A 56,959-nucleotide genomic window follows, 5' to 3' on the forward strand; every position below is an offset into this window, starting at 1 on the left:
CGTAAGCGGCTCGGCGCGACCAGTTCCATATTCGCGCGCGCATGGGGCATGATGTGAGAGCTTGGGGAGTTCCGTGAGGATCACGTGAGATCGTGCCCACGATCGTGGATCATGGGCACGATCTATCTGGATCTATGAAGCAGTCAGGCAGTGCCATGCGAGCTGACCGACGTCAGCTTGTCGACCACATTCCAAGGCAGCAGTTCGTCGACGCGGGTGATGACGTGATCAGCGATGTGGGTCAAGACGTATTCCAGATAGGCGCGCGGGTTGATGCCATTGAGTTTGCACGCACCAATCAAGCTGTACATCGCGGCGGCCCGCTCACCCCCGCTGTCGGAACCAGCGAACAGGAAGTTCTTTCTCCCGAGGCTCACGCAACGCAGGGCGTTTTCTGCCAACGCGTTGCTGATCTCGGCTTGCCCATCCTCGCAGAACAGCGTCAGCGCAGTCCAGTGATTCAGCGAGTACTGGATCGCGCCGGCCAGCTCCGACTTGCGCGACAGCGTCGCGAGCTTGGCCCGGATTCTCGTTTCGAAGGCGTCCAGCAGCGGCTTGCTTTTCTCACGCCGCACGCGCTGCCGTTCATCGGGCGGCTTGCCGCGGATGTCGGTTTCAATGCCGTAGAACTCGCCGATCATCTCGAGCAGTTTCTGGGTCTCGTCCGTCGGTGTGCTCGCGTGGATCTCGTAGTACTTTCTCCGCGCGTGGTCCCAACAAGCAGCCTCGCGGATCTTGCCACTTACGTACAACTCGTCGAAGCCGCCGTAGGCATCGGCTTGCAGGATGCCTTCGAATCCGGCGAGATGCGTCTGAGGATGGATGCCTTTGCGATCGCACGAGTACGCGAACCACACCGCAGCCGGCTCCGTCGAGCCCGAACGGCTGTCGTCGCGCACGTACACCCAGAGTCGCCCGGTCTTCGTCTTCTTGTTGCCTGGCGCGAGCACGGGGATCGGCGTGTCGTCCGCGTGCAACTTCGTGCCCGCCATCGTATACCGGCGCAGCGCGTCGGTCAGCGGGCGGCAGAGCGCCTCACACTGTCCGACCCAGCGACCCATGCTGGCGCGGTCAAGCGTCACCCCGTCGCGCGCCGCAATTTCCGATTGTCGGTACAGCGGCGCATGATCTGCGTACTTCGACACCAGAATGTCGGCAAGCAAGCTCGGATGCGCGATACTGCGCTCGATCGGCAGTCCCGGCATCGGTGGCTGCGCGATGTGGCCGCAGGCCGGACAGACCGTCTTGTGCCGGATCGTGCGGATCACCTTGAACATCGCCGCAACACGGGCGAGCTGTTCCGAGACGTCCTCGCCGAGGCACTGCATAGCACCTTCACACTTGGGGCAGATCGAATCCGGTTTGAGCACGCGATCTTCTCGCGTAAGGTGCGGTGGCAGCGGCTCACGTACGGCCGGATCGCTGCTAGTCGTGGACCTTTCTCGTCGGACCTTTGTGTGCTGAACGTCGGCGACACCGCTGCCTGCGGCCAAATCCTCAAGCCGGAGCTCAAGCTTCTCGATCTCTCGGGCAAGTTGTTCCGACTTGCGGCCGAAGTGCATTCGCTTGAGCTTGTCGATCAGGAGCTTCAACCGTGTGATCTCGAGATCGCTTGCGGCGATGTCGCGGCGCAGCTGTTCGATCTCGAGTTCCCGTTCGATGGCCGACGCGCGAGCCTCAGCCAGCATGGCCTTCAGTGCAGCGACATCGTCGGGCAGATCGTCGAGATTCGGCATGCGCCGGAGTTTACGAGCCTCCCGAGCGGTTTACAACACCTACAGCATCGACAGAGGTGCCGTACGGCGGGGCTGCCGCCAATCGATGCCTTCGAGAAGCATCGACAACTGCGCGACCGTGAGCGAGATCTTGCCGCCATCGGCTTGCGGCCAGATGAAGCGGCCGCGTTCCAATCGCTTCGACAGCAGCCAGAGCCCGTCGTCGGTGGCCCAAAGCAGCTTCACGAGATCGCCTCGACGTCCGCGGAAGATGAACACATGGCCGCACAACGGATTCTCCTCGAGCGTCGCCTGTACCTTCGTGGCAAGCCCCTGGAAGCCGCAGCGCATGTCCGTGACGCCCGCAGCAAGCCAGATGCGGGTGCCGGCCGGCAATGTGATCACTTCAGGCATTCCTGCAGGAACGCTTCGGCCCGCTCAGCAGACAGGCCGCGAATCTTCACGCGCCGCTTGCCGATCTCCACCTCGATCTCGCACACGGGCGTCGGCATCGGTACGCCGCTTGTCACCTTCGACGTCGCGTTTCCCGTAGGCTGCGGCGCTGGCAGCATCAACACCGAATCGATCACGTCAACGCTCAGCAACTCCGTGCCTGTCATGGCCGACGGCGCAGCTTCGAGTCCCGGCAGTTCCAGCTTGCCTTCCCGATATTGCTTGCGCCACCCGAACACGACGTTGGCGTTGATGTCGTGCCGCCGCGCGACGATCGACACCGACATGCCTGGTTCCAACGTTTCCCTGATCACTTGCTGTTTGAATGCCCGCGCATACGTGCGATGGGCCGGGCGCGCTGCATTCGGCATAGCTGACCGTCTCCGTCAATCTAAACGCGACTATCATGCGCCAGCAAAATCAGCATCGGGAAACGGTCGGGCCGAGTCGCTTACGATCAAGCTGGGCGCGACGCGCCAGATCCGCGACGTCGGCAAATGGCCGCGCCGCGCGTGCGAGCTCGATCCGGCTCGCGACGTCCTCGCGCATGCCGCGCAGCAGCGAGAAGCCGAGGCGCACGGGCGCCGACGTTGTCGGCCCTTCGATCGCCGAATCCCATGTGCTGACGTTGACGTCGACGGGCAGCACTTCAACGCCGCGGCGCCGCGCGTCCTGCAGCAGCTGCGACGGCGTGTAAAAGCCCATCGGCTGGCTATTGAGCAGCGCAGCCAGGAACACGGCCGGTTCGTGTCGACGCAGCCATGCACTCGAGTAGACGAGCAGCGCGAAGCTGGCCGCGTGGCTTTCCGGGAAGCCGTATTCGCCAAAGCCTTTGATCTGGGCGAAGATCGACTCGGCGAACTCGCGATCGTAGCCGCGCTCGAGCATGCCGCTCACCAGACGCTCGTGGTACGGCTCCAGTCCACCCTTGCGCTTCCATGCCGCCATCGCGCGGCGCAGTTGGTCGGCCTCGCCGGCGGAGAAGCCGGCCGCGAGCATCGCGACCTGCATGACCTGCTCCTGGAAGATCGGCACGCCGAGTGTGCGCGCCAGTGCCTTCTCCATGCCTTCAGATGGAAACGTGACGGGCTCCAGCCCTTGGCGCCGGCGCAGAAACGGATGCACCATCCCGCCTTGCACGGGGCCCGGCCGTACGATCGCGACTTCGATCACCAGGTCGTAGAAACACTGCGGCCGCAGTCGCGGCAGCATCGACATCTGCGCGCGCGATTCGACCTGGAACACGCCCATGCTGTCGCCGTCGCACAGCATGTCGTAGGTCGCCTTGTCTTCGGCCGGAATGTCCTGCAACTCGAACGTCTCGCCGCGCTTCTCCGAGATCATGTCGAGCGCGCGGCGCACCATCGATAGCATGCCGAGCGCCAGGACGTCGATTTTGAGAATGCCGAGCGCCTCGATGTCGTCCTTGTCCCACTGGATGATCGAGCGATCCACCATCTTCGCGTTCTGGACTGGCACAAGGCGCGTGAGCTTGCCGCGGCTGATCACGAAGCCGCCCGAGTGCTGCGACAGGTGTCGTGGATAGCCGAGCAGCTGCGCGGCAAATGCGGCCCACTGCTGATTCAGCGGCGCGTCGGGGTCGAGGCCAGCCTCGGCAAACCGCTGCAGCAGATCCGCGCGCGAATCGAACCAGTGGTGCTGCTTCGCAACGCGTTCGACGATCGCCGGATCCACGCCGAGCGCCTTGCCGGCCTCCCGCAAAGCGCTGCGCGGCCGGTACGTCGTGACGGCGGCCGTCAGCGCTGCGCGATCGCGGCCGTACTTGCGGTAGATGTACTGCATGACCTCTTCGCGACGCTGATGTTCGAAATCGACGAATCGGCGAGGGGGACAAGGGAACGAACAGCGGCGTATCGCGTGCAGGCCCGCGGCGCTTCACGAACGTGACGTCGACGCCGTCGCGCTTGGGTGCCAGCGCGAGTCGCAATGGCGCCGGCGACGCGTCGCGCGCGGCGGCCGCCGGCCGGAAGAGGTAGAACAGCGCCTGGCCGCTCTGCGCGGCCAGATTGAGCCGCCGCAATGCGTCCGCGCGCACGTGCGACTGCCAGAGCAGCACGGCGGCGCACGTGCCAGCACGCAGCGCCTGTTCGGCGGCCCACAGCGCGTCGGCCGAGCGCGGTGCCGGCAGCATCACGAAGCCGGACGGATCGATACCCCAATACGCGAGCGCCAGCGGTTGCAGCGCATGCGGCGGCTGGATCAGCATGACCGGCTTGCCGGCCGCGCGCGCGAGCACCGGCGCCAGCAGCCGGAGTTCGCCGATTCCAGGCTGCGGCGCGAGCAGTTCGATCAGCGCGCCGGGCGGCCATCCGCCGCCGGGCAGTTCGGCCGTCAACTCCGGATGGCCCGTGTCGACGCCGCGCACGCTCGAGCGCGCCAGTTGGCTGGCTCGCCATAAACTCGGATGGATTGCTTCTGGATGGGCGAGAGCGGGGTGCATGGGGTCGGTTCGCAAAATACTGTATGTTTGTACAGTATATGACAGAGATAACCGTCCCTCCAACCCCCGGGTTTACGCAGCGAGCTGGTGCTCGTAGTACGGCCGCTCGCGGTCGGCGAGGATGTCGCGCAACTGCGCGCGCCGGCTTGGATCCGGTGCGAGCCAGGCGTCGACGTTCGAGGATTTCAGCGGAATCACACACCTGTCGTGCCCTGCGGCCGCGACTTCGGGCGGCGGATCGTCGGTGATCGCCGCAAACGACCAGAGGTCGTCGGCACCGGGAATCTCGGTGCACGTCCATAAGCACGCGAGCTGCATCTGCTGCGGTGGTGTCGGATCGAAACGCAGGATGACGTCCTTCCCGTCTCGGTCGACGTGCTCGAAGAACGTGTCGGCGAGCACGATACCGTGCGTGAAGCCAAACACCTTGCGCCAGGCGGTGCCGAGCGAGTCGAAACGCGCGTTGTAGCTTCCCTGCTTCTGTTTTTCTTCCGCCTCGGTCCAGCCCGGAATACGGCAGCGGTACCGCATCGGCACGATCAGGCGCTTGCCGTCGAGTTCGATCAGCACGGGCGCATACCAGCCGGGGAAGATCCGCGAATCACGCTCCTGCAGGTCCTGCCGGCGAAGATCGTCGAGCCCGCGCGTTGCCGCATCGATCTTGTTCGTGGCGATTCGGACGTCCTCGCTGGCCTTCTTCGTGATCTTCGCGGCGAGCTTTTTCTCGGCCGCGGCCAGCCGCGCGCGTTGCTCGAACAGAGCGGTCTCCAGCTCGCGTGTTCGCTGGTTTCGATACGCGGCGATCGCGGTAGTGATCTCATCATCGACACCTGCGAACGCGGCGTCGACAGCTTTCGGGATCTTGATGTCAGCCCCGGATGCGCGCGCGAAGAAGATGCGCCGGAACGTCTCGATGTCCATGTCGGCGCCGTAACGTCGAACGTACTCTCGATAGTTCGCCTGGATCTTGGCCGAGTAGCACATCGTCGCCTCCCATAACCATTGCTCTTCCGACAGAGTATCGCGCTCAGGCACGGGCTGAACAGAATTGTGAGGATTCCACTCGGGTTGGGGGCGGCCCCGTTCTTGTAGACATGGGGGTGTGGAGCGGCAGGGAAAATTTTGGTGGGGGCGATCCATTTGACCGTTAGTTGCGTATTAAGATACCCCCCCTCTCTGAAAGCTAAGCTGCCGAGGATAGTCGATGGTGCTTGCGGGCAGTCGGGCGCGCACGCGCGCGCGCTGATTTCGGGGTGCGGCTTTGACGCGCCCCGAAATCTTTTGTCGCGCCGTTAGCGGTGCGGCGGCCAGCGGCCGCCGTAGCGCTTACGGCCTGCCGGTGGAAAGCGCATGCAGCCCGTGGGGGTTTCCTGCCAAGCGGGCGAAGCCCGCGTGACACCGCGGCATTGCCGCGGGTCGATATGGGGTATAGGTAGAGATAGGTTCTGACTAAGCCCCGACACTTAACGGCGAGCCGTCCCGACAGTTAAATGCACTTATCCACAGTTGCGAACGGCTAGGCGGCGACACGGCGTCAGAATCCAGGCCGAAAACCAGCGAATGAGACACCAAATACCGGCAGAAGACGGCACGACGGCGGATCCGCGCAAGCGCCATCCTCGCGGTAGCGATAGATAGGAGGAAACCGTTTGTACGCTAGGCGGGTGGGGCGAGCTGGTTATGCGCGACCCGGAAACACCGGTCGCGGTCCCAGTCCGGGTAGATATCTTTGAGTTCGCCGGCGCGGATCATGATCGCGCGCTCGAGATCGGCACGACGATCGTCGTCGGAGCGCGTGCTCCGAGCGACGGCCTTGGCCTGAGCAGCGGCCAGTTTGTCGGTGAGCAGCGTGCGCAGCTGGCCGGCACTGGCATGGGCCTTCCGCTCGGACTTGCGCGCGGCATTACGCCGGCGCTGCGCACGTAGGTGGGCGCGAGTGCGCTCATGGCGCAGCCACTTGCCCAGGCCGAATTGTTCGAATAGTGCAGGCGTCACGTAGCGAATGGCGGCAAGCCCACGATAGCGCGGCCCTTCGTCGCCGACCGCCACCTCGCACTGCGGCCGGCTTTTCACCAGCCGTGCGGTGACCAGGTCGCGCAGCGCGCGCTCGGCACGGCGCACCGAGAGACCCGCCTGCTCGGCCAGGTAGGGCAGGGTGAAATCCACCCAGCCGCTCTGCGCCGGCACTGCAATACGCAACGTCGAGACATCACAAAATTTGACGAGCGCTCGCACCAGTTGCACGCACGCTATACGGCGCTCGCTGCGCTGCTGGCGGCGGCTTCCATTGGCAGCGTTCAGGGCCGGCAACCAGGCCTGCGGCGTTTCGAGATATCGGCCGAGGCGCAACTTCAACTCGCGCAGCAGCCGGGGGCTGTTCGCCGGCGCCGGACACGGAATATCCGCCGGCCAAACGCGCTCGGGCAGCGACGCGCGTCGACGGGGGGCGTGCGTAGGCGCGGCCATCCAGTCGTCGCTGGCGGCCGGACAGGTCGGATTCATCGGGGCGTGCGCCAGATTCGGCGACGTACCGGGAATCAGCCGAGTCATGAGCTGGTTCAGTCCGTACCCGATACCCTCGAATTTTGGATATCCGGATCGCCGCCAGCCGCTACCACGGGGCGGAGCGGCAGCGCCGTTGCATCTGTTTTCAATGCCTCACCGACAATACGGCCAATGTTGTTCTGGATCATCATCTGATGTGCTGATTCGTTAAGTTGCTGTCACATAGATGACGCTTGACAGGGCACGCTTCTGTTCTAGAATCCGAACTTTCTGGTTTGACGCCTGCGACGCCGAAGGTCCCTGTCGTACGTCATCTTGGTCGCGCCCCGAGTGCAATCGGGGCGTTTTTTTTGACTGGCCTATCCAGTCCTCCGTATTCGTTAGCGCTACACAACATTCCAAAAGAATCGCTTTCAGTCCAGCGGAACTAGGCGATTCCATGACCAGTTGCACTCACAACCAATTCGCCGGTCGATCCTCATCGGTATAGGGCGGTTGATCATCGAACCTCGGGGGCGGCTCATCGACGACCGGTGGTTCGGCGAACAGCGGAGTCGGATCCGGTTCCGTTTCGGGCGCCTTAACCACCGTGCGCGTTCTGTTTTCGAGCTCGCGCGCAATCGCGGAGCCCGGTACCGCTAGGGCATTCGTGGCCGCTGCCGATGCGAGCGGCCGCGGTTGCCGTTGGGCCTTCCGCGCCGCGTCGAAGGCGGTCAGGGGAAGCGGGGGCATCACTTCGGTCCCCGGCCGCCAGATCCATGAATCCAGTTCCGACTCCGCGATAAGCGTGTCTAGCTCGGACTGGTAGCCGGACGACACGTCGGCCGGCACAACATAGAGCGCCGTACCGCGCTCGGCGTCAGTCAATAACGCCGTGGCGATTGGATGCTTAGCGGTCTGGTTGTAGCGCAGGCACTTCTGGTAACGACGGGTGGCCAAGGCCTTCAGAAGCGCGTTATCGGCGAGCGATTCGAACGGGATCCACGATTCGTTGGCCAGCATCATCGACACCTCCTGGACGGTGGCGATACCGGCCGCTGACAGGCTCGCGGTGGCGATGACCATGAGGTGGGTGCCTTCCGTTGCCGCCCAGATCTCGAGCTCGGACGCGAAGACCTTCTCGATCCGCTTCTTGGTCTTCTCGTCGACCATCAGGCCATAGTCGGGTAGATGCTTGATGACCAGCTTGAAGCCAAAGCGAGCGGTCGCGATTTCCTTGAGCTCACCGATCACCAGCACGAAGTGCGGCTTCCCGGATTCGGAAACAGAAATCCGGGCGAGATGCTCGGTGCGTCGCTGGGCGATGCGGTCCTTCTGGTCGCCGACGAACATCTCAGGGACGTACAGCATGTCCTCGAGGCTCATCTTCTTCGCATTCTTGCCCGCGACGGCCAACAGCAGATATTTGCGGACCACAGACCAGTTCCGCTTGCCGGCCATGGCCGGCGACCAGCGATTCAGGCCGGCCTGTTCCCAGAGGTAGTGCAGCAAACCCCGCAAGGTCAGCTTCTTGCCATCCGTCTTGATGCTGTCAGGCTCATCGCCAGAGGGCTCCGGCATCTCCCGCGAGGCACCTTTCGCCAACGCGAAACCGAACTTGAGGGTGACCTCTCCGGATTCCGGATCCTCGACGATGGCCGACCCCTCTACATCGCCGTAACCGCTCAGGCCGGGCGGGGTTTCGTACGAGTCGCAGCCGAGCTTGTGCTTCGCGCCGGTACCGGGCATACGCTTGACCTGATACCGCCCCTCGAAACGTGCGATGTACATCGGAATCGGTGGGGTCGAGCACAGGCAGAGCGGACGTGTCTTTGCCTCGTGCGCAGCTGGCAGTTTCGCGAGGAAACTATTGCTTCCCGCCTCGTATTCCAACCCGTCTAATTCAAAGTTCTGCATGCCAGATCTCCTGGTTTAAACGGCGGCTGAGCGCTTGGCCGAGCCCCTCAAGGGCGCTTTGGCAGAGCGGGGATCGGCCTCTCGGACATCTAGGCCGCGCGCGCGGGCCTCAATCAGCAACTGGACGAGTTCCACGGCCTCGTCGGCCGTCATGTCGCCAGCGATCGCGGCCGACACGATGCTGTGTGCTGTCACGGGTTTGCCACTTCGAAACACCTGATCGGGCATGGGAAGCTCCGGTATGTGGATGGGGTAGCTCAATCGCTGTCAGGCGGGACGTCGCCGAATACGGTGCCGAGCGCAATCGCACCGAGCAGTTCACGGGCGTAGGTGACCGACGGTATGGCGTCTCCGAAATAGGCATCGACGCCATACGGATTCGTACACCACAGACCTTCGCCGCTGACGAAGTCGAAACAGTGCCCGTCGACGTCGACCGATTTGCCCGCGGCCAGCGCCTGCACGAAGGCGTCGGGCGTTGGGAGATCCAGCGCCGGCCAATCGCCGGCTTCGATTGCCGCCTTCGTGTTGGCACGTCGCTCGTCGGCCGCCTTCTCTCGCGCCAGCTCGTTCTCGGCTTCAGCCAAGGCCTCCGCCAGTTCAGCCTCGGCGTTGGCCTGGTCGACCTGCGCCCAGTCGACGGCACTTTCGAATGCGTCTCGCAACACGGGCACGTCGGCGAGCAACGGCGAACAACTGAGATCGTCGGCACCGACCAGGACAAGATCTCGGCCGAGATCGCTCGCCCCATAGCGTGCCCGTTTCAGGAGTGCGTTCCGCGCTTCGGATCCCTCATCGGTCGTGCAGATCGCCATCGCGTAGTCGACGCGAGCCTGCAGCGCGCGCTCGAAAGCAATCGGCACCTCAGGATTGCGCAGACCGATGCCTGTCACCACGTCCGGTCCAGCAGGAAGTTTCGAATTCATGGTGATCTCCTTGGTTACCAGACGAATCCCGCACCTACACCGGCGGCCACGGTGCCGCGCGTATCGGTCGAGCCGTTCGCCTTCAGAATCCAGTGGCCGGCATACGTTGAAATGCCGAGCGCCATGGCGGACTGCCCGCCGTACGTCCCGCCCCCGATGGCCACCATGCTCTTTCCCGGCGCCGGCGCCTGGGGCAGACTGGCGATCGCGACAGCCGCGGCGATGCCGCCATTGGCGTCACGTCGGTCGTGTTCGATGCGGTTGCTCAGGTTCGTCACCGTGTCGTTCAGCTGCTGGACGTTGACGGCATCGGTCGGGGCCGTTCCGGCCGAGACATTGGTCAGTGTTCGCGTCGTACCGGTCGCCGAGTTGCCGATCGACACCGAATCGTCGCGATCGGCCACTGAACCGGCGCCCAGCGCCACGGCATTGGCGCCAGTTGTGCTCGCACCGCTGCCGACCGCGATCGAGCCGCTGCCTTGGGCAACGGCACCCACGCCGAGTGCAACACTGCGATCGCCGGTGGCCACCGCATTGCTGCCGATAGCCGTCGCATCCGTGCCGGTTGCAACTGAACCGGCGCCGGTGCTGTTGAACGCAGCATATTTGAGGCTGCCCTGGCCGGGCTCGGGGAGGCTCTGGCTGAACCTCGACGGAAGGATCGCGCCAAGTCGGGCAGAAAGTACATCGATCGCGCTGGTATTGGCGGCGACGTTCGCATTCGTGGCAAAGAGCTGAGCCCCGTTGACCGCATCCGCGCTGGTTGCTGATAACGCGCCGGGCGCCAGGTTATGGATGGTGACGGCCACCCCGGCTCCGAGCCCTCCAAGCGTCACGCTGAGCTTCGTGAGATCGTCGTAAGACAGTGCGTTACCGGCGATCGTATTGACCGTACCGATAACCTGGTTCAACTGGCCGACATTGACCGCGTCGGTGACGTTCACACCCGCTGCCACACCAGAGACGCGGCGCGCGCCAGCCAGGCCGCTGACGTCGATGTTGGTGCCGCCTGTGCCGGCACCGATCGTAATCGCGCCGGCACTCGAGCCGCCGCGTTGTTGCACGAGTCCGACGGTACCCGTAGCGAGCTGGCCAGCCAGGGCGGAGACGCTCTGGTTCGTCGCATAGAGTTGACGTCCCGAGACCGCGTCGGTGCTGTTCGCCGTCAAGGCCGCATCAGCGACGTTGGTTAGGGCGACGGGCGCGCCTGCCGTGCCGAATGTGACCCGCGTATGCGAGGCGTCGTCGTAGGCGACCGCGCTCGCGCCGAGCGCGCTGGCCTGAGATGCCACGCCCTGCAGCTGCTGGAGGTTGACCGCATCGGTGGCGTCAGTGCCGGCAGCTACGCCCTTGACCTGGCGCGCGCCGGCAGTGCCGGCGATGTCAAACGCCGTACCGCCGGTGCTGGCGCCGACCGTGATCGTGCCCGTGCTGGAACCGCTGGCTTGCTGCACCAGGCCAATCGTACCGGCCGCCAGTCCCGATTGCAGCGCGGCCAGCGTCGCCCCGCCGTTGGCGACGCCGGTGGACAACGACGACACGGCGAGGCCAGTCGACGTCGACAGCATTGCGATCGAGACCGCGTTGGCGCTGATCGCCTGGTTGGCGGTGTAAAGCTGCCGACCAGACACGGCGTCCGTGCTGGTGGCCGTCAGTGCCGCGTCTGCGACGTTGGTGAGCACGACGGGCGATCCGACGCCGGGGGCGCCGAGCGTGACGCGCGAATGCGTCGAGTCATCATAGGAGACTGCGCCGTCGCCGACGGCGCCCACAGCCGCCGTTACGCCCTGCAGTTGCTGCAGGTTGACCGCGTCGGTGGCGTTTGTGCCGGCGGCTACGCCCTTGATCTGGCGCGCGCCCGCAGTTCCGCCGACGTCGAGCGCGATGCCGCCGGTGCCGGCGCCGACCGTAATCGTGCCGGTGCTGGCGCCGCCGGACTGCTGCACCAGCCCGACAGTCCCGACCGCAAGACTGGACGCGAGGGCTGATATGCCGGCGTTGGCCGAGGACAAGCCGGTCGACAGCGACGCCAGGCCATGGGAGACGCCGGTCGAGAGAGAAGAAAGCGCCGTGGTCGTGCTGGTCGACAGGCTCGCGATCGAGACGACGTTGCTGGCGATGCCCGTGGAAAGCGAGGACGCTGCCGCCAGCGTTGACGTGGACAGGGCAGCGATCGCGCCGACGTTTGCGTTCGTCGCCTGCTGGGCAGCATAGAGCTGCCGACCCGTGACAGCGTCGGTGCTGCTCGCGTTCAACGAGGCGTCCGCGAGGTTGGTCAGGGTCACAGGCGACCCTGATGCACCGAGCGTGACGCGGGTATGCGACGCGCCGTCATAGCTAACTGCGCTCGCGCCGATTGCGCCCGTCTGGCCTGCCACGCTCTGCAGCTGCTGCAGGTTGACCGCATCGGTGCCGTCGATGCCCGCGGCAACGCCCTCGACCTGACGCGGTCCAGATGTGCCGGCCACGTCGAGGGCCGTACCGCCGGTGTTGGCCCCGACCATGATCCGGCCACTGCCGGTCCCGCCGGTCTGCTGGACCAACCCGACGGTTCCGGCCACCAGGCTCGACGTGAGAGACGACACACTTTCGTTGGTCGCGGACAAGCCAGTCGACAGGAGCGAGAAAGTGGCAGCCGTGCTGGATGAAAAGCTTCCGAACAAGGCCGCACTATTAACCGCGCCCGTCGAAAGCGACGACGTGACCGCCTGCGTTGAAGTAGACAGTGCGGCGATCGCACCACTGTTGGCATTCGTCGCCTGCTGCGCGGCATAGAGTTGCCGGCCGTTGACCGCGTCCGTGCTGCCGGCGTTCACGGAGCCGTCCGCGAGGTTGGTCAAAGTGACTGGCACACCCACCGCACCAAAGGTGATGCTCGTGTGGGACACATCGTCGTAGACGACCGCGCTCGAGCCGATTGCGCCTGTCTGAGCCGCCACGCTCTGCAGCTGCTGCAGGTCGACCGCATCGGTAGCGTCTGTGCCTGCGGCCACACCCTTGACCTGCCGCGCGCCCGCGTTGCCGGCGACGTTGAGCACCGTACCGCCGGTACTGGCGCCGATTGTGATCGCGCCCGTGCCGGCACCGCCTGCTTGCTGAACCAGACCAACGGTCCCTGCAGCCAAAGCGGACTGCATTGCCGAGAGTGTCGCGCCGTCGCCGGCCAGGCCAGTCGAAAGAGACGAGATCGATCGGCTTGTCGTAGTCGACAACGTCGCAATCGCGCTGGCCGTGCTCGTCGACAGACTTCCGATCGTTTGTGCGGTCGACGTCGAGAGCGACACGAACCCTGCAGCCGTGCCCGTCGACAAGCTCGCGACCGTCGTGCCGACGTCGGACAGCCCAGTTGAGAGCGAACCAAAGCCTGATGCCGTACTGCTCGACAGACTCGTGATGTTGGCCGTGTTGCTGGCGAAGCCCGTCGACAGCGACGTGACAGCCTGTGCGGTCCCGGTCGATAACGAACCGATCGCACTGGCCGCGCCGGTTGACAGGCTGCTGACCGTTTGAGCGGTCGACGTCGACAGTGACGAGAACCCTGCAACCGTGCTCGTCGACAAGCTCGCGACCGTCGTGCCGACGTCGGACAGCCCAGTTGAGAGCGAACCAAAGCCTGATGCCGTACTGCTCGACAGACTCGTGATGCTGGCCGTGTTGCTTGCCAGGCCCGTTGACAGCGACGTGGCTGACTGCGCAATACCGGTCGACAAGCTGGCCAACGCCGTACCGGCGCCGGCCACGCTGGTTGAGAGCGAACCTACGCTTGAGGCTGCACTGCTCGACAGGCTCGTGACGTTGGCCGTGTTGCTCGAGAGCCCTGTCGATAGCGACGACAAAGATTGTGAGGCGGTGGTTGACAGCGTAGCGAGTCCGGAAGAGACGGCGGCAACTCCCGTGGCATTGTTGGCGGTCGCAGTCGACAGCGACGTCACGGACTGACTCGTCGACGTTGAGAGACTCCCAACTGCCTGTCCCATGTGATAGAGCTCGGATCCGTTGACGGCGTCGAGACTTGTTGCACTAACGGCGCCGGCGGCAACATTAGTCAGTTGCCTCGGACTTTGCGGCGCACCGAAACTCACCACCCCGTTGGACGTTGATCCCGCCACCGAGTAGTTCTCACCAGCAATAACGAAGCTACTAAGCGGGTGCGCGGCGCCGGTCGTGGATCCCGATCCGATTGCGACATCCTGCGAATTGTTCGCGACGGCGCCGGTTCCGATCGCGACGGAACCATTGCCCGCGGCAGTGGCGGCGGAACCCATTGCCGTTGCATTCGTACCGGCCGCCGTCGTATTGCCGACCGCTACCGCATTCGTCTGCGCGGTGCTGGACGTCCCGAGCACGATCGAATCGGCTCCGGCCGCCGTCGACGCGTAACCAAAGCTCAACGAGCGCGGCCCGGCAGAGGTAACCGCCGTGCCGATCGCAACGGAATAATCGCCAGAGGCAACGGCACCATTCCCATCTGAAAGCGCACCGTCTCCGGACGTCTGAGCATGCACTGGACCAGCCATCGATGCGATCGCCGCGGCGATCGCGATCGATAAACCGCTTGGTGTAGGGCGTTTCGAAAATTTCATTACAATCCCCGCTTAACAACGAGTGCCCGGTCTACGGGACGTTTACGCCTGCGCTCGCGCAGGACCTGGAGCCCTCTGTTCCTGTCCTCCGCCAAGATTCCGGGAACAGAGGGGGTTTCTTTCGGCAACATCGCCATCGATCTGACGGCGCTGCCTTTGGTGAATCTCAAGCACGGCACCCTCGAAGGCGTCGCGCAGCATCGGGATATCGGCAGTCAGGGGCGGGAATTCCCCATCGTGGATGCCGACGCATGCGCGAGCGGGTGCTATCGCGTGGTGCCGAGCGGCATGGAGGTGGCTGAACCACTTTGGCGAACCGGGGTCTGTCGTACAGACCGCATAGGCGTACTGGGCACGCGAGAAGGGAGAAAGGACGGCCGTCATCGCGACGCCTCCGACTGCGACAGCAGTGCAGCAGCAATCACCGGAAAGGTCCGCTGCATCGGCGGATAGCAGATCTGGTTGATTGCACAGCCTTGATAGGTCACCGTGAGGCCGAACATCTCGCGAGCATTGACCGGCACACGCAACGTCACTTCTCGCTCGAACACCTCAACCGGACGCCCAGCACTCGGATCAGCGACGACCTTGCCGGCGCGGTGCTGAATTGAACCGAGGTGCGCGCGGCCGTCATCACTCGCGACCCGGAAGCGGTCGCCGTAAAGTCGGTAACCGTCAGCGATCGCAAAATGGAGGACGACAGCGCCACGTTCTTCGGTCATGCGAACGCGGAACGCTTGCTCGGGCGACAGAAACTCCTGCGCGTGTGCCTGGCGAGCGAGGACACCGCCAACGATCCACGCAAGCAACGCCAGCGACACGGCCACGACTAAACGGTGCAGAACGCGAGTTCGAGCGGTCATCGCGCACCTCGCTGCTTCCACGCCGATTCAGTGCGGGCGAGAATATATAAGACCGGCAGCGCCAGTAGGCTCCAGAAGTACAACGTTGCGCCGGCAACCATTCCGTCGAAACACAAGTCGAAAGCCGATTCCGCCAACCCGGCCGCCGACGAATCGAAGTTCCCGACGATCACGATCATCAACAGCATGCAAATGAAATAGACACACATGCCGAAACGGTGCAAACCGCGTTGCGCACGACGTAGTGCGCTCCACGTTCCACGTCGAGTGCACGTCGAACGTACAGCCGCCAAGAACAGTAGCGCCGTAACAAACGCGGCGATGAACACGGGCTCCGTGCTATTCCAGAATCCGAGCGCATCAAGGTAAGCAATAGGCGCAATCAGTAACCAGGTAACGAGCGCCAACACGCCAAGCATGATTCGCACATGTCGACGATGAACGGGGGGGTGAAGGGGACGCGTATGCATACGGCTTTCTCCTTTACATGCCGCGTATTTGTCCAATTCCATCGTGGTGTTCAGTTCGCAGACCCACTGACCAGATAGCGCAGGGCGTCCTGACCGCCTGCCGCCGCGGCTCGACGCATGAGTTGCATGCCGATTTCCTGATCCGAATCGGTCGCCGCCGTGGTGTGGCCGAAACCCGCGTGCTTTTGCAGGTGCATGCGAGCAACCAGGTACATCGCTGTCGGTTCGCCAGCGTCTGACTCGGCCTGGAGCAAGCCCGGATAGTCGCGATTGAAATGAACGGCAAGCCATGTACCGGCGGAACGACTTCCGGCTTTCAGGGCGGCCTCCATCGCAGGTCGCATGTCGAAGTGCTCGCGCGAGCGAGCCCAGGACTGCAAGGGCCCGTTTGTGCAAGTGATGGAAAACAGGCAAGCCGCCGCCGCAAGCGCGACCGCCGCGCCCTTCAGCGTGCGTTGGGCAGAGGGATCCGTGTTGGTCAGGATCAACGTGCCTTTTGGCCAGGCGATCGAGGCTGCAGCTCGCCGGCGCTCGATGGAAGATGCGCGATATCGATTCATTGCGGGTGCCTCTACAGAAACGCGAGATCGGGGAAAAAGACCAGCCGGCAAGCCGGCTGGCGTCAAAGGGAAGGCGCAAGGTAAGGAACAGCACCTTCCCGCCACTAAATTGCGATCAGGCAGGCGCTACTGGCCGATGCCTCCCTTGGCCACGTCGGTGGTCTCGGCAAACGTGTATTTCTTGACGACCCCGCTGTCGTCGAACAGCACTGTCAACGTCTTCTTCCGCACGTCAGCGCCATGTGCAAACGCACCGACGATCGGGACGAAGTTGATAGCGTGCGGCGTGGCGTGCGCCAGCTCGTATGTCCAGATCTCGAGACCCGAATCGGTGAATGTGGTCTTGTTCGGTGAACCGAAAGCATCCTGAACGTCCTGCTTCGTGCTCTTGCCCTGCTGGATTTGGGCCTGAACGCTTGATTGCGTCGCGGATTCGAGGTGCTCGTTGCCAGTGGTGGCGCAACCGGCAAGTAACGCAGTGGCCGACAACGCGACGATCAGGAGCGTGTTCTTCGTGAATTTCATGGTCTTCCCCTTGGTGTGATCAACAGTCAAAAATGGCGGTGATTCGTTGCTGGCCTAATACAGGCGGCCGGATCGCGCCGCTTCACATACAGTGCGATACCAGTCGTCCATGTGGCGCCTGACCTGCAGCTCGACGTAGCTGATGTACGGTCGCCACCACGCGTAGAAAAGCGAAGCGACGAGGCCGGCGAACACGTACATCGGCAGCGAAGCGCGCGGCTCGACGACGATCGGGTAGTCGAGGTGGAATCCGTTGGAGATCAGCCGCCACCAGAGCAACAACGCCGGTGCCCATGCCAACCAGCACAGTGCGAGCCACTGCACGACGTAACGCGTCGCCCAATCGGCTTCGATACGCAGCAGTCTCGGACTGGTCCACAGCCGACGGCGAATGTGTCGACGTTCGGCCAGATAGAGCCGCGTAAAATGCGGAACGGGACGCACACGTCGGGGGCGATTGAAAATAGACATGGCGGCCCCTATCGCTCGATAGAAAGCTGGTGGTCGTGTGATCGGTCTGCGCGTTCCGCTTCGTGATCGCGCTCCCTGACCTGGTGCAGCGCGCTGTCCGGCGAATACTGAATCGCGATCTGCTCGCCGACCTCGACATCGCGGGACAGACGATCGCGCGGATAGACGATGCCAACGGTCTGACCGATCTTGACCAGCGAGTGGTGCGTCGAGTTGGCGAGCACCTCACCGCGGTAGTGGCGCTCCAACTGCTGCGCATCGCGCAGAATCAGGTTGTGGTAATCGCCGGCCAGGCCGATCGCCCGGCGCGAAACATCGTCCGGCACGTCACCCTCGGGTAGCTGGCCCCGATGGATCTGTTCGGACAGGTTGGCGCGTTCGATTTCGCTGTGGGGAACCGTGCTGATCGAGGTCCGCGTTTCGAGGTGGTGGTAGGCCGCGTCGAGCTCGGGGAAGAGGGCGAGCGCCTGGTCACGGCCCAGCGTGTCGAACGCGCGGCCGCGCTCCGCGTCGCGCGCGTGGTCAACGGTACGCCGGCGCGGCGCGCGCGCCGTATCGACTTCGACCTCCGTCTTTGGCTGATCCGGTTGGCGTGCAGACGGCAGAATGGCCCGTTCGCGTACCGGCTCTATGCCACCCGGATCGACGACGACCACACGACCGTCCACGATGCCCAGATTGTCGACGCCCTGATCGCTCCAGTGGTATCCGCGCTGACGAAGCGCGTCGGCCGTGCGCGCGACGTCGGCCGATGTCACGCCTCGCATATCGGCGCGGGGCATGATTTCGTATCGCAGATTGCCTTCGGTGCCGCTCGCCACCGGCTGCAAGACCTCGGGAATTTTTGGCCGAACGGCAAGATCGCCGGTTCCGAGCCGCACCACATGCTTGTCGTCGGCCGCCAGCACGACCGACGACGCGCCGGCGTCCAGCGGTGTCAGGTGAGTCATCCCGTGCGAGCGAAGCCTGGCCTCGAGGGCGGGCAGATGGCGCGACGCAGCGATTTCCTCGGCGACCGGATCGGGGAAGTGGCCACCGACGTTCGGCACGTCACGCGTCATCGACCGGAGGACGTCGCGCAAGCCGCGCTCCGGTGCCGGCCGCGCATCCGCAGACGCTCCGTTGACCCGTGCTTGCGCATCCCTCTCCGGGACGCGTAGCGCCTGCTCACGACGCAGCGAGATGTCGGCAATCTCCGGCGCCGGCGCGCCTCGGCCTGTACGAGCGTCACGAATGTCATCGAGCATTTGAACGTGATGGGCTATCTCGTCGCGGGTCATCGGACGCTCGCGCTCATGCACGATCGACGCCGCGGCCGCTTGCGGCTCGCGCCATTCACCCTGATGCAGTTCGTTGCGGTATATCTCGCGGTGATGCCGATCGACGATCAGGATTCGATCCACTGCCTTCTCACGCTCGAGCAATGCGACCGTTTCCACCATGCCGGCATACGCCTGGTCGTGCTGCTCGCGATTGACCACCCGTCCCACGCCCGTCGTCGCGATTTCGCGCTCGGTACGCATCTGCGCACGCGTAAGCGACACGTCCGCTGGCATGGCCACGCCCCGAACCTCCAGCGTGTAACCGCGGTCCTTGAGCCGCCGCGCCAGATTGCGCAGGCTATCGGGGTTACGCATCGTGCCGTCGACCACAAGATCACGGCGCACGTCGGATGCGGCCGTGGTTAGCCGGCCCGCCCACCGGCCAGCATCGGCATGCGTCAGGTCGGCTGCATGTTGCGGATCCTCGCGAAGAAGCCGGCTGTACTGCGGCAGGTTCTCCCTCATGCGATCGGCGTCGATCAAAACGGCACCACCGCGCTCGTTGAGTTCGCCCATCGCCTGACGCGCAATGGCCGTCTTGCCGGCACCGGGTTGGCCACCGATGAGGATCGCCTTCGGCTCGGCTTGCTCGCGGCTGCCGTCAATCGCCTCGCGCTCCACTCGCGCATACGCGCGCTGCATCACGACATCCGGAATAGTGTCCATGATGGGCTCCGGAATCAGGCGTGACCGATGTTCAAGCGACGGACACGCAGGCCGTAGATGTCCAGCGCACGAGCGATCGCAGCCGCATCATCCGGATGCAGCGCATCGCGAGCGGCAACCAGAGTCTTGCGTTCCGCGTCGGCTATAGCGATGCACTCCGCATCCGGCTCGCTGCGCGACTCCTCTTCAGCGATGACGGCGACATAGTGGGCGATCAGCTGCCCGATCGTCTGGCAGGCGACTTCGAAATCGACATGAGGCATCGTGTTCTCCATTAAAAAGTTCGGCTTACGCGCGTGATTGCCGGGTCAAACACCTGGGTAAGGCTTCGATTCATTCCATAGGCGCGCCCACGCGGCGCGCACGGCTGCGGCGACCGTGGCGTGATGCCAGATGACGAGGACGTTTTCAGCGTTGTGATTGGCACCGGCCTGCGTGTAGTTCATCGAGCCTGTCTGGGTCGTATCGCTATCAGCGACGATGAACTTGTCGTGCATGAGCGGTACGGCCATGTCGATGCGAACCGGTATTCCGGCCGCGACGAGATCCGCGAGCTTCGAGCCGCGGCCGTCAAGCTGGGAGCGGTCGAGGACGACACGGACCTGGACACCAGCGCGGGCGCGCTCGATCAGATGGGTAACGATGCGACGATTGGTGAGCTCGTAAGCGGCGACGTCGAGCTCCGACTGCGCGCTGTCGATCACGCTCAGCACGAGCGCCTCGGCCTGGCCGTCGGGTGAAGTCGCGAATTGGACGGAGGCGTGGTCGCCAGAGCCTGCGCTTTCAGAATGTGAGGCGTTGTCGGCTGGGTGCTTCAGAGAGCTCGCAAAATGCCCAACGGACGACGACAAATTGCCGAGATCCGGCGTCGGCCCGTCATGCAGCACGTAGTAGCCGACACCGGCCGTGATCGCGAGGAAGAGGAGAAACTTCATGCCGACCTCCCGACGTGGGAGGCGTGGCCATCCGCTGAATAGGAGCGGGCGCAGGCGTCGTAGCTGTGCACCGAGGCGCAAGCAGCAAGAAGCAGGGCAGAAAACGTGAGCGCGACCAGACGCACTCGACTCACCGTCGAGATCGCGCTAATTAAAGACGCAAATGAATTGACACCACGACGAATTACGTCATCAAGGATTAACTTGCCAGTACGAGAAATCAGGCGTAACGTCGATACTAATTGCGTACGGGGGCGCTCATCATGGACTATGTGCTTGCGAATTTCATGGCGATAATGGCAGCAGCGATTTTCTCGGTTTTCACATCGTTTATCGCCTCGCGCAGTGGCCGATTGATTTACCGGAAAATCATGTGGGGCTATCTGACCACGCTCCTGGTTGCGGCCATCGTGATTACGGTAATGCAGCTGCCCTTTACCATTTTGGCTTTTGGCGCTCTCTTTTCCTGCATCTTCGGCGTGTTCGCCCAATTGGGCGTTGCAGTCAAGCTGGGCCATCTCATCATGACCGGCGCGCACTATGATGACGGCTGGAACACCGCTCGTTCGAGCAACAATGCAAGCAGCGACCTCTCGAACGATTGGTTTTGGAGAGACCAAAGAAATCAGATGAGTCATAGCGATTGGCGTCATTGATTGGGGAATTACCGTCCGGGGCCGCAAGGCCCCTTTTTCATTGGTTGTCGGGATCATCGTTTGCAACGCCCGCGCTCGGGAGCGACTTGACTCCACGTGCGTCATCTGCAGAACCGCGTCCTAGTCGACTCGCCGAAGCCAAAACGCTCGGGGAAGTGGCCGCGCCGCTTACCGCCGAGTCGTCGTGCGGAGCAGATGCGTCGGCTCCGACGGTTGCGGCATCGAGGTATTGCGAGGGTGTCGATGGCAAGGCATCCCCTGCAGCAGATGACCCGCCTGGCGCGCGACCGATCTGCACCTTTCTGTCGACGCCACCGACTTCTGACCCGACGCTTGCGAGGCCGATGCCACCGGACGGCGAACTTCTCCGGCCAGCTGGTTCAGGCGCGATAGGCGCCGGCGTAGCCTGCTCCTGACCAGAGTTAGCTGGTTTGACGTTGTCGATTCGTGAACCAGGGTTGCCAGCCGTCGTTCCAGGAGCCATGACTGAGACCCCGCCGCTACGCTTCATTGATGCGGTCGGCAAGCTACTTCCCCGACTTCCATCGTCAACCACCCGGCGACCCCGTATCGAGCCGACGGGCCGCGCTACAGCTTCTTGATCAGGGCTGGGTAGCTCCGGAGACGGCCGGCTGTATGTCCCGTCAGGAGCATCGGGCACTCGACGATCACTCTGCCGATGTGACATGTGATCATTGCCGGCCGGCAGAGTCACGATCCTGAAGTCAGATTCGGACAGACGCGGTTGAGTCGCGGGCGAGCCCGTGCCGGTTTCCGTCGCTCGAGCGGCTTCAAGAGTCGGGCCATTTCCCGTAGTTCGCGGATGTAGGAAGTTTTCAATTGGTGCCGAGGTGGACGTTGTTCCAGCCGGCCCGCTCGGCTGAATCGAGTTCACCCATGCCGACAGGGGCCCCTTGCTATCGGAAGCTGACGGCGCCGCGGGCGGAGAGGAAAGCAAGCGGCCCGGCGCCCGCTCGGGCGTCATGAGCGGCTTGTTGTCGGCCGACGGATCGACGTGGTCACGCACCTGCTTGATCGGCGCGGCGGACTCGCTCGCGACCCGTTGCTGCGTAACATCCACACGGTGCTGTGCGTCGGTCACGATTTGGGGCATCGGCGTCGCAACATCCAGGGGTGTCGTATCCACTGGTCCAACCGCACCTGCAAAACGCTGGAACGACGCGGGGGCACTTGCACCAACGCCGGACTGGTTGCGTTGGTCCTGGCGAACGACGTCGATGCCGCTCGCAGGGAGAGTAGACCCATCACGAGCCGTGGTCGGCAACGTCGAGTTGCGCGAAACGATGTCGCGCATCGCTGCATCTTGGGCGACCAGCTGAGCGATCTGCGGGGACGGCAACGTCATCAGCTGGCTGTATCGGATACCGTTGCGCGCAGCGACCGCCTGCAGGTTCTCAGGCGTCATCAGGTTGGTCGAGGTATCTACGCGCGAAACCACTTGCGTCGATCCGCGCTGGCGCACGTCTGCGCTGCGAGTGAGATCCGCTGCAACGCGAGAGCCGGACGAAACCTGGTCCGTCAGAGACGCCGACCGGTCGCGGCGAACGTGCTGCCCGGACTCCATTCCGGTGGAGTCATTGTGCATCTGCGAGCCTTCGTGAGAGACGTTATCGCTCTCGGTGTAGGCGGCCAAACTACTGTTTTGATCGACGAATTTTTGTGCGTCAGAATTCCGCCAAGACTTCGTATATCCACCTTCGCCCGAAACATCGAGACCAAACTTCAGACTCGACTGCCCTTTCCCCGTGCCACCGCCATTTGCATAATCCGCAGCCCGCACCTTCAATCGATACGCATCCCGAATCGCTTGAACTTCGTTCGGCGATTTTCCAAGTGACTCGGCCTTACGAGCGAGTTTGTCTTCTTCTGCTTGGTTAAAAAGAGGCGAGTTCGAGACCGGATTGCTGCTTCCTTGCCGACCATTGCCGGAAGGCCCACGCCCGCTACCACCGGCTGAGCCGCCGCCTCCACCGCCGGCGTTGCCGGACGGCGCCCCATCCTCGCCAAACGACTTGGCAAAGCCGCCACCAAGCATGATCGAACCTTTGGCTCCTGCAGAAGTTGTACCGTCGACGGAGTGCGACTGATCTATCGCATATTGCTGATCATGTGCGGTCCGCCGCTCACCTGTTTGGCTAGACGAGGCCCGCGTACCCGAACTGGAATCGTCGGACAGGCGCTGTGAGCTTCCACGCTCCTGGCTGCTCGAGACACTGTTCGTGCTGGACGCAAGCTGCTCCCGCCCAGCGAACGTGGAATTCGTGCGGTTTGCCGCGACACCCGTCGAGGTGTCGGTGCCGAGCGACCGCTCAAATGCGTCCTGGGACGTGGCCGAAACGCCGAGGCTGTTCTGAAACTCGGTGCGAGCGATCAGGCCATTGGCAAAGTTCGTGAAGGCCGAGCCGGTCCCGGTATCGACGTTCATCGACCCGGTGCGCGACTGCACAGTGTTGTCGTACTTGTTCGCCGAGGTCACGTTGCGCGACGCGTTATCGATCGACGACGAATCCATGTGCACGTTGCCGATGTTTTCGTCGCCTTGCGCCTGTTGACCACCGATCTGTTGAGCAGAGCCGGTCAACGCGCCGCTCAGTTGAGAGAACGCACCGACAACGCCGGCCGATGCGAAGTTCAGCAACAGCCACGCAAGGGGAGGCGTAATAATCACCATGTATCCAAGCAGCGCCTGCTCGTCGAGCAACGTCTGTCCGAACTTCGCCGCCATGCCGAACGGCACGCCGGCCTGCAGCGACATCGAGCGCATCTCATGGCTCAGGTGAATCAGCGACAGCCCGTTGATGACCGCGAAGAGCATCGGCCAGACAGACACCCATGCCACCGTCTTGGCGTACATCGCGAGGATTCGTTTGGCCCCATCCGCGCCGCTGATCAGGCAGAGCACCAGAATGAGCGGGAAAACCGCATAGATGATCGCTTCGGCATAGTTGCGAACGGTCGGCAGCGTGTTCTTGGCGAGAATCGCCATGGAGGCGAGTGAGCCGTTCGTCGCCACTGCAGCCTGGGCAGAACTCATCAACGCATTGACCTCGGCCACGCGCGCCGGATCGTTCAGCATCGCGGGCAGCTCCGCTCCCGCCTGGCGCCATACGTTGTTGAACATTGCCTGTCGTAGCGCCGACGACGCGTTCTGCGACGACTGGAGGATGAAGCCGTACGAATCTCCAATCGCGTTGACGAATTCCGCCTTCGCCATGGAGGGGTCGGCGATCTCCGGATACATCTCGCTGCCATACATCTGCTCGGCCGCTTGCTCAGCGTCCTGTACGCGCAGCAGCAACAAAGTGCCGGTCGCGGAACAGGTGTCCGTCGTAGGGTTCGCGGTGAGGGTGTTCGTCGTCACATATCGGGCAGGGCTCGTCGACGTGAACACGGTATTGAAGGGGTCGGTGCCGTTCATGATCGTCTTCGGATCAATCGCGCCGTCCTGGATGTCGTAGACCGTGCACTCCTTGAAGAACTGGATAAGGTCAGCGTGCAGCCCCGGATCGGTGATTTCAGCCTTGTTCACCTTCTGCAGCACGGAGATGCCGAAACCCACATCCCCCTTTTTCAGGGTCAGCGTATCCGGCACCGAAAAGATCGTTTCGTACGACTGTGTCAGCACGCGAGAGATGAGCGTGAAGCTCTGGGCAACCGCGGCGAGATAGGCGGGGACGTGATCCACCTCCCGAGTCGGCTGCACGTTGTTGACGTCCGTGATGAACACGTTCTCGACCGGTAGCAACAGCAGCTGCGTCATCAGCATCGCGGCGGCGAACCACCGGAAGATCTCATAGCCTTTCCGGCCGATCGCGACGATCGTCCAGATTACGACGCCGCTCAACAACGTGTAACGGATGAGACCTGTCCAGGTTCCGCTACCCATGAAAGACGCGATACCCTGCATGACGTAGTACAAGGTATCGACGTTCCCATAGGTGTCGATTTCCATGTTCATTGAGTCCCCCCGCCGTTCAACGTCTGGCCAAAGGCCAACGAGTTCCGAAGCGAGGACGACACATTCGCGTGCACGGCGCGCTCGATCGATTGGAGTTGCTCGACCAGTTGCCACGCGTTCGACGTCTGGCTGAAGGCTTGCATCACTGCGCTGCGTGCTTCCGATTCGACCGTGTCAATGTTGGTATTGAGCTTCGTGGCCTCGTCGAGCAGCGACGTGCTGGATTTCACGGTGCCGTAACGCGCGATTGCCCGGCGAAGATCTTCAGCGGATCCGTGGATATACGCTTCGGCGTACTTGGCAGCGATCAGCGACTGGTAGGTACTCAACAACTGGTCAGCCAGAGACGAATTGTTCAGACGCGTGCCGACCGCGATCATTTTGTAGACCGGCAGGTCCGTCATGCTCAGGAACCGAAACGTGTCCGCCGGGTTCGGGATCGCGGAGCGCGATGCGATCGCATCCGTGATTACCTGCAGCTTTTGCTGTACGAGCGTACGGAAGGGGGTGTATCCAATTTCCTGAACTGACGGATTCAGGCACTTCGTCGTCTCGTCACACACGTACACCTGAATCGTGGTGCCACTGTTCGCAGCAGGATCGTTACCGACCAACTCCTGCACCGTGAGGCTGCCGATTCGCGGCAGGAATACAGGATTCACCTCCGTGCCGCCCGAATCCGACGGGTCGGGAAAAATGACCGTCCCCACCAGCGACATGAGGAATTCGCGATCCGACGTGCTCAGGTCCGGCAGCTGCTGCAGCGCCTGCCACGTCACATTGCCGTACGGCTGCTTGGCCGCGAGATTGGAATCCGATGCAGTGGCCGTATTGATCGTCTGCGCCGCTTGCGCCGAGCTGTTTCCGGTATTTGTCCAGGCATCCGTCATATCCGAATACAGGTTCGTGAATGGCCCGAGCGTGTCGGCCAGGTTCGCCTGCTCTTTTTTCCATGCAACAGGCGTCACCGCATTGACGATGCCCTCAGCGGCCTGGCACGAGTCGATGTTCATCCGGTTGACGTCGCGGGCGATGGTCTGCAACGACTGCATGACGTTGTCGCAGGTCGGGCAGAGGTTCTGCAGGGCAAGCTTGAATGCGTAGCCCAAGGCGTTCGAGCCGATGTTGCGCAGCAGCGCAACAAACTGCTCCTTATTGATGAAGCTGAACCCGCCGGCAAACAGGTCAATCCCGCCGCAACCCGCACCCCATTCCGGGGCGGTGACGCTCGCGAGCTGGTAAGTCTTGTGTGGCGTGCGCATGAACACACTGCCGCCGCTGTACATATCCATCGTCTCGCCCTGCAACGCCCGAGGGCTCGATACGTTGCCCATGGCGTTGATTGAGTCGAAGACCTGCTGCATCGACATCGCCTGCGCACACACCGGGGCGATGGCAACCACTGCAGCCGTCAGTACGGCAAACCAGCGTGTCGGTTTCATCAGAAAAGCTCCCCGGGCTGCGAGGCAGTGAGAACGAAAATGCGGTCGATGATGTCCTGGAGGGACATCGTTCCCGAGCCGATCATTGCGTGGTCGCCGGTCTCTTTGGACGCAATGAAGAGGGCGGGCACCTGCTGCACACCCCAGACCGACGCCTGACCGTGGTCAGGCGTCGGGTTCGGAAACTCGCCAATACCCCGACCGTCCAGAGAGACCGGCAGCACGTCGATGCCATAGCGCTGCGCGAGCAGCACAATCGTCGGGGCCATCGCATGGCAGTACGGGCAGTCCGAGCGGAAGAAGAAAATCAGGCCGTGCTTCTGCGCGAGTGCACGCAGTTGCCCGTCCTGGTCGGAATCCCGGGTCCGGTCATAGGTATGGACAGCGACGTTGTTGGTCGGACGCTTGAGCGAGTAATCGAGGCTCGGGTTCTGCCATACGACTCGGCGCCATTGATCGGCGAAGACAGCGCTCTTTTGCTGGACGTACTCCCAAAGCTTGATGTACTCCTTGATGTGCTCGGGCGTCGGGTCCATGTTTGCGACGTCGAGTCGGTGCTTCAGTGCCTCGCGCATCTCGTCGGCCGACTTGATCTGATCGAAGTCGTCGGAATCGACCGGTTTGGCCGCGCTCGCACCCGCGGGCGCCGCGGGCTTGTCGTCATCGCAGTACCAGTTGAATTTCTCTTGCCCGTCGCAGCTCCAGGCGGACTTGTAGTCCAACCCGTCTGCGTCCGCAAACGGCGGCACCAGCAGCGCTGCAGGAAGCAGGACCGCTACCGCGAGCCGGAATCCACGGAATGCGCTCATGGCCGGCTCCGCTGCGCGTCGACTTCAAAGCCGGCGTCCTCGAGCAACACGGAAATGGCTTCGCGCGACGGCGCGGCGCCGTGCGTTACCCGGAAGGTCGCGCGGTCACTGGCGGCACCAGCAAAGAGATGGCTCGGCAAGTCGGGCGCCGGCGCGGCGCGCATACTGGTGATCGTAATCTGCAGTCTCACTTCACCTCTCCTTCGCGGATTGCACGACTAAGTTCGGCACGCGGCCGTCCGATCGAGTCGAGACGTCTGCGCAGTCCGATAGGCGAGGGCGGGGAAACGCCGAGATCCGTCGCAAGCATGACGACGACAGCAACGAGCCACGCGACGAACAAGCCGTGACCAACCTGAGGGGCGAGCGTCGTGATCGGCACGTCGTCAGTGCGCCAGTGCATACAAATGGCGGCCGACGGCGCGTGGCGAGCCGCCGTATCGGTGCATGTCCGCAGTCGGATCGTGTCCGGATTCGTACCGCTTCCAGCCGCCTGTTCGAGCACGGTCGTTGCCATACCCGTGAAAGACCCATGATTCAGTATTGCGAGCGCGACGACGGGGACGGCCGCCGGCACAATGACGAAAGCGAAGAGGAATCGCCGCACGTAGCAGGGCAGGCTGGCGAGTAGCGCATAGCGCCAGTTCGAGCGGACACGCGAAGGGGGAAACAGGCTTTCGATGGACATGATCAACGCTCCTGGGTAGTGAGGGTTTTGAAATCTGCAACCAGTGGGCGGCCCCGCGTCACGGTGTATCTCCTGCAGGTTGCGCCGGCGCCGCCGGCGCCAAGCCAATCGGCGGAATTCGATCGCGGCAGTAGTTCATCTTCACGTCCAGACGCCCGCTGGTTTCGCCCGCCTCGGTCTGGATGCCGCGGACGTCGAACAGCACATCCAGACGCTTGCAGCCAGGCCGCGGCAAGTCGCCGATCGAGCGAGCCGTGACGTAGACCGGACCGTTGGCGTGCAGCTTGGTGACGAGTGAACCCGCAACGGGTCCACGCAGCGCGCCAAACGCTGACCCGTGATCAATCGCGTCGATGAGAACTGCACTGAAGTCGTCGTAGCTGCCGGCGAAGGCGGCGGCCGGCAGCGCAAAAATCGCAGTAGTAAACGCTGCGGAGACGAGGCGCTTCATTGGGATACCCCTTTGCCGCTTCCGATCGATTGCCGCACGCGCTGCAGAATCGCGTCCTCGTCGACGGCTTTGGACTGGATCGAATTGACGAACTCGGTAAAGTCGATACTCGAAAAATCGATACGCTGCAGCTGGTCGGCCGTGAAGCCACCGCAGCCTGCGAACGGGATGCCGAGTTGCGCCTTGCCCTGCTGGTTGACGAGCTTCGCGATCAACGAATTGAAACAGCAGTAGCTCTTCTTTTCCTCGACGCAAACGCCGAGCACGCGCTTGGAGCAGCCCTGGTTGTACTGGACACAGAGGTTCTGGCCACGCTTCAGACTGAGCACCTGCTCGTCAGGGGAACAGGCGAGCCACATCTGGATCAGCTGCGCAGCGATCTCGGCCGCGAATACGTACGGATTGAAATCGGCAAGCTGAACACCATTGGTGAGGGAGAACGAAAAACTAAAGCCGTAGGCACCAAAGGTTCCGGAGGTAGACAACGCCCTGTCCGCCCATGCGCCCATCTGCAAGAGACCAGAGTTCACGATCGAGCTATCGACCGTTTCGTACAGCTGGTCAAAGACATACTTCGACCCTAACGCGATGCCCTGCTTCGCCGCCGTTCCGCCAACCGACAGTCCAGCGCTGACCGCGGCGCTTCCGATCGCGTTGTTCGAGTAAGCGGCACCGCCGCCGTTGCTGGTGCAGCAGCTCTTGATCTCGAGGCCGCCCAGCACCTTGATCGAGCAGCTGCTGTCGTAGCCTTTGAAAATGTTCACGTTACCGCCACCGACACCGTAGGCGCCGGCTTCGCGCCCGGTTTCCAGCCCTGCTACGACCTTGCCGAGCGCGCCGTCCGCACCACTACTTGACGAGAAGCATCCGGCACCCGGTGCGCACATCGTGTTCGTGCATTGGGTGACGGTCGTCGTGTGCGCCGGAGTATCGAGACACTGGTACGTGTACTGCATCGTGTCGCAGCTTCCCTGCACCGCGTCGTTGTATGACACACACTGCTGGTTCACTAGGCCGCAGCCTTGCTGCTGCAATGGCGCGCAGTCGTTAACGGTGGAAGCGGCTTGGCATTCGTAGGTATCCTGGTAGTTCCAGCAATCCTGGTAGAGCGGAATCCCGTTGATGATGCGTGTGCCGGCCGGCTCGATGCAGGTTGAACCAGTGCGTTGGCAGGTGGGCGCGGCATACGCTACCGGCGCGGCGAGCAGGGTGACGGTCATTACACTGCCGACGAGGGTGAACGCACGCGCGGCGAACATGAGAGCGCGGATATTCATTGTGCGGCCCGCTGTTCGAACGAGCTGCACTGGTCGATCCAGTTCGGCGTGCAAGTCGCGGTGCAGATCTGGTTCAGCGTGAGCTGAACTCGGGCCTGCCCGCCGCCCTGGAAACCGTACCCGCCTATCGCCGCTTGAATCTCGACGGTATTGACGCCCTCGTGCAAATACGCGCGGATGTCGGTGTTGGGCGCAATGGTCGACGGGTTCCCCTCGTACTCGCTACCGAAGGTAAAGAACGGTCGATACTCTGTGAGACCGCCATCTGCCGTAAAGGCAGTTTTATCCGAACACACGCTCCGAATGCCGTTGTAAATCAAATTGTGTGTGAAGGTCACACCAGGCGAAGACGCGGCAAGATAGCCGGTGGTCTGCCGTCCATCAATACCGCCGGCCGACGCCGGCAGCGTCGCCACTCCGCATTGGAGAATGCGCCCGCCGTCCGGCGCATCGGTGTAGACCGTGACGCCGTTAATGTCGACGCTGCGCAGCGTATTGTTTGCCGTGATCTGGCTGATGACTGCGGTACCGATCTGACCAAGGTTCTGGACGCTGAAACTCATCGAGCCGGACACGGTCAGTCCGTTGTAGCCTGAGTTGTCGTGATAGCCCGTGTCAGCGCCGAAGTTCCAGAGCGCAGAGTTCGATGCCAGGCGCGCGGCAAACCCGCCGGTGAAGCTTCCCTCGACGACCCCGCCAGCGGCGCAGCCTTGATAGGGTTCGGTGCAGACGGGGTCATTGATGCGGTTGCAGGTATAGGTTTGCGTACCCACGGCCTGTTCGCAGGTTTCCTTCCGGTAGGTCGCCGGCACCGTCGACGTCACGTTGTGGCAGTCCTGCGAACTCGTCGTAGACCCGGGGTTATTGATCGCGCCCTTGCTTCCGGTCACGATCGGATCGCTCGCGGTGATCGGCATGCGATTGGGAGGCTTCTTCGCGAGGTAATTCACGGCATCGCATTCCTGACGCCAGTAGGCACTCGGGTTCGCTGGCTGCGTTGAGCAATCCGCTTCCTTCCCTGACCCGGCCGGCCCGAGACTGCCCTGCCCACCGCCATACAGCGGCGTCAGCTCGCCGTCCTGGTTCGTGTAGTTCGGCACGTTCGAGCTACCGCCACTGATGCTTCCGTGAGCCGCGTTCATTCCTGACTTACCGAACGACTGGCCTTCAGTAAACGCAGTCCCGGTAGATGGGGCGTCCGCAGCAGCGCACACGGCGACCGCAGCCAGAGCGGTCGCGATGGCCAGTGGTGCGCTTCGGCGCAGGGTTGCCCGCATTCCGTTCATTCGACATCCCCCAGTGCACGGAGATATCGCTCGGCGATCCCCCCGTAGGTAGGGCTGTGATCGACGATCTGGCGCAGGGCATACGCGGGCGTCACGTCTCCCGACAAGGAGACGTACGACGCCGGCAGCGCACATCCGCTGCTGTCGACCTGACTGTTGGCGTCTCCACCGCGTGTGACGACATAGGCGGGCACACGGGCGATGCGATACTGCGTGAACGCCTTCGGGTTGACGACGATGCCGCCGGACGCAATCCCCAGCCGCTGCATTTCAGCGGCCGTCGCCTTCAGCGAGTCGTTCTTGAAGCCCCGGAACACCACAGTTCCCCCGGCCTGATTCATGGTCTTCACCAGGCGTACCAGCGAGGCAGCGGGCATCGAGAAGCTCGCGAACGCGACGAAGGAGTCGGTCACACGACGCTGCGTACGGCTTTCGTACCGTTTGGCGACGGCGAACGGATCTGCACCGGCGGCGGCTGGCGCCGGCGCCGGTAGGTTCGGGAACGCGTTGCCATCGTGAGCTGCCTTTGCTGCCGCCTGGGCCATCTGCCGATCGCGACTGCGCTGGATACGGCTCATCTCGGCATCAATCGCATCCGACGATGGCATCACGCCTCGGTAACGTGCGGTGCCGCTGGCTGCCTCATCGAAGATCGCTCGGCGCGTGGTATTGATCTGCTGCTGCTCACGCGCGAGCGCGTCATTCGACACGGTTTGTGCCGACACATGACCGGCCGCGAGGGCGATCGTGCCGGCGGCTATGATGGAGAAAGTGAGCCGACTCATTGGGGCAAGTCTCCGAGGTTCGCACCCATGCAGCAGTTGCGCTTGCGGAAAATCTCGTACGCGAAGTCCTCCCCCGTGTACGGGATCATCTTTCCGGCGCCCCAGAGCGCCGACGTGCGGCCATACGGCTGACAGCACTGACCGTTGATCTGGTCGGTTTGCGCAACGGGGTAGAGCATCGTGTACTTGTATTGGGTCTTGTCCATCACCGGCTGCAGGTAGTAGCCGCACATGGCCCCGTCACCTGTCGTGCCCCACATCAAACCCTCGCGATGCAGCTTTGCGGTCATGCGCTCGACCAGCAGTGACGACGCCTGGATCGCGGACACATGGGCCTGAACGTGGCCGTTGAATGGATAGATCGAGCCGTTGCAGCCCGCGCACCAGAAGAGCAGGTTGCTGCCGAAACCTAGGCTCGAGAGCACGCAGTCACCTGCGCAAGCGGCCTGGGCGATCGGACTGCCGAACAGGTAGGTCTCCGGCTCGAGGAGCATGGTGAGATCGTCGTCGCTCCACGTCGGATCGACTTCGGTCATGTACGCGACATCGAAGCTGCCCGTCTCCATACAGGGGTCGTCTAGCAGGATCTCGGTGTAGTACATGACCGGATCGGTGTACCAGTGCACCTGATAGAAGCTCTGCTTGGTGTCGTCCTTCTGCTCGCGCACCTCCCCCTCCGGGGCGTGGATGCCCGGGTTCAGCGAGATCCCGCCGAGCGACACGAAGCAGTAGGGCGAGCGCGTGACGTCGACGCGCCGGATCGGCTCCCAGAAGCTGAACTTGACGCCAAACGTGCCGCTACAGAAGCAGAGGAATCCGCCCGGGTTCGGGGTGTCGTCCTGGCCCATATTGAGGAACGTGACGCTACCGATGGCCATCGGGAAAGCGCATTCCCAGCAGATATCCGTGATCGGATTGGCGAATCGGCCGACACACTGACCCGCATCGGCCGGCGCCGAGAACGAGAAGCAGCTGGCAACCAGCGCGATCGCGAGAATCCAGCGGCGAAGGAGAGGGCGCATGCTCATGAAAGCAGCTCCCGCATCGCCGGATACACGTGGAAGACGAAGTCGATCAGGTATGCGCCGACGTGATGGCCAAGGCGATAGACGATCGGCAGGAGGATCACTGCAAGACCGCCGGTCGCCGCACCGGCAACGCCCCAAGCGGCGACCCATACCACACGTGACGTTACCGTGGCCAGGATGTCGAGCAGCTTCGCTCCAATCGAACGACGTGCGGACTCAACAACGCCGGAGACGGGAAGAGGCTCATCCAACTGGACCGTATGGGTCGATTCGACGCCGATACCGAGGGCGCCCTTCACCCCCTTCTCGATACGACCGATCAGCTCAACGGCTTCGACCTCGCTCAGATGCTCGGCGATGACCGCAGCAGGACGGTGGATATCATCTACAGCACCCACCACAACACGAAAGGTTTCCCCGCTGCTGTCTCCTACGATCTGGCGGTCAGGTTGAACGGATAGACGAGCGACCCTGCTGTCGTAGGGGCTCGCGCGCCAGTAGTAAGTCGCGAGCACACCCTTTCCTGAAACGACGACCTGATCATTGGTGACGTCTACGACATACCGGATCGGCTCGACTGTCGCATTGAAGTGCTGAAGAGCAGCAGCGCCGTCGTGGGGCGAGTTCTTCTCGACGACGTCGATAACGGCCGGGTCGGCAGTGAAGTCCAGACGGTCATAGTTGTTCATCGCGATTCCGATAAATTGGGAGGTGACAGGTGATTTGGTCGCCGGGTCAACGCAGTTGCTCCGCAGGTTCTTCCTCAAGAAGCAGTTGGTTGCCGCGCTGGCTGATGACGGCCGGCACGCGGGTGATCCCGAAACGCTGGCTAAGTCGACCCTGCTGATCGAAATACACTTGCCGTTTCCACGACTTCGTCAGGTCAAACCACGAACCAGCAGTCAGGATCGGTTTGATGGAATCGCCGGAGCGGGCCGCGAGCGCCTGCACCGCCTTGACCTGTCCCGCATCGCGGCCGTCGAAGAACACCAGGCGCTCGTGCAGCGTGACAATGTCGAGCGGATTGATACGCGTGCCGGCGGCGACGATCACGGCGCCCTCGTCGTTGGTGACGGGCTTGGAGTAGGTGACCGTCGGATCAATCAGGCGACTCGAGTACGCGCTGACGGTCGAAATGCCCGGCACCGGGGGCAGGGACGTGACGTCATGCAGCGCGCGCTGGCGCGCACGGCGCTCGATGGCCGCCAGCCCACCATTGGCTTGCAGTTCGAGCAGGCGGCGCTTCAGCATCGCAATCGCGTCGTGCTCCGCAATCGGATACGTCGGGCCAACCACGCCCAGGTCCTCCGCAATCGCTGAAATCGGGGATACCGCGACCGTCAGTGCCGCGATCCACAGGACTGCAGCTCGTCGGATAAGCTGTCGTAGCTGCCTCCAACCAACGAGCAAGCAGGCTGGACCTATCCCTGTGTCCACTATTTGGACGATAAAGAAATGTGGTGTACCAATGACATGCCTATAAACCAGGCCACCAGAAACCCCACACCAAGACAGAACACGATCACGCACATCCATACGGCCCATATGAACAAGCCAATTGCAAGCATCAGAAGCGTCATCTGAGCCTCCAGTTGAAGCGCCGGCCGGCGTGCTGAGGGCGCGGCAGCGGTTAAAAAATTTCATAGGCCTCCCCGACGATTGCGGTTTGAGGAACGGTGCCGGCGATCGAGTACCGCGAATCGAGGCTGTTCGGGTTCGGCGTGGCCACGAAGTAGTGTCCCGGCGGAATCACGCCGTCTTCGGTCGGAAACAGCGCCATCCCTGCAAGCGAGAGCGGCTTGGCGTAGCCGATATAGGTCTGATTGACCCAGACGTTGCGACCAACGACGTGCACGACATCGCCAGGCAAACCAGCCACGTGTTTGATGAAGGTCAGTCCTGCGGGGTAGGTCGCCCCACCGTGCCACCGAAATGCGATGGTGTCGCCGAGGCGCGGCCGACAGGGGCCCTTGCGGATGAAGTAGAGCGTCCCCGGCAGACTGGTCGACATGTTGAACGTCAGCCCATACCAAGGCGTGAGGCCCCATGCGACAGCCGCCACGACCGTCAGCGCGACCACGGTGCGAACAAACCGTCGATAGCGAGCCAGGCCGCTGGAGTAGGCGACGAGCGCGATCACTGCTCATCTCCGCGAAGGTCGGTTCTTGCAAAATTCGCGCCCCCCGATCGACGCAAGTCGAAATGCGTCGTTACGTTTGCAAGCGCCGCCGCACAAGTACTGGTCGAGGCGGCCAGATAATCACCAACGGCGGTCGGTGCAAATCGTCCGCCCACCATTTTTGTTCCAAGCGTGCGCGCAGAAAACTGGGAGAGGGCCGTCGATCGGAGACGAGTCATTTCGCGATCCTCTTGGCGATCAGGTCAGTGAGGTCGGGCGCATCACCTGCGAGCACGGCAGCTTTATTGACGACAACGCAGCCGCACTGTGTGCCGAGCTGGTCCAGCGCGGCCGACAGGCGCTTTGCGTAATCGCCGGCGTGTTGGGTCGCCTTATTCTTCGCGTCGTCCGTCATGTGGACGGGATCGCCATTATTGAAGGTCTTCAGCAGCGTTTCCTGCTCATCGCTGATGAGCTTCTGCACGTCAACCACGACGACCGGCGCAACTCTTTCGCGTTGCGTCCATAAGTAGACGAGCGGGGAGCCCAGCACCAACGAAGCGCCGATCGAGATAAGGCCGGTGAGTACGAGGTCGTGTCGCATGTTCACTTCCGTTTGGCTTGGATTAGGGCGCGGATCGCGTCTTCTGTGGACGTGCCGCCGGCACGCAAACGCTGCATGAATTCGTAGTCCGGCCCCTTCGTGGTCGCCATGGCCAGCGTGAATTCGTCAGGGATATGGCGCAGTAGGTGCGTGCCGCCGTTCGGATCGACGAGGACGAACTCGCTATAGCGACCGGGTACCGGGCGTAGCGACTTCAACATGCGTTTCAACCCCGGCGACAGATCCATCACGTCGCCCTTCTCGATCTTCTTGAGCGTGTCGTCGCTTTGCTTGAGGTGGAACTTCCATGCGGAGTTGTCGAACGCGGCCTGCGTTGCCTTGTTCATCCCGGCGTCGGTGATCCCCTGCGTCGCGAAAAAGAAGCTGCCTTCGTATTTGCGCGCACGCCGATAGCCTTCTTCCATGAAGTCGGCCGATTCCTGATCGTCACCGACGATCTGCCAGCCCTCGTCCTGCAGGAACAGCTTCGGTCGCGACCGGTCAAAGCGGTACATTTCGTTGGTGACCTGATTGGTCAGGCCGAGCATGATCACCGTGCGCAGTTGGGGATCGCTGTTGAGGTGCTCGAGCTCAAGTCCAACCACTTCATTGTCGAGTCGTACGTTGGTGCGCCCGTTGACGTAGTCGCCGTAAACACCCCCCTTGCAGAACGGTTCGAGACGCACGGCAAGTTCATACGCGATGCGCTCGGGTTGCCCATTCTGGTCCTTCAGGCTCAGCAGGGCGTCTCGCACCAACGTGGGACTACCTTCCTGGCCGTAGTCCTTCCATACGATGCGCACTGCGACATCGAGCAACGCGCCCTCGAACGGAGTGATAGGAGCGGTCGGCGATACCATGCGCGCGATGATCGGCCGGATGAATTTCACCTCGCTGTCGAGACCATTTTCGGTATCGATGCCAGCGGTCGAAAACGCATTGATGACGATTCGCGACCCAGGCTTGAAGTCGATGTACTGGCCGTCTCCCATGTCGATCTGCTTTTCGTACGAATAGCCCACGTCACAGATCCGGATGATTCCGCCGACCGAGCGGAACGCTCCGATGATGTCGTTCATGAGCACCGATTTACCGGCGCCGGAAGTACCATCGACAAAGCCGTTGTAGTTCGTTCCGCTCGAGTAAATGTCTACAAGCGCGGGTGTACCGCGACGGCCAAAAAAGAGCAGGCTTGCCCGTCCATTCGTACCCGACCACTCGCCGAGCACCGGTGCCATATCGGTCGCATTTACGGTGGTCTTGGTGGTGATCAACCGAAACTTCTTGAGGTCGTCCCGCATGTCGCTTGTCAGCATCATGGGCAGGGCCGACAGGAATGTCGTCAGCTGCTGGGTCAGCATCGGGAACAGCTTGAAGCGCTCCGAACGCCAGATGCCTTTCGCGGCCGCCACACACTGCTCCATCTTCTTGCGCGGCGCGAAGAGCGTGAGCGTGTGATAGAGCTCACACATCGAGCCCCCTTGCGTGAGCTGCATCGAGACGGCTTTCCAGTCCTGATTCTGCAGCGCCAGTTCGGGCTGCAGCTTCGCGATCTTCGATTCGGCGTTCTGCGTCGCGCGCGCACTACGCAAAGCGGCCCGTGTCTCGACGGCGGTCTGATCGAGAATCAGGACGCCGAGCGTGATCAGGTACGGGCAGGGGTATTGATGGACATCGTTGAAGAGCGAGCCGACGATGTTGTTCATCTCCCACAGCTCTTTGCTCTTCGGATACTGGTGCACGCCAAAGCTGCGCACAGCGATGCGTGCGTCGGGCTCGTCGGCATCCTCCGGCGGCACTCCGTAGAGCAAATGCTTTGCCTTCACCCGCATGTGGTGACCGAAAGCCGTCAGTTGGTCACGAATGGGCTTGTCGTCGCTATAAGTCTGATCGATCGTTTCAGCCCCATCGCCAAAGAACGCACCGGGGTTGAGGATCGGCCAGAGAAAACGCAACAGATCGTTGGGCTCCGCGCTACGGCTTGCCAGGCTTGCGGAACTCAACGTCGCACCGACGACGTCGCGAATATTCTGGATTTCTTCGATCAGCTTCAGATCGTCGAGCGAGCCCTTGCGCACGATCGACAGCAACAGCCGCTTGTCCGTGATCGAATAGTTTTGGCCAAGAAACAGCGGCTGGCCGAGTTTGCCGCGAATGAATGCGGCGCGGCGCTCGGCCTGTTCCAGATAGAACGAGGGCGCACGTCCCGCCTCGGCGTACTCGCGCCGAAGGTCGACGTAGGCGTTCAATGACTCCTCGATGATGGGGTCGCCCAACAGCATCCATTGGAGCCCATAGCCGGCCGGAACCGAGTCATATAGGCCGTGGAGACTGCGGGTCAACTCCGCGTCGGCGCCCGTCTGCGGTGCAACCGCAAGCACGAAGCCAACCGAATCCGTGTTGTAGTAGAGCTCGGTGGCGGGGTCGTACTGGTCATACGGAAGCAGGTTATGAAGTCCGACCGTCTCTATGCGTCGCTGGTCCGCGGCAACGGGCGCGGGCGGCCCGAGATCGTCCTCGGTGCCGAGAATTGCTTCGCTGATCGCAATTCGCGCGAGCGATTTCGCGTCATCGATCCAGGCCTGCAAGGTGCTCATCAATGACTCCTGGATCAATGGTCCGTCGCTGCGGGCATCGCAGCCGCTGCACGGTCGACTGCGCCGGCAGGCGTGAGAATGCCCTGCATGACCCGATCAGCACTCGATATCGCCCCCGACGTCGAATCGCTGTTGGAGCTGGAAGTAGCCGCCTTGCTACCGCTACTGCTAGCATCCCGCGCAGGAGTCGGCGGCATCACCGGCCGGAACGCGGCCTGGATGCGCTGCTGGTTGTGCGCGATCGACCAGTGGCCAGGATCGACGATCAGATAGACGTATTCCTGGTCATGCAAGTCGGAGTCCGCGTCCTGCCACGGCGCGAACCAGACACGCATTTCGCGCGAAGCCGTGTGAACCGGAGCGCCGCTATCGAGCGCTTTGGGGAGAATCTCGGCGGAGCCGACGACGGGTCGAGAACTGGCACTGACCGCAGCACCCGATGCGTTCGATGCCGGGCCGGGATCTCCGGCATAGCTGCCGAGTGCGATATTGGTCGTCGCGCCCGCGCCTGTATGAACGTGCTGATCAGGCAGGTTATGCGCCATCGCGTTGGCATAGATGCCGGACATGCTGCTGCAGAGCACACCTTCAGGCGCCTTGCAGGCGAATTGCGAGTTCGCGTCGTAGCCGCTGAAGCTGCAGCCGGTCAGACTGAGAAGCGCTGAAAGCGTGGCGAGCATGATCTTGTTTTTCATGGTCACTTCGCTCCAAGCCATTGATCGATTGCTTCGGCGCTGGCGGCGCCCGGCAGCACCCGCCCGTCCTCGCTCACGAGCGCAGGCGTGCCGGAAATTCCCATGCTTGCGGCCAGGGCTTCGTTCGCGTCGATGGGATTTGCGCACGACACGAGCTTCGGCTCGACGCGTGGCGGGGCAGGTGTCTTGGCAGCGACGCCAGTCGGAGTCGATCCCTGATCACGCATCCAGCGCGACAATGCGAGGGGCATCCACGCGTGCCAGGTGGCAAGCCTGTCCTCGGCGCACCAGATCGCTATGGAATGGGCGCGGGCACGCGGATGAATCGATTCGAGCGGGTACATGAAGCGGTAGATCGTGACGTCCTTGAGCTTGGAGAGGTCGTCCTCCAAGGCCAGGCAGTAGGGACAATCGGGATCGTCGAAGATTGCGAGCTTGCGGCGGCCGGTACCGTGAACCTCGACGAACGCGTCCTGAAGCCGATCCGCCGGGAACCGCACCTTCTGCAGCGCTTGCTCGAGCGGCACGGTCAGATCCTGCTGCGTCACCATGTCGAAGAGATGGCCAAACAGGAAGTACCGCCCGGTGACATCCGTATAGGCAACCTTGTTACCCATCACGACCTCATAGATGCCGACCGACGGCGTGGCGGCGACCTCGCGAAACTTGGTTGCCGGGTAGCGTGCATGGAGCGCCGCCTTGAGCGCAGCTACGCCGGGATCAAGGTTCGGGTCGGCAGGGTTTATCTGCGACGTCGCAGCCTGAGCGACGGACGCCGTGACACCGACTTCAGAGCTTGGCCCGGCGACGCGCGCCGGAACCGTGGATGGCACCGCGGATGTACCTTGGGTGGTGCAGCCCCACGCGATGCACGTCGTCATCAGAAGAGCGAAAGTGAATTTGGCGTGTTTCATTGGATCATTGAGCATGTTGAGGGCGAGGTGCCGGCGGCGAACGTGGGCGCCGACGCTGGAGGGACGGTCATTTGCCGAGATGGCTTCGAAAAAGCGTGATGCTTGACCCCATCGATCGTGCGGCCAGCCAGCTTCTTACCAACGCGCAGCATGCGGGCGTCGCCGTCGTCGTAGGCTGCTGAATCGATGCCGTCGTAGACCTGGCCAGTCCGTTTGGCCCACGCTCCAAACCACGTGCGGTCGCACCACTCGATCTTGCTGATCTCGGTCATCGCCGCACCATCATGCAAAGGTCCGCCCGGCGCTTGATCTCAGCCGCGTATACGGTCAAGTCGCCGGTCAACACAACATGCGTGCGCGGTGCGGCCGGCACACCGACATACTCTTCAACAGGGGAATCCGCGGTCTGCTTATCTCCGGCAATGCGGACGTTGTAGCCCCGCGAATTCGGAACATGCGCAATCGAGAGCGTGCCCTGCGAGACCATCGCTTCGAGCAGCGGGCGAATCCGTGCCGCGCTCAGGTGAAACTCGCTTGCCAACGCGTAGGCTGCATAGGCGACACGTGGGCGCATCGCAGCAAGTACATCGTTGGCAGTCGGCATATATTTGGCACGAGGCATGGTCAGTCCTCCAGGGGCTTGCGGCGTTGCACGAAGTCCCACAGCGCGGCCGGCAAGAACCGCGCCTCTGCACCTCGCTGGTCGAGCATCATCGCGACGTTGGCAACATCCACGGGATCGCCCATCGCGACGACCTCGATAAGCTCGCTCGCGAGCGTCATCGCCGAGACGGTCGCGGGGTCGCGCCGTCCGCGACGGCCTTCTTGACGCTTCTTGGCGAGCTTGCGTTTCATCCGTGCAGCGAAGAGGTCAACGGCGACATCGTCCGGATGTACTGAGCCAGCGCGTCGATTCCAGGCGGCTGCAGCGGCAGCGGCGTCGTTGAAGAGCAGCACCATCTGATAACCGGGGCACGCGGGTTCGACGCAACTCCCACCGAACATCGCTTCGGAAACACGCATGACCGCGTCAAGGTCGCAGTACGGACACGGGACAAGTTGATAATCGCGGGGAGAGTTCATTGAAGTTCTCCAGAGACGGCCGCGCGCGCAGCGACCCGCTCGAAATAGAAGACGACAGGCGCCCCGGTTTCCTCGATCAACCCGTAGCACTTCGCCAGGCGATCGATCGGGTGATACGCGTTGAGGGAGGCGACATGCTTCATGAGCGCTTGGCGCCACTGCTCAAGCGACATCTGCCCCTTGCTGATGTTGCAAGGCGGACAGGACGGCATGTAATTCGACTCGACGTCACGCTCCGGATGCCTCGACGGGACGCTCACAAGCTTCCATTGGCCATTCGCGGTTCGCTTGGTCTCGACCGCGCGTACAACCGGGTCTACATGGTCGCCATGCCACCGATCGGGCAATGGCATTCCACAGTACGCGCAGCGGCCGTCGTATTTGCGCCGGAGCCGATCGCGCTGTGCTTTCGTCAGCCGGCTCACGCTTTATGCTCCACGGCAGGTGTGGCAGCATCCTGGCAGGCGACTCCACGATCCGCGCCTGCGTCCAGCTTGACGGCGCCGGCGCGGCGCGCTTCGGCCGTGGAACGGATCACAATCTCCACCTGTTCCCAGAGCCAGGGCTTGCAGTCGCGCGCAAGTTCGTTCGGAAAGCCGGTAATGCCAATGGCACCGGCCGGCGTCCTGATGTCGAGTTGGCCGCCCATGACCGGACTGCTGGAAATCTTCGTGAGCTCGCCAGCGGCAACGATCGCGTCAGGCTGCGTGGGGGCAGACGCGACGGCCTCGTCCATGTACCAGTGCATCATGGCGAGCAGGCCGATATCGATGGGGTCGCCCTTGTCGACGTGCGAGCGCAACATAGTCGACAGATCACCCCGTTGTGCGCTCCACCACCCGGCACGCCCCTGGGCTCTACCCACTGCCATCTTTGCCTTCAACACGCGGTTGAACCCGTCGAGTGCTGCATCGTCGAACGCTGCCGCACTTGTCAGTGGATTCGCGTCGGTCACGTCGGTAACGGCTGACGAACCAAGCTCGTTGCTGGAGAGGTCGAGCAGATCCGCAGCTTGCTTAAGAAATTCAAGGAAGCCCGATTGAAACGCGGGATCACCGCGAAATCGATCGGCACCGATATCCGCGAATCCCCGCACCTGCTCGGCAATGAGCAAAGCAGCGCCGCACCAACCGGCAAGCGCCCGGCGCATTTCCGGTTGGTGGTAGTTGCCGTCTCCATCCTTCGTGAACGACGCTTCGTGAACCGCTTGGTCCGCACACCGCAGCATCGCGGCCTCGAACGCTGCGATGGTCACGCTCTTCGTTTCATCAATCATCGGTGTAGCCCCCATCGTTAGCACGGCCATCGTTGGCCAAGCCATCGTTGATGTTGCTGATATCGGAGAGGGCGCCGTCGTATTCGGCTCCCTTTGACACGGCGAACTCGACGATGCGACCACCGTCCGTCTCGATCACAGGGAAAAGCTTTTCGGCCGCTCGGATGTAGTACTGCTTAAGAGTGTCTGCACCCCCAGATACGCCGCTGCCGATGGCGGCACGGCCGACCTGGCTCGGGTTGATAATGGAGGTGGACCCGAGTGCGGTATTGCTGAGGGTGTTGGCTGATTCGTTGAACGCTTGCCCAATCCCGGAGGAGATACCGGCGAACACCGACATGGCCAGTGCCGATCCTGCCTTCGAGACTAGTCGACCTCGCACGCCTTCCTTGCCGTCCTCGCCCATGACGTTGCCCTTAATCGGCATTTCCACGGTTCGGCCGTTCTTCAGGATGCAGTCGAGCGTTTCACCGCGCATGTGAGTGCGCTCGCTGGAAACGTCGCCATACGCCTGCGTCAGGATGCGGCACTCCGTGATGTCGAGCTTGCGACTGTTCGGTAGATTGGCTGCGTCCAATACCTGGAGGAACACCGGAAGCGGATCGTGCTGGGCCTCGCCGCCCGTCGGAGCGTCGACGCCGTTCATCATGAATACGCGCACGAAGGAGGTGGCAGGGATGAAAGTGACTTTCTTCTTGCCGTTGGCCTTCAGGCAGTCCTGCTGTGCGCGTGTCGCCTGATCCAACGGCAACGACGAGTAGCGGGGGTCGACGCAGTCGACCCCGTTGCCGGTCGGCGCATTGAATTGAATGATGGCGAGCTTTGGAGGGGCGGCAGCCATATCGACACCGGGGTTGCCGGATTTGCCGAATGGCGGATTCAGGATTGCGCCCGTCTTGGCCGGGGCCCCGTTGAGGGGAATTGGCTTGTCCAGGGCCGCGCGGTCTGCCGTTGCTCCGGACGCGGCCGCGGGGGCGCTTGCCGGCGTGCTCTTCATCGCGTCGATCCGCTTGCTGAGCTCGTCCTGGGCTTTCGACAAGGCTTTCATCTGTGACACGGCATCGTCGGCGCGCGAATCTATACTCGACATCCTGCGCGTAAGCTCAGCGAGTTGCGCCTCCGAGTGAGCCCGCCAGGCATTGCGATCGTTCTGGTCGCCGAGGCTCGTAAACGGCACCTTCGTGGTGAACTGACGATTGGCCGGCCCGCTCTGCGTGAAGAACATACCAACGGTGAAGAGGCCAGCGAGGACGGCGAAGCAGGCCACGGTCAGGATCCGCTGGCGGCGCTTGGTTGCTTGATTGACATCACTCATGGTCGCCCCGCTCACGAACGACATAGACAATCGTGCTGGCGCCGGCCGGCAGGTTTGCGTTTTCGATCGCGATGGCGAGCACGCCCGGCGCGTAGAGTTCGCGCTCGTCGATGGCCATGTCGGTGTGCGAGGTATTCGAGAGCGTGTAGGTCTCGCCAATGAAATCGCCGTCGCTGTACTGACGGACCAGCGTCAATACAGCCTCCTTCCAGAGCGGCACGACAGTGTCGAGCGACGTGTACGACAGCTGCGGTGCCCCCCGACCACCGGCCATCGCCAGCATCATGAGTTTCACCCGTCGTTGAAAAGCCGACGCGTGGAGCGCTTGGGTCGAGCGCGCTGCAGGCGGTTCGATACGGATATCTTCGGCCGGTCGCGGACCGGGAACGAGCAATAATCGGTAGGTCGTGCCGGCGTCATCGATCACGAACACCGTGATCGACTCATTCAGCGCGGTCGGATTCGCGGGCATGAGCCAGAGCTTTCCGCCGTCTTGCGTCCACGAGATCGAGCCTGGTAGAGCTGGCACGATCTTCGAAAAGCTGCGCCCCCCGGACATTGACAGAACGTTGTATTCCGCCGCGGAGATCGAGACCTGCTGCGTTTGCCGATCCGCTCCCTTGACGACCTGGATCGCATGCGCACTAGTGGTAGTCAGGAACATCATGGCGGCAAACACGAGACGCGGCCTGAATGCCGTGCACAATTTCGGCGACTGTCGATTGAAGGCAAATTTCATGATGCGGGAGTCTCCGTTGTGACCAGCGGCTCGACGCCTTGTTTGCCGCGCGCGGCTTCTCGGATGTCGAGGAGGACTAAGCGGCCGAAGACGGTGATTCCGAAATAGACCTCGTAGGTCTTTTGTTCCGAGCTCGTGCGCTTGCCGGAGATGTAGGTGGTCAAGGTGCCGGTGACCTTCACAGCTTTGTTGCGGAAATCCACCTCGCCTACCCCCATCGGCTCGAAGACGTCCGTCACGCCGTCGTGCTTGATCTGGAGTGCGTCGGCCTCCCATGCCGTCTTGAGCGCGGCGCGTCGATCGTCGTCGACCATGGACAGGAGAATCCGTACGTTGTTGTCGACGGTGGTCGGCGTGACACTTTTGGAAAGGGAGAGCACGTACGCGGCCTGATCGGCGAGGTACTGGTCGTTTGCATACCGAGCCCCGACGACGTAGGTGCCGCGAACGGCTGGCGGCATGATGATGACGCGCTGCGTGACGACCAGCCATGCACAGGTGAGCGCGATGACCACACTGGTGGTGCCGTTTCCGAGCAGCACTTTCTTCAGAAAGCGGTTCTCGGCCTGCAGCTGTTCGCGTGATTGGGCGGCTTTACCGGGTGTCATCGAATCACCCGTTCAGTTCGCGAAGATCGGACGGCGGAAACTTCTTCGGCGCTGGCTGACCCAATACCCAGTACATGACGTGAGCCGACATACCGGGATGCTGGCCCGAGCTGAACTTCTGCCAAAGCGCCGCGATCGCAACGCCCGCGACTAGACCAAGCAGGGTGTGGTTAAGCAACACACCGCCGATCGTGCCAGTGAGCCCGATCGCTGCTACATCCTTGCGAAAGAACAGAAACTTCTCCGGGTCGTCAAGGCGACTGGGTACGTAGTGACTGAGATCATCCGACATCGCCGCTCCCGGTCAGATCGTCGCGGTATAGCTGGCGTCGATGATGCCGACGATTATCCCGGTCAGGATGCCGATTCCCGACGGGACAACGAAAGCACCGTAGTCCTTCACGAACATCGCGCGCACACTCCCGAACATCAAACCAGCGAGTGCGCAGCTTTTTCCGGGATTGCCTTTGACCCATCCCTCAAGGGTGGTCGACCCTTGCTGGAACTCCACGCCGTCCGTTCCAAATGCGTAACGGGCGACCATCATTAGCGTGACCGCGAGGATCACGGCAACGACGAAGTTCAGCGTTTCACGCACTTCGGATTTCTCCAGAAGCGCCTTCGCGCGATCCTCGAAAGCAACGAGGGCGCTCGCGGCTCGATATTCGAGCATCTCGAGCTGGTTGAATTGAGCGGTATTCATCTAGTCCTCATGTGGTAGCTAGCCAGCAGCGCGGGCCGGGGGTTGTGCTCGCGCCGCTATATGCAGCGCGAGCACGATTCAGGGGGAAAGTAGTTAAACGAACAATCGAAATTTCATTACGGATTACTTACTGTCGCGTTTCCTCCTTGGTCGAGTGGTGAATCGGTGAGCTGCGCGGACTAACGGCCCGCCAGGTGCTTCGACGCCGTCCCGACCGCGGCGCCCGCGGTGCAAAGCGTTCGATTCGCCACCTTCGCGACTCGGTGGACATGTCGGATTCGCGCTTGCAGGGATTGGTGGCGCTTGGCGATCGGCGTGGAAAGCGCTTGAACGGGCCGGGTTTCTGCGGCCGATACAGGGAGCGATAGATTCTCTTGAACGACAGGCGCCGGCGCCGCGAGGTGCTTGATCGTCGGTTCAGGGCACGAGTCGCCGGAACAGAACACGTAGCGGCCGGAGCCGGGTTCGCCGATCTGCGTGACGTCGTAGTCCGGAAGGCGGGAAGACGCAAAGCAGGCTTGCGTAAGGGTCCCGACAATCAGGCCAAGAAGAGGGACGAGGCGCATCATCGCGCGCCTCCTTCGGCGACCTTGCCGAGCGCCGACTGGGCGCGATAGCCCGCATATGCGCGCTGCACCAGCCGGACATAGCGCGCCTGGGCGGCGATGTTCGTGGAACCGGGCCCTGTGTTGTAGCAACCGACGGCGGCCCAGGTCGCGCCCTTGGCCTGGATGCAGTTGGCGAGCACCCACGCGCTGAGCTTAAGGTTCACGCACGGGTTCAGGAGGTCGCGTTGGGTGACGCCGTAGCTGACGAGTTCGGGAAGATGGACATCGTTGATTTGCGCGGCTCCCCACGCCCTGTGGCCGTCCGGCAAGCGCGGCCCAACGGCGCCGGGCACGCCACGGGATTCGACCCAGGTTATCGCCCGCAGGAGATCGGGATCGAGGTGATAGAGTGCTGCCGCCTCATTGAAGATATTGCCCTTGCAAACGTCCGCGGTCGCTGGCGGAGAAGCGAGCAGGGCGATCGTGGCAGCAACTGCCACGCAGAAGGTGCGCATCGCACACGATGAGTGGCGACGCACGGAATAAAAAACGTAGCGTATCGGGTTGCCCCGAAACGCTACGAGACCGCCTGCAGTCGAGGCACTGAGAGAAGAAAGCGACAGGCGGGATACGAGCGAAAGCTGCTCGTACCAAAAGAGCAACATGGAGCAAAAAGGGGGTCCGTCCGAAAAGATGCGTGACACCGAACCCGCAGGGCAAGACATGCCGCTGCGGAGGAGGTTTGACGCGGAACAGCGATCGAATGTCTTGCTCGCGCGTGATATTCCGGTGCGGTGGACAAGGCGTATCGCCGTCGCCTTAAAAAGGGACGCATCGAATGCGTCAATCCCGAAGGATTGACGTACAATATCTGTAGCCACGAGTGGTCTCTCTCAGCTTTCCCAGCTATTTGCTTGTGGTCAGGACATATGGGGTGTTGGCGCACCCTGTATGTCCGTCTTAATTAACTACAACTGCACAACACAGACATGAATGTTCGGAGACTTTCCGAATCTGCGGCGTGACGATATTCGAAGCGCCGCACATGTTTTTTTGTCCACTTCAAAACCCACGGCGGTCAATTGACCAAGATCGCGTATAGAACAGCTAGTCACACGTGGGCAGCGCTCAGAACTCATTACGCTTTCGCGCGAGCGGCTCAGAGGCCGGGCCGACTTCGCATCGGTAAACCTGGCGACTGCCGCTACCTGGAGCTACCAGGTTCGTACCGCTCATCCCTTTGGATTCCACTGCAGGGTGATCACGTTAACGTTCAGCTCGTGCTTCTCAAAGTACTTCATCATGCTATCCAGGCTTGCCCATGTCCTCGGTTCATTGCGGAACGTATACAACGTGTGCAAGCCCTCTTTCCAAGACAGTTCGACGACGAAGAGATAGCCCCTATCCGTGCGCAAAACCGATGCGTGCTTGATAGCGTTGTTCTTCGCGGCATCCCGAAATTCCGCCTCAGTAATCTTGCTCAACCCACCCTCCAATGTGCTCAACTGGAGGATAGTAAAGCGATAGCTACCGATTCGGATGGTTCGATTCAATTTCTACCAACATTACCTGTATTGCACTGCATTAGAACATGACTTGCATTGCAAAACAACATATTTTGCAGGGCGCAGCGGGAGACGACGATCTTGTCCTCTCACCCTGACCAGCGCCGATCGGTCGACCAGCAAATGACGTTACCAACTGTAACAGGATGTTGAAAATTTTCAACTCCTTCGTTGAACAAAAATTAGGGTCGGACAAAGCGCGTGAAGAAAAAGGAAGAACTTGCAAGTCTAGCGGCCACGTTTGTGGCAACAATCAAACACTTGCAGCAGGAGGCCGGGGTTAACGACTCGGAACTGTCGCGCGCGATCGATCTTGACCGGGGGACGCTCAGCCGCCTGTTATCGGGTGAAACTATCGATCCGAGACTGAGCACGATTTCAGCAATTGCCCGGTTTTTCGCCGTTCCGATGTCGTCCCTCTTCGGCGAAGAGAGCAGGGGGTTCGTGCCTGTCTATGAGCAGCGGAGTCTGCGCGACGCGCGAAAAGTATCCGCGGCGCCGCGCCACGGTCAGCTGTGGATCAGGGTATCGAACGCAAATTCGAGTCGATTTGCGATTGCACTCGCCCCCAAGAGCCGCACCGAACCGCTTCCGCACAATGCCATCCTTGTCATAGGAGATTATGCTTCTCTTGATTCAGGCGATTTTGCATTTGTCGAAGTAGATGAACAAACTTACACCTTCGTCAAGTTGACGGATGGCGAAAAACTCATCGGTTACGACATAGAATCAACCTCAAAGCGCCGGCCCATATTGATAAATGAGCAAGCGATCATCGGAAAAGTTGTGGAAATTATAATGGGCACTAGCTCCGAATGAAATTCACCTTATAGTCGTAATGATCGACACCATCACGCGACTTTATCCAGAGAACGATTCTGGAAAACAAGACAGAGAACGCCATTTCGTACAACATCTTTATCGTGATTTGTGCAAGCACGATCTTGAGAAGCACAGTCAACGGCACAACACCGTAAAACAATAGTGTCCCAAATAGAACGCTATCGACGACTGCTCCGACTGCATTGGCCGCAAGAAAACGAAGAATCAGGGCGCGGCCTCTTAGTGCGATCTTCAGCCTAGATACGACCAGCGAATTAGATAACTCGCCTGCGAAGTAGCCGACAGCCGACGCGCCCAGCGCCCTCATCATTTGATGGGACACTCCGAGAACGCTACCGCCCAGCCATCCCGCCTTCTCGAGCGACAGAATAATCAGAATAACCGGGATGTTCACTAAAAACGCACCCCATATCACATGGCGACTTACAACAAATCCATACGTCTCCGTTATGCAAGCCCCAAAGCAATACGTCAACGGAAAAACGACTAGCGCGGTCGGAAAGAGGACGCTGTACCCATGCAGGAACGGCAGGTTGATGGTGGTGATACTATCTCCAATTAAATTGGTAGTGACCAACATGACGCTGAAAAGTGCCGTAAGATAAATAATCCCGTAAGGGAAGTGCGGCACTCGCTCGGTGATGTTCTGGATATTGACGTCGTTAGCATTTACCGTAGCGAGCAATGCGACATCGTTGGCAGAGAATTTGCCAATCCAATCCGCCTCTAACAGTTCACCAACGGGCAGCTTCATCGAAATACCCGTATCATTCACGCGCACTCTCGCGACCGAAAATCGCTTTTCACCATCCTTCGGAAGAATCGCCTCTACCTGGCATCTCGGGATACTATTTGCCGTTACCATAATTGCGCCTGTTCAAAATCGATCCACCAAACAACCAAAAGCACCACCGGCCTACCTTGGAAAACCGAACACTTACGTCACTTGGGCAGATTCTGATACGCCATCTTCAATATGATATCTCGATATTGCGGATACTTTCCCAGCAACTCGGACTGAGTAAGAATTCTATAATCAGCATCGTCAAATCCCGGCACAACAGCGCAACTGACCAACGTGTAATCACCTGAATCGACCGACGCCCCGAAAATCCATCCTCCGCGCATAACTACAGAAAGTACCTCTCCATGTTCCACGTTCGGGCCGAGACGGACCGTCCGATATGCTCCCGTTTCATCGATGACGTGCATCATGAGCGGGTCGCCAGAGTGGTAGTACCATATTTCATCGGATATCATCTGATGGAAGTGCGACGGGCTATCATGGGTCACCATGAAATAGATTCCGCTATAATTTTTCCTTTCAGCGCCGCTCGCCGTCTTTCGATAAATGTCAGAACCAAATGCGTATCTAAAATAGCCTCCTTCCGGATGAGGCTCCAGACCAAGTTTCTCCATCCAGAATTCCCTGGATTCGCGAGGTCTGCTGCTATTTGAATTTGGCATAACGTTTCCCGCAGATATCATGAAAACTATTACAAAAATCGAAACGAAGGTTACTCGTTGAAGCACCGCCTTCGGCCCTCTACACATAAATTTATTGTTTTTCGCAAACATACGATGTGGTTTTAGTTGAAATTTCTAATACATCGCGAGACCGCAGGTGCACGGGGAAATAGTACCGCTGCTGATCCTACACGATGATATCGACATCGATTTGGAATTCTTTACCGCTTTGCAATACGGAGGTTCCCGCGCCGAACAGATGTCAACAAATCGAAAGGTATATTCGAGACTCCAACACAATTCTTTCGATTTGATTTAATTTGAACGCGCAGCGCGCCTGCGACCGAGCATCGCCCCTATAACCGTAGCGGCGAGGCGATGGAACAGCGTCCGTCGCGGGCGCGCGCCGCAACCTCAGTCCGGCTCGATCTGCATCTGTTGCGCAGCTTGTTGACGTCGCTGGCGCTGCGGCTGGGTATTCGCCTGCTCGGCCAGCTCATGTTCACGCAGCGTCTCGATGGCGCTTGACTTGTCCTGGTGGCGTGAGACGGCCGCTCGAGCGAGAATTGCGTCGGTCGTGAAAATCTGGAGATCCTCGACCGCCCGGGTGAGCCCGACATAGAAGCTCCGGTCGCCGAAGATCCTACGCACCGTCATCGCGACGTCTGACTGGCGCCGAGCATCTTCCGGATCACGCTCCATTTTGTGTGAAGGGATATGCAGCATGGCTTGCTCGCGGGTCGCGCCTTGGCCTGCGTGAACCGTCACCGCGTACGCGTGATCCCAATGACGCTGCGCGTCGAGATCCCAAGGAATTTCCTTGCCATCCGCGAGCCGCAGGACCGCCTGGTTCTCGTTGACAGAAACGACGGTCGCCTCGTGGCCATTCTTGACGAGCTCGTCGCCGCGGGTGAAGCGGATGACGTCACGCGCGGCGAGATTCCTCGTTTCCGAGAGATACACCTCCACCCGGTTGTACTTTTTCGGTTCCCATTCCATTAGAGACCCGTCGGACTTCCGCAGAACGACGATACCCTCGTCGGGTCGAGTGCCCACAACGCCCATGTATTCGCCGCGGGAGGCGAGTATTTTCTGATAGTCACGACCAAACCGGACGGTCATATCCTTGGTGTAGTACTGCGCCTCCTTCTGCTTGGCCCGGGTCAAATCGCCGTCGGACCGGAAGATGGTGTGTGCCGAGTCGTTGACATCGAGATCGCCACGCTCCTGCAGCTCCGCCCGAACCGCATTGTTGATTTCGACGCGGTCCTCGTTAAACGGGGTGATGATGATCGTCTGATTTCTTCGTGGTCCCCGGTCGACGTACTGGCGCGCCAACAGGTCGATCAGGTCTCGCGGATCCTCGTGTTCCGTCACGCGCCCAGCTCGCTCGAGAAAGTCGAAGGCGCGAGCGTTACGTGCGAGGTTCAGGTCGGTGAGGGGCTCATCCGGTGCAAGGTCGGCGGTGCCCACGGTGATCGCGACTGCCTGCTGCAACTCGGGATTCTTCTGGCGCTGGATCTGGGTCATCTGAGCGGTGGTCACGCCCTCGTCCTGCAGGATCTCAAACGGTTTGCCCGCCTCGATGGCCTGCAGCTGGAGGCGGTCGCCAAGGAGGATGACCTTCGCATCCGCTCGTTCCGCCATCTTAAATAGGCGAGCCATTTGCCGTTGGGCGAGGAACGATGACTCGTCGACGAGCCAGAGCTCGCGCTCTCGTGATAGGTCCGGCACATACTCGCGCAGGACCTTCAAATCATCCTGGCGCCGCTGCTCATGAATCTCGAACATCGTAACCGTATCGGCCTGGATACCGGAGTCGTTCTCGAGCTGCTTGGCAGCCTGCCCGGTTGCGGCCATCCCTCGTACAAGCCAACCCTGCTCGTGCGCGACCTGGACTGTTCCCTTGACCATCGTGGTTTTGCCCACGCCGGCGAGCCCCTGCACCGCGACGATCCGGTCTCTGCTCGTCAGCGCATGCTCGATCGCGCCTCGCTGGCCGGGGGTGTAGTCGAAGGTGGAATCGTTCCGCTCCGCACGCGCGGTGGCGATGGCCTGTTCGATTCTGGACCGGACTAATTCGGCAGGCGCGATCGCCGGCGTCGCATCTCGCTGCGCGAGCGCGTTCTCGACCGTCCAGCGCTCCGTGTTGAGCATCTTCTCGGTGGTAATGTTGCCGTCCGGAAGGTCGACGATCTTGCCTTGATGGACCAGCTTTTTGTAGGCATCGAGAATCTGATTCGGAGACGTTCGGCCGACCGCATGTTCGAGCGCGGTCTGGACGAGGTCATATTGGTTCAGCACGATTTCGCGCTCACCGAGGTGAGACGCAGCGAACCGTAGGGCTTCAATACCGGACAACTTGACGACCCGTGCATCCGTTCCCGCTTCCCGCGCCTCCCGTGCCTTCTGCTGGATGACGCTGTAGTCGAGGTCGACTGCTTGTGCGCGCTCACGCCATTGAACCGACAAGGCCTCATGGTCGACGCCGACCTTGCGTTCGCGGGTCGCGAGCACGGCACGCTCCTTCTCGGCGGCCGTGGCGTTTGCAGGATCGATTCCGTTGGCCCGCAGCCATCGATCGCGCGCTGCCGAGCGCTGGCTGAAGTGTTCAATTTGCTCCCGCGTGACGCCGACCAGTTCGAAATTCCCGTTCTCGTCGGGTGCCGTGATGGCATAGCCGCGCTTCTGCAACCCGCGCGCGAGCGAGGACGTGTAGATTGCCCCGATCACCTTCTGCTGCACGTACAACTCGTCATTGGTGAGCGATCGCCATTCGCCATCGGCGCGTTGGGTCGCGTTCATGACCAGGGCGTGGGTATGCGTATCGGGGTCGAGATCTCGGCTCGTGTTGTGTCGAAAGAGGGCGGCTACTACATTGCCGGTCGGCTCGACCAGCGTCTCGCCATCGACCGTTTTGCGGGCCTGCGCCACATACGCCTCGACGTACTCGAGCGCCTCCTTGACGGCTTCCTCGTGGGCGAGACGGACCTCGCGATCTTCGAAAACTTCGGCAGCGATACTGACGCTTTTCGGTGCCGAAAACGTCAAATCGATGCCGGGCCGATGCACGACCTCGGGCTCGCCATTCTCGTCCAAGACGACGCGACCGAGTTGCTGATCGCCGACCTGCCCAGACAGCAGTTTGAAAAACACGTTCCGATCGACTTGCCCGTTCAGACCGAGGGTGGCCGCCCCCTTGCCGAACCAGGCGGAATGTTCGAGTCCCTGATCGGTGGTGTAGTAGTTGTCTTTCGAAAAATAGTGGAGCGCTTGGCTGGCGCTGCCGACATTGTGCATGCTCATCATGGCGTGTCACCCCAACAGGTCACCGAGGCCGGCGCGGCCGGTGGGCCGTTCGCCGGCGCCTGGCTCGCGGGAAGCCGACGTATCGTGAACCTCGCCGGTGTCACCGTCGACGATTTCGCCGGTCGACAGCGAGATCACGTTGGACGGCTGTACTACGGAACGAGGAGTGTTCGGCGCGGAGGCACCGACAGCCGGGCCGGCCGCAGCGGCGTTGGTCGCCGAATCCTCGGCGGCCGTGGTCGGTGCGCCGGAAGGATTGGGTGACGGGGAGTGGGACAGGGACGGGTCGCTGCCGGATCTCTCCGGCGCAGCCGGACGGTCAGCTACAGCGCCTGCCGGAAGCCAGAGATCGTACGTTTGGCGCGGGATGAAGGGCGTCACCGTTTGGGGATGGGGGACGTATTCGTACTTGACCCGAGCAACCGGATAGTCGCTCGGTGTGACCAGATAGCCCTGCATGTCGGGCAGGTGCAGGATTTCGGATGAGAGGACGAGATCGCGGAGATTGCGTCGCGCAAAAACGCTCATGCCGTCGCGCCGCTCGTCGATGCCGAGATTCAGGCTTTCTTCCTTTTCGTCGAGGTCGGCCTGACCGATCGCGTTGGCCAATGCCTTGGCCGCGTCACCATCGGTCACGCGCAACAGGAGCTTGGTCTGGCATCCGGAGATGATCGTGCGCGCCAAGTGCTCGCCGTAGATCTGGAAGAGTTGGGAAAAGTCCTGGATGCCGAGCACGAAGCAACCGCCGTACTTCCGAATGTTGGTAACGGCGAGCTTCATGATCTCGAGCTTTTGCAGAGTGGGGAGCTCGTCATAGAAGTACCAGAGACGTTCGCGATGAATCGGCTTGAGTGTCAGCAGCGAGCGGATGGCGATATCACACCAGAGGCTGATCAGCGGAAGCAGGGCGGTTTTCTGCTCCTCGTTGACGGAAATGAACAGCCAGGAATCGTCGTCTTCATCCTCATTCTGGATCCATTCTCGGATCGAAAATGGCTCGCCTTCGTCGTGCAGGTAACGAAAGCAATCGAGCTGGTTCTGCACGGTCATCTTAAGGCTCATGCCCGTACGCTCAGTGACTGGATCGACGTAGGTCGCCGCGGACTCGTTCGCTAGGATCGCGTGCAATTCCTCGAGATTGCTATGGGCGATGGCCTTGTACAGCGCTGCGTTGGTTCGTTTGTTGTCGCCGCCAAGCGCACGAATCGCTCCCTTGAAAACCATGCGCCCCGCAATCGCGAAGAATGGGTCGGCGACATTCGGCGGAATCGGAATGAGCCCCTCAGCCAGCCCGTCGTAATGGATCTCGCTTTGGATTTCGCGCCAGGCATTCCAGTTCGGGCTACGCGCGTCGAGGGGATTCAGGATGACGTCCTTCCCTTCGCGATAATACGCAGCGGTGAATTCACCTGATGGGTCATAGACGATCGCCCGTTTTTTGCGGGCGCGCACCTGATCCATCAGCGCAAAAAACTGCTGGGACTTGCCACTGCCTTGGGCACCAGAAAAGAGTGTGCCGAGCACTTCGGCCTTCTTCCGCATCGGCACGCCGGCGATGCGATAGGGGCTCGCGTCGTCTCGAGCCTCCAGTTCCTTGATGAGCTCCTTTGCTTTGACGAGCTTGGCACCGCGCACCTGCTTGTCGGTAAGTTTTCCGCGGCCGTACTCCATCCAAAACAGGACGGAAAGGAACGTGACGGCAATCGCCGTTAGAACAGCGTACACGGCAGCATTGCGCGCATAGACGAAGAACTCGTCGGCCGCATCCTCGGTAAACGACCGCGCCGCAGCGGGCGGCAGTGCCGTGTCGTCGTTGCCGAGATGGAACGAGACGTTCGGATTCGCCATCGGAACGACGGTGAGGATTTCCGCCTCAAGGTGCTTGATCGTCAAATAGCGAGTTTCGGCCGACGTGACGAAGTACACGTATGCACCGCCGGCCAGCGCACCGACGAGAATTGCCGCGACGACAACCGCCACGATCGCACTGGTGAGAAGCTTTGCCTGTTGCCACCAGAGGGCAGTTCCTCGTGAAAAGGTGGCGAGTCCGCTGGGTGAGCGTTGATCAGCCATTGCTCTCTCCCAGCAGTTTCTTGGTAGCGGCTTCGGCGCGATCCTGTGCCTGGTGGAAGAACTGGATGTTTCTGTCGCTGATGATGCTGGTCAGGACTTCGCGGCTGAAGAACACGGCTTGAACCAGTTCGGACGGTAGCGTCTGGACGGATTTGCCGGGGCTGCCATCGGACGGCGTGTGCCCACTCAGTTGCTGAATGAGGGCCTTGAGACGCTGGTCGATGAGCGAGACATTTTCGGTGACGACGCCGAGCGCAAGCTGCTTGCGAATGTAGTCGGACAGCGACACACCGTTCTCCTGGGCCTTGCGCCGATAGAAGCGTTCCGACTCGGGATCGAGTTTGAAGGAGATGGGTTTGGACGCACCTTTCCCCGGCGTTTTGAGACGCGGCATGAAGACCTCGTAGCGAGAGATCCTTACCTTTTTGTGGCCGTGGTTATGTGCGGATTGCGCTGCCGATACGCGCTTCTGTCGTGTGAAGATGTTAGCACATGGTCACGCTGTTTCGTCATACGGCTATGTGTTTTTCTGGGAAGGGCGACAATCTTGTCGTTTCGCATTGTTTTCTCCATCAACATCCCCCTCGCGTCTTTAAAGCACTGATTTAATTATCGTTTGCTGTATATCTGGATCTTCATCGAATTTAGGTGTACTACCGTGACGCCAATGGTGTAATACGCATATAGCCGTTGTCACGCGCGCTTTCGATCTTAGGTCGAACGGTATTAAAAGGGTTTTACGGGCGTCATACCGGCATACGCTATATCCAGCTTTGAGTCTTGGCTCTACCTTATCGATATCGCGATTTTAGGCGTCGTACCGCTTAAAGGCTTGCGCAGCAAGGCTTTAAGCACCCGCAACGGAGTTGCGTGGTGTGTGACCGTCCGGTCGGGGGGTGGGGCTTGCCCCACGGGTCGCCCCTCGGACGGACGGACGGTATCTGGATGGTGATACCCGGACGGGTCCGAGTATCACCGGTTTTTCAGCAGGCGTGGCGATCGGCATCGCAGCCAGCAAGAGCGAGGATTTCGTTCCGTTGAGGCGTTCGCCTGGGTGGAGCACCGCGAAAATTTTGCAGAAAAGTGAAGGTTGAGTCACCGACACGAAAGAGAGAAAAACGAGGCGAGCGTCGATCCGTTCCGCACAGGGAAAAAACGGAATAGGGAGGTCGAACGGAGGCAGGGAGCGGACAGGGGGAAATTCGGAGCGACGAGGGTGGTTATGCCACGCAGGTTTTCCACATATCCACGGGTCCGAACCGACGCAGCGATGCGCCTACATCGCAAGAGCGTTGGCCGCGCGCCGTTTTCCACAACGGTGTTGGTTGTGGGAAACGGGAGAAGCGCGGGGACCGGTGGGTATGTGGAAAACCTGCCGGCGTGCGCGGATTACGGTCGTGGATAGATGGGGTGTCGAGCAACAGCCAGAGAGAAAACGCTGTGAGCACGATCGGTTTGGCGGTATTCGGCGGGCGCGACTTGGCGGCCGCCGATCACGGTCTGCGCAATTCAGGATTGCGCACTGAATGGGTGGTCCGCGCGGGGCGACGGCTGCGCAACGGCGCGGGCGACGCCCCGCGCGGCGACTGTGCGAAAAAAAGCGCGGGGCGGGCGCTCGCGCGCTGGCTTGGTCGGGTCGACGGCCGCGACGGTGGCGGCCGCCGCGCTCGAGCTACGCAATGCGTGCATTGCGTCTGGGTGGATGGTCCGCGCCGGGCGGCGGCTGCGGAATGGCGCGGGCGCCGCCCG

56 protein-coding genes and 2 pseudogenes (1 of these 58 cut by a window edge) are annotated in these 56,959 nt (G+C 61.6%); 3 read left to right on the top strand and 55 right to left on the bottom strand.

What is annotated here, in order from left to right:
* Window positions 1-143 precede the first annotated feature (143 nt).
* The 20 genes and pseudogenes from CFB47_RS37480 to CFB47_RS37575 all read right to left on the bottom strand — a co-directional run bounded on the left by CFB47_RS37480 (window position 144) and on the right by CFB47_RS37575 (window position 20,351).
* On the bottom strand, window positions 144-1,736 hold the full coding sequence (locus CFB47_RS37480; RefSeq protein ID WP_027813733.1) for an IS66 family transposase: 1,593 nt from the start codon (window positions 1,734-1,736) through the stop codon (window positions 144-146).
* Window positions 1,737-1,775: 39 nt separating this feature from the next.
* On the bottom strand, window positions 1,776-2,120 hold the full coding sequence (gene tnpB, locus CFB47_RS37485; RefSeq protein ID WP_027813734.1) for an IS66 family insertion sequence element accessory protein TnpB: 345 nt from the start codon (window positions 2,118-2,120) through the stop codon (window positions 1,776-1,778).
* Entirely contained in the window at window positions 2,117-2,539 is a 423-nt protein-coding gene (locus tag CFB47_RS41950) for a transposase (RefSeq protein ID WP_027813735.1), read from the bottom strand. The genes tnpB and CFB47_RS41950 overlap by 4 nt, the downstream gene beginning before the upstream one ends.
* A gap of 73 nt (window positions 2,540-2,612) precedes the next feature.
* Window positions 2,613-4,019: pseudogene (locus tag CFB47_RS37495) on the bottom strand (error-prone DNA polymerase); the annotation flags it as partial.
* A pseudogene (imuA, locus tag CFB47_RS37500) lies at window positions 3,943-4,629 on the bottom strand (translesion DNA synthesis-associated protein ImuA); the annotation flags it as partial. The pseudogenes imuA and CFB47_RS37495, both read right to left, overlap by 77 nt.
* 72 nt (window positions 4,630-4,701) lie before the next feature.
* Window positions 4,702-5,613 carry an SOS response-associated peptidase family protein gene (locus CFB47_RS37505; RefSeq protein WP_027811105.1) on the bottom strand — a complete coding sequence of 304 codons (912 nt, stop codon included), beginning with the start codon at window positions 5,611-5,613 and terminating at the stop codon, window positions 4,702-4,704.
* Window positions 5,614-6,285: 672 nt separating this feature from the next.
* Window positions 6,286-7,179 (bottom strand): hypothetical protein, encoded by an 894-nt coding sequence (locus CFB47_RS37510; protein WP_027811104.1) that lies wholly within the window; start codon window positions 7,177-7,179, stop codon window positions 6,286-6,288.
* 8 nt (window positions 7,180-7,187) lie between these two features.
* Window positions 7,188-7,325 carry a hypothetical protein gene (locus tag CFB47_RS41420; protein WP_153260042.1) on the bottom strand — a complete coding sequence of 46 codons (138 nt, stop codon included), beginning with the start codon at window positions 7,323-7,325 and terminating at the stop codon, window positions 7,188-7,190.
* A gap of 262 nt (window positions 7,326-7,587) precedes the next feature.
* Entirely contained in the window at window positions 7,588-9,030 is a 1,443-nt protein-coding gene (locus CFB47_RS37515; RefSeq protein WP_027811103.1) for a DUF1173 domain-containing protein, read from the bottom strand.
* Window positions 9,031-9,045: 15 nt separating this feature from the next.
* Window positions 9,046-9,258, bottom strand: coding sequence for a hypothetical protein (locus CFB47_RS37520; RefSeq protein WP_034192229.1), 213 nt, complete (start codon window positions 9,256-9,258; stop codon window positions 9,046-9,048).
* A gap of 29 nt (window positions 9,259-9,287) precedes the next feature.
* Window positions 9,288-9,956, bottom strand: a complete 669-nt coding sequence (locus tag CFB47_RS37525) for a hypothetical protein (protein ID WP_027811101.1) — start codon at window positions 9,954-9,956, stop codon at window positions 9,288-9,290.
* Window positions 9,957-9,970: 14 nt separating this feature from the next.
* On the bottom strand, window positions 9,971-14,539 hold the full coding sequence (locus CFB47_RS37530; RefSeq protein ID WP_027811100.1) for a YadA-like family protein: 4,569 nt from the start codon (window positions 14,537-14,539) through the stop codon (window positions 9,971-9,973).
* Between the two features lie 380 nt (window positions 14,540-14,919).
* Window positions 14,920-15,402, bottom strand: a complete 483-nt coding sequence (locus CFB47_RS37540; RefSeq protein WP_034175799.1) for a protein-disulfide reductase DsbD N-terminal domain-containing protein — start codon at window positions 15,400-15,402, stop codon at window positions 14,920-14,922.
* On the bottom strand, window positions 15,399-15,821 hold the full coding sequence (locus CFB47_RS37545; protein ID WP_027811098.1) for a hypothetical protein: 423 nt from the start codon (window positions 15,819-15,821) through the stop codon (window positions 15,399-15,401). The genes CFB47_RS37540 and CFB47_RS37545 overlap by 4 nt, the downstream gene beginning before the upstream one ends.
* 101 nt (window positions 15,822-15,922) lie before the next feature.
* Window positions 15,923-16,432, bottom strand: coding sequence for a hypothetical protein (locus tag CFB47_RS37550; RefSeq protein WP_027811097.1), 510 nt, complete (start codon window positions 16,430-16,432; stop codon window positions 15,923-15,925).
* Between the two features lie 126 nt (window positions 16,433-16,558).
* A complete protein-coding gene (bamE, locus tag CFB47_RS37555) occupies window positions 16,559-16,957 on the bottom strand; it encodes an outer membrane protein assembly factor BamE (RefSeq protein WP_027811096.1) in 399 nt (132 codons plus the stop codon).
* Window positions 16,958-17,011: 54 nt separating this feature from the next.
* Window positions 17,012-17,281, bottom strand: a complete 270-nt coding sequence (locus CFB47_RS41955; RefSeq protein WP_224755996.1) for a hypothetical protein — start codon at window positions 17,279-17,281, stop codon at window positions 17,012-17,014.
* Window positions 17,282-17,436: 155 nt separating this feature from the next.
* Window positions 17,437-19,416, bottom strand: coding sequence for a zeta toxin family protein (locus CFB47_RS37565; protein ID WP_027811094.1), 1,980 nt, complete (start codon window positions 19,414-19,416; stop codon window positions 17,437-17,439).
* A gap of 14 nt (window positions 19,417-19,430) precedes the next feature.
* A complete protein-coding gene (locus CFB47_RS37570) occupies window positions 19,431-19,691 on the bottom strand; it encodes a hypothetical protein (protein WP_027811093.1) in 261 nt (86 codons plus the stop codon).
* Between the two features lie 33 nt (window positions 19,692-19,724).
* Window positions 19,725-20,351, bottom strand: a complete 627-nt coding sequence (locus CFB47_RS37575) for a phospholipase D family protein (RefSeq protein ID WP_027811092.1) — start codon at window positions 20,349-20,351, stop codon at window positions 19,725-19,727.
* 263 nt (window positions 20,352-20,614) lie between these two features.
* On the opposite strand from CFB47_RS37575, the gene CFB47_RS37580 reads away from it, so the two are divergent.
* Entirely contained in the window at window positions 20,615-21,007 is a 393-nt protein-coding gene (locus tag CFB47_RS37580; protein ID WP_027811091.1) for a hypothetical protein, read from the top strand.
* A 37-nt stretch (window positions 21,008-21,044) separates the two neighbouring features.
* Here CFB47_RS37580 and CFB47_RS37585 read toward each other — a convergent pair whose 3' ends face one another.
* From CFB47_RS37585 to CFB47_RS37730, 30 genes are all read right to left on the bottom strand, one after another.
* Window positions 21,045-24,980, bottom strand: a complete 3,936-nt coding sequence (locus tag CFB47_RS37585) for a conjugal transfer protein TraG N-terminal domain-containing protein (RefSeq protein ID WP_223274480.1) — start codon at window positions 24,978-24,980, stop codon at window positions 21,045-21,047.
* Between the two features lie 2 nt (window positions 24,981-24,982).
* Window positions 24,983-26,428 carry a conjugal transfer protein TraH gene (locus CFB47_RS37590; protein WP_027811089.1) on the bottom strand — a complete coding sequence of 482 codons (1,446 nt, stop codon included), beginning with the start codon at window positions 26,426-26,428 and terminating at the stop codon, window positions 24,983-24,985.
* On the bottom strand, window positions 26,428-27,237 hold the full coding sequence (locus CFB47_RS37595) for a conjugal transfer protein TraF (RefSeq protein ID WP_027811088.1): 810 nt from the start codon (window positions 27,235-27,237) through the stop codon (window positions 26,428-26,430). The genes CFB47_RS37590 and CFB47_RS37595 overlap by 1 nt, the downstream gene beginning before the upstream one ends.
* A complete protein-coding gene (locus CFB47_RS37600; RefSeq protein WP_027811087.1) occupies window positions 27,234-27,428 on the bottom strand; it encodes a hypothetical protein in 195 nt (64 codons plus the stop codon). Before CFB47_RS37600 ends, CFB47_RS37595 begins: the two co-directional genes overlap by 4 nt.
* The gene (locus tag CFB47_RS37605) at window positions 27,425-27,925 is read right to left on the bottom strand and encodes a hypothetical protein (RefSeq protein WP_027814060.1); all 501 of its coding nucleotides are present in this window, start codon (window positions 27,923-27,925) and stop codon (window positions 27,425-27,427) included. Before CFB47_RS37605 ends, CFB47_RS37600 begins: the two co-directional genes overlap by 4 nt.
* Window positions 27,926-27,983: 58 nt before the next feature.
* The gene (locus CFB47_RS37610) at window positions 27,984-28,376 is read right to left on the bottom strand and encodes a hypothetical protein (RefSeq protein WP_027811085.1); all 393 of its coding nucleotides are present in this window, start codon (window positions 28,374-28,376) and stop codon (window positions 27,984-27,986) included.
* Window positions 28,373-29,653: a conjugal transfer protein TraN gene (traN, locus tag CFB47_RS37615; RefSeq protein WP_049030196.1), complete on the bottom strand. Its 1,281-nt coding sequence runs from the start codon at window positions 29,651-29,653 to the stop codon at window positions 28,373-28,375. The genes CFB47_RS37610 and traN overlap by 4 nt, the downstream gene beginning before the upstream one ends.
* Window positions 29,650-30,930 (bottom strand): hypothetical protein, encoded by a 1,281-nt coding sequence (locus tag CFB47_RS37620; RefSeq protein WP_165581455.1) that lies wholly within the window; start codon window positions 30,928-30,930, stop codon window positions 29,650-29,652. Before CFB47_RS37620 ends, traN begins: the two co-directional genes overlap by 4 nt.
* 5 nt (window positions 30,931-30,935) lie before the next feature.
* Window positions 30,936-31,724, bottom strand: a complete 789-nt coding sequence (gene trbC, locus CFB47_RS37625) for a type-F conjugative transfer system pilin assembly protein TrbC (protein ID WP_027811082.1) — start codon at window positions 31,722-31,724, stop codon at window positions 30,936-30,938.
* A complete protein-coding gene (traU, locus tag CFB47_RS37630) occupies window positions 31,721-32,752 on the bottom strand; it encodes a conjugal transfer pilus assembly protein TraU (RefSeq protein WP_027811081.1) in 1,032 nt (343 codons plus the stop codon). Before traU ends, trbC begins: the two co-directional genes overlap by 4 nt.
* Window positions 32,749-33,441, bottom strand: a complete 693-nt coding sequence (locus CFB47_RS37635; protein WP_027811080.1) for a hypothetical protein — start codon at window positions 33,439-33,441, stop codon at window positions 32,749-32,751. The genes traU and CFB47_RS37635 overlap by 4 nt, the downstream gene beginning before the upstream one ends.
* Before the next feature lie 46 nt (window positions 33,442-33,487).
* The gene (traW, locus tag CFB47_RS37640; protein WP_027811079.1) at window positions 33,488-34,129 is read right to left on the bottom strand and encodes a type-F conjugative transfer system protein TraW; all 642 of its coding nucleotides are present in this window, start codon (window positions 34,127-34,129) and stop codon (window positions 33,488-33,490) included.
* A 253-nt stretch (window positions 34,130-34,382) separates the two neighbouring features.
* A complete protein-coding gene (locus CFB47_RS37645) occupies window positions 34,383-34,892 on the bottom strand; it encodes a S26 family signal peptidase (protein ID WP_049030195.1) in 510 nt (169 codons plus the stop codon).
* Between the two features lie 214 nt (window positions 34,893-35,106).
* Entirely contained in the window at window positions 35,107-35,475 is a 369-nt protein-coding gene (locus CFB47_RS37650; protein WP_205713840.1) for a TrbI F-type domain-containing protein, read from the bottom strand.
* 2 nt (window positions 35,476-35,477) lie between these two features.
* The gene (gene traC / locus CFB47_RS37655; protein WP_027811076.1) at window positions 35,478-38,072 is read right to left on the bottom strand and encodes a type IV secretion system protein TraC; all 2,595 of its coding nucleotides are present in this window, start codon (window positions 38,070-38,072) and stop codon (window positions 35,478-35,480) included.
* 14 nt (window positions 38,073-38,086) lie between these two features.
* Window positions 38,087-38,767 carry a type IV conjugative transfer system lipoprotein TraV gene (gene traV, locus CFB47_RS37660; RefSeq protein WP_027811075.1) on the bottom strand — a complete coding sequence of 227 codons (681 nt, stop codon included), beginning with the start codon at window positions 38,765-38,767 and terminating at the stop codon, window positions 38,087-38,089.
* Window positions 38,768-38,769: 2 nt separating this feature from the next.
* On the bottom strand, window positions 38,770-39,681 hold the full coding sequence (locus tag CFB47_RS37665; protein ID WP_223274479.1) for a DsbC family protein: 912 nt from the start codon (window positions 39,679-39,681) through the stop codon (window positions 38,770-38,772).
* Window positions 39,678-39,953 (bottom strand): hypothetical protein, encoded by a 276-nt coding sequence (locus CFB47_RS37670; RefSeq protein WP_027811073.1) that lies wholly within the window; start codon window positions 39,951-39,953, stop codon window positions 39,678-39,680. The genes CFB47_RS37665 and CFB47_RS37670 overlap by 4 nt, the downstream gene beginning before the upstream one ends.
* A complete protein-coding gene (locus tag CFB47_RS37675) occupies window positions 39,950-40,303 on the bottom strand; it encodes a hypothetical protein (protein ID WP_027811072.1) in 354 nt (117 codons plus the stop codon). The genes CFB47_RS37670 and CFB47_RS37675 overlap by 4 nt, the downstream gene beginning before the upstream one ends.
* 2 nt (window positions 40,304-40,305) lie before the next feature.
* A complete protein-coding gene (locus tag CFB47_RS37680) occupies window positions 40,306-40,764 on the bottom strand; it encodes a hypothetical protein (protein ID WP_027811071.1) in 459 nt (152 codons plus the stop codon).
* Complete coding sequence (locus CFB47_RS37685) at window positions 40,761-41,189, bottom strand: HNH endonuclease (RefSeq protein ID WP_027811070.1); 429 nt, start codon at window positions 41,187-41,189, stop codon at window positions 40,761-40,763. The genes CFB47_RS37680 and CFB47_RS37685 overlap by 4 nt, the downstream gene beginning before the upstream one ends.
* A complete protein-coding gene (locus CFB47_RS37690; protein WP_175048440.1) occupies window positions 41,186-42,040 on the bottom strand; it encodes a hypothetical protein in 855 nt (284 codons plus the stop codon). Before CFB47_RS37690 ends, CFB47_RS37685 begins: the two co-directional genes overlap by 4 nt.
* On the bottom strand, window positions 42,033-43,355 hold the full coding sequence (locus CFB47_RS37695) for a TrbI/VirB10 family protein (RefSeq protein WP_027811069.1): 1,323 nt from the start codon (window positions 43,353-43,355) through the stop codon (window positions 42,033-42,035). Before CFB47_RS37695 ends, CFB47_RS37690 begins: the two co-directional genes overlap by 8 nt.
* Window positions 43,348-44,094 carry a type-F conjugative transfer system secretin TraK gene (locus tag CFB47_RS37700; RefSeq protein ID WP_027811068.1) on the bottom strand — a complete coding sequence of 249 codons (747 nt, stop codon included), beginning with the start codon at window positions 44,092-44,094 and terminating at the stop codon, window positions 43,348-43,350. Before CFB47_RS37700 ends, CFB47_RS37695 begins: the two co-directional genes overlap by 8 nt.
* Entirely contained in the window at window positions 44,091-44,702 is a 612-nt protein-coding gene (locus CFB47_RS37705) for a type IV conjugative transfer system protein TraE (protein ID WP_027811067.1), read from the bottom strand. Before CFB47_RS37705 ends, CFB47_RS37700 begins: the two co-directional genes overlap by 4 nt.
* Before the next feature lie 4 nt (window positions 44,703-44,706).
* Window positions 44,707-44,994 carry a type IV conjugative transfer system protein TraL gene (gene traL, locus CFB47_RS37710; protein WP_027811066.1) on the bottom strand — a complete coding sequence of 96 codons (288 nt, stop codon included), beginning with the start codon at window positions 44,992-44,994 and terminating at the stop codon, window positions 44,707-44,709.
* 12 nt (window positions 44,995-45,006) lie between these two features.
* Window positions 45,007-45,405: a hypothetical protein gene (locus tag CFB47_RS37715; RefSeq protein WP_027811065.1), complete on the bottom strand. Its 399-nt coding sequence runs from the start codon at window positions 45,403-45,405 to the stop codon at window positions 45,007-45,009.
* A gap of 179 nt (window positions 45,406-45,584) precedes the next feature.
* Entirely contained in the window at window positions 45,585-45,974 is a 390-nt protein-coding gene (locus CFB47_RS37720; RefSeq protein WP_034192246.1) for a hypothetical protein, read from the bottom strand.
* A complete protein-coding gene (locus tag CFB47_RS37725; RefSeq protein ID WP_027811064.1) occupies window positions 45,971-46,468 on the bottom strand; it encodes a lytic transglycosylase domain-containing protein in 498 nt (165 codons plus the stop codon). Before CFB47_RS37725 ends, CFB47_RS37720 begins: the two co-directional genes overlap by 4 nt.
* A 717-nt stretch (window positions 46,469-47,185) precedes the next feature.
* A complete protein-coding gene (locus tag CFB47_RS37730) occupies window positions 47,186-47,437 on the bottom strand; it encodes a hypothetical protein (RefSeq protein WP_034192245.1) in 252 nt (83 codons plus the stop codon).
* Between the two features lie 282 nt (window positions 47,438-47,719).
* On the opposite strand from CFB47_RS37730, the gene CFB47_RS37735 reads away from it, so the two are divergent.
* Window positions 47,720-48,337: a helix-turn-helix transcriptional regulator gene (locus CFB47_RS37735; RefSeq protein WP_049120948.1), complete on the top strand. Its 618-nt coding sequence runs from the start codon at window positions 47,720-47,722 to the stop codon at window positions 48,335-48,337.
* Here CFB47_RS37735 and CFB47_RS37740 read toward each other — a convergent pair.
* From CFB47_RS37740 to CFB47_RS37760, 5 genes are all read right to left on the bottom strand, one after another.
* Window positions 48,324-49,136 carry a VUT family protein gene (locus tag CFB47_RS37740; protein ID WP_027811061.1) on the bottom strand — a complete coding sequence of 271 codons (813 nt, stop codon included), beginning with the start codon at window positions 49,134-49,136 and terminating at the stop codon, window positions 48,324-48,326. The genes CFB47_RS37735 and CFB47_RS37740 overlap by 14 nt on opposite strands.
* A 167-nt stretch (window positions 49,137-49,303) precedes the next feature.
* A complete protein-coding gene (locus CFB47_RS37745; RefSeq protein WP_034192242.1) occupies window positions 49,304-49,780 on the bottom strand; it encodes a cupin domain-containing protein in 477 nt (158 codons plus the stop codon).
* Window positions 49,781-50,242: 462 nt separating this feature from the next.
* Window positions 50,243-53,137, bottom strand: coding sequence for a MobF family relaxase (gene mobF / locus CFB47_RS37750; protein ID WP_027811060.1), 2,895 nt, complete (start codon window positions 53,135-53,137; stop codon window positions 50,243-50,245).
* A 6-nt stretch (window positions 53,138-53,143) separates the two neighbouring features.
* Window positions 53,144-55,210: a type IV secretion system DNA-binding domain-containing protein gene (locus tag CFB47_RS37755; protein WP_027811059.1), complete on the bottom strand. Its 2,067-nt coding sequence runs from the start codon at window positions 55,208-55,210 to the stop codon at window positions 53,144-53,146.
* Window positions 55,203-55,604: a hypothetical protein gene (locus CFB47_RS37760; RefSeq protein ID WP_027811058.1), complete on the bottom strand. Its 402-nt coding sequence runs from the start codon at window positions 55,602-55,604 to the stop codon at window positions 55,203-55,205. Before CFB47_RS37760 ends, CFB47_RS37755 begins: the two co-directional genes overlap by 8 nt.
* A 1,016-nt stretch (window positions 55,605-56,620) precedes the next feature.
* On the opposite strand from CFB47_RS37760, the gene CFB47_RS40955 reads away from it, so the two are divergent.
* Window positions 56,621-56,959 carry the 5' portion of a hypothetical protein gene (locus CFB47_RS40955; protein ID WP_143277545.1) on the top strand. Its footprint extends 165 nt past the window's final position, so the window shows 339 of its 504 coding nt (coding positions 1-339); it begins with the start codon at window positions 56,621-56,623; its stop codon lies beyond the right edge, outside the window.

This window comes from Burkholderia sp. AU27893, from assembly GCF_002223205.1.
Lineage (GTDB): Bacteria > Pseudomonadota > Gammaproteobacteria > Burkholderiales > Burkholderiaceae > Burkholderia.

Bases quoted from the DNA above. Each gene is read 5' to 3' on its own strand.
- CFB47_RS37540 (WP_034175799.1), bottom strand. From the start codon at position 15,402: ATGACCGCTCGAACTCGCGTTCTGCACCGTTTAGTCGTGGCCGTGTCG.
- traV (WP_027811075.1), bottom strand. From the start codon at position 38,767: ATGAAAAACAAGATCATGCTCGCCACGCTTTCAGCGCTTCTCAGTCTG.
- CFB47_RS37675 (WP_027811072.1), bottom strand. From the start codon at position 40,303: ATGCCTCGTGCCAAATATATGCCGACTGCCAACGATGTACTTGCTGCG.
- CFB47_RS37720 (WP_034192246.1), bottom strand. From the start codon at position 45,974: ATGATGCGCCTCGTCCCTCTTCTTGGCCTGATTGTCGGGACCCTTACG.
- CFB47_RS37550 (WP_027811097.1), bottom strand. From the start codon at position 16,432: ATGAATCGATATCGCGCATCTTCCATCGAGCGCCGGCGAGCTGCAGCC.
- CFB47_RS37590 (WP_027811089.1), bottom strand. From the start codon at position 26,428: ATGAAACCGACACGCTGGTTTGCCGTACTGACGGCTGCAGTGGTTGCC.
- CFB47_RS37530 (WP_027811100.1), bottom strand. From the start codon at position 14,539: ATGAAATTTTCGAAACGCCCTACACCAAGCGGTTTATCGATCGCGATC.
- CFB47_RS37705 (WP_027811067.1), bottom strand. From the start codon at position 44,702: ATGACACCCGGTAAAGCCGCCCAATCACGCGAACAGCTGCAGGCCGAG.
- CFB47_RS37700 (WP_027811068.1), bottom strand. From the start codon at position 44,094: ATGAAATTTGCCTTCAATCGACAGTCGCCGAAATTGTGCACGGCATTC.
- CFB47_RS37505 (WP_027811105.1), bottom strand. From the start codon at position 5,613: ATGTGCTACTCGGCCAAGATCCAGGCGAACTATCGAGAGTACGTTCGA.
- traL (WP_027811066.1), bottom strand. From the start codon at position 44,994: ATGTCGGATGATCTCAGTCACTACGTACCCAGTCGCCTTGACGACCCG.
- bamE (WP_027811096.1), bottom strand. From the start codon at position 16,957: ATGAAATTCACGAAGAACACGCTCCTGATCGTCGCGTTGTCGGCCACT.
- CFB47_RS37580 (WP_027811091.1), top strand. From the start codon at position 20,615: ATGGACTATGTGCTTGCGAATTTCATGGCGATAATGGCAGCAGCGATT.
- CFB47_RS37715 (WP_027811065.1), bottom strand. From the start codon at position 45,405: ATGAATACCGCTCAATTCAACCAGCTCGAGATGCTCGAATATCGAGCC.
- CFB47_RS41950 (WP_027813735.1), bottom strand. From the start codon at position 2,539: ATGCCGAATGCAGCGCGCCCGGCCCATCGCACGTATGCGCGGGCATTC.
- mobF (WP_027811060.1), bottom strand. From the start codon at position 53,137: ATGATGAGCATGCACAATGTCGGCAGCGCCAGCCAAGCGCTCCACTAT.
- CFB47_RS37525 (WP_027811101.1), bottom strand. From the start codon at position 9,956: ATGAATTCGAAACTTCCTGCTGGACCGGACGTGGTGACAGGCATCGGT.
- CFB47_RS37545 (WP_027811098.1), bottom strand. From the start codon at position 15,821: ATGCTTGGCGTGTTGGCGCTCGTTACCTGGTTACTGATTGCGCCTATT.
- CFB47_RS37695 (WP_027811069.1), bottom strand. From the start codon at position 43,355: ATGAGTGATGTCAATCAAGCAACCAAGCGCCGCCAGCGGATCCTGACC.
- CFB47_RS37510 (WP_027811104.1), bottom strand. From the start codon at position 7,179: ATGACTCGGCTGATTCCCGGTACGTCGCCGAATCTGGCGCACGCCCCG.
- CFB47_RS37575 (WP_027811092.1), bottom strand. From the start codon at position 20,351: ATGAAGTTTCTCCTCTTCCTCGCGATCACGGCCGGTGTCGGCTACTAC.
- traU (WP_027811081.1), bottom strand. From the start codon at position 32,752: ATGAGCATGCGCCCTCTCCTTCGCCGCTGGATTCTCGCGATCGCGCTG.
- CFB47_RS37670 (WP_027811073.1), bottom strand. From the start codon at position 39,953: ATGACCGAGATCAGCAAGATCGAGTGGTGCGACCGCACGTGGTTTGGA.
- CFB47_RS37520 (WP_034192229.1), bottom strand. From the start codon at position 9,258: ATGCCCGATCAGGTGTTTCGAAGTGGCAAACCCGTGACAGCACACAGC.
- CFB47_RS37565 (WP_027811094.1), bottom strand. From the start codon at position 19,416: ATGGACACTATTCCGGATGTCGTGATGCAGCGCGCGTATGCGCGAGTG.
- traC (WP_027811076.1), bottom strand. From the start codon at position 38,072: ATGAGCACCTTGCAGGCCTGGATCGATGACGCGAAATCGCTCGCGCGA.
- CFB47_RS37515 (WP_027811103.1), bottom strand. From the start codon at position 9,030: ATGCAGAACTTTGAATTAGACGGGTTGGAATACGAGGCGGGAAGCAAT.
- CFB47_RS37595 (WP_027811088.1), bottom strand. From the start codon at position 27,237: ATGAGCGCATTCCGTGGATTCCGGCTCGCGGTAGCGGTCCTGCTTCCT.
- CFB47_RS37610 (WP_027811085.1), bottom strand. From the start codon at position 28,376: ATGAAGCGCCTCGTCTCCGCAGCGTTTACTACTGCGATTTTTGCGCTG.
- CFB47_RS37650 (WP_205713840.1), bottom strand. From the start codon at position 35,475: ATGCGACACGACCTCGTACTCACCGGCCTTATCTCGATCGGCGCTTCG.
- CFB47_RS37755 (WP_027811059.1), bottom strand. From the start codon at position 55,210: ATGGCTGATCAACGCTCACCCAGCGGACTCGCCACCTTTTCACGAGGA.
- CFB47_RS37760 (WP_027811058.1), bottom strand. From the start codon at position 55,604: ATGCCGCGTCTCAAAACGCCGGGGAAAGGTGCGTCCAAACCCATCTCC.
- CFB47_RS41420 (WP_153260042.1), bottom strand. From the start codon at position 7,325: ATGATGATCCAGAACAACATTGGCCGTATTGTCGGTGAGGCATTGAAA.
- CFB47_RS37635 (WP_027811080.1), bottom strand. From the start codon at position 33,441: ATGAACAACTATGACCGTCTGGACTTCACTGCCGACCCGGCCGTTATC.
- CFB47_RS37570 (WP_027811093.1), bottom strand. From the start codon at position 19,691: ATGGAGAACACGATGCCTCATGTCGATTTCGAAGTCGCCTGCCAGACG.
- CFB47_RS37665 (WP_223274479.1), bottom strand. From the start codon at position 39,681: ATGAAACACGCCAAATTCACTTTCGCTCTTCTGATGACGACGTGCATC.
- traN (WP_049030196.1), bottom strand. From the start codon at position 29,653: ATGAATATCCGCGCTCTCATGTTCGCCGCGCGTGCGTTCACCCTCGTC.
- CFB47_RS37690 (WP_175048440.1), bottom strand. From the start codon at position 42,040: ATGATTGATGAAACGAAGAGCGTGACCATCGCAGCGTTCGAGGCCGCG.
- CFB47_RS37725 (WP_027811064.1), bottom strand. From the start codon at position 46,468: ATGCGCACCTTCTGCGTGGCAGTTGCTGCCACGATCGCCCTGCTCGCT.
- CFB47_RS37745 (WP_034192242.1), bottom strand. From the start codon at position 49,780: ATGGAGAAACTTGGTCTGGAGCCTCATCCGGAAGGAGGCTATTTTAGA.
- CFB47_RS37480 (WP_027813733.1), bottom strand. From the start codon at position 1,736: ATGCCGAATCTCGACGATCTGCCCGACGATGTCGCTGCACTGAAGGCC.
- CFB47_RS37585 (WP_223274480.1), bottom strand. From the start codon at position 24,980: ATGGAAATCGACACCTATGGGAACGTCGATACCTTGTACTACGTCATG.
- CFB47_RS37680 (WP_027811071.1), bottom strand. From the start codon at position 40,764: ATGAACTCTCCCCGCGATTATCAACTTGTCCCGTGTCCGTACTGCGAC.
- CFB47_RS37605 (WP_027814060.1), bottom strand. From the start codon at position 27,925: ATGTCCATCGAAAGCCTGTTTCCCCCTTCGCGTGTCCGCTCGAACTGG.
- CFB47_RS37620 (WP_165581455.1), bottom strand. From the start codon at position 30,930: ATGCGGGCAACCCTGCGCCGAAGCGCACCACTGGCCATCGCGACCGCT.
- trbC (WP_027811082.1), bottom strand. From the start codon at position 31,724: ATGAGTCGGCTCACTTTCTCCATCATAGCCGCCGGCACGATCGCCCTC.